This window comes from Pseudomonas oryzihabitans NBRC 102199, from assembly GCF_000730625.1.
GTDB lineage: Bacteria > Pseudomonadota > Gammaproteobacteria > Pseudomonadales > Pseudomonadaceae > Chryseomonas > Chryseomonas oryzihabitans.
Genome location: NZ_BBIT01000004.1, coordinates 1 through 53,728, shown reverse-complemented (window position 1 = coordinate 53,728; position 53,728 = coordinate 1). Strand labels below are relative to the sequence as shown.

At 67.4% G+C, this 53,728-nt stretch carries 59 protein-coding genes and 1 tRNA gene (1 of these 60 cut by a window edge); 32 read left to right on the top strand and 28 right to left on the bottom strand.

Annotated elements, in window-relative coordinates:
- Positions 1-279, bottom strand: partial view of a LysR family transcriptional regulator gene (locus POR01S_RS06210; RefSeq protein WP_042134581.1) — the start only. 636 nt of this gene lie to the left of the window's left edge; 279 of the gene's 915 nt are visible here — the first part of the coding sequence; its start codon is at positions 277-279; its stop codon lies off the left edge, out of view.
- 270 nt (positions 280-549) lie between these two features.
- Between POR01S_RS06210 and POR01S_RS06205 the strand changes: the two genes are divergently transcribed.
- Both POR01S_RS06205 and POR01S_RS23800 read left to right on the top strand, forming a co-directional pair.
- Entirely contained in the window at positions 550-1,530 is a 981-nt protein-coding gene (locus POR01S_RS06205; protein WP_042134579.1) for an aldo/keto reductase, read from the top strand.
- A 68-nt stretch (positions 1,531-1,598) separates the two neighbouring features.
- Positions 1,599-1,751, top strand: a complete 153-nt coding sequence (locus tag POR01S_RS23800; protein WP_169742412.1) for a hypothetical protein — start codon at positions 1,599-1,601, stop codon at positions 1,749-1,751.
- A 93-nt stretch (positions 1,752-1,844) separates the two neighbouring features.
- Here POR01S_RS23800 and POR01S_RS06200 read toward each other — a convergent pair whose 3' ends face one another.
- The 3 genes from POR01S_RS06200 to POR01S_RS06190 are packed head-to-tail and all read right to left on the bottom strand — an operon-like array spanning position 1,845 to position 3,945.
- Complete coding sequence (locus POR01S_RS06200; RefSeq protein ID WP_042134577.1) at positions 1,845-2,825, bottom strand: DUF3618 domain-containing protein; 981 nt, start codon at positions 2,823-2,825, stop codon at positions 1,845-1,847.
- The gene (locus POR01S_RS06195; protein ID WP_027597449.1) at positions 2,822-3,235 is read right to left on the bottom strand and encodes a phage holin family protein; all 414 of its coding nucleotides are present in this window, start codon (positions 3,233-3,235) and stop codon (positions 2,822-2,824) included. Before POR01S_RS06195 ends, POR01S_RS06200 begins: the two co-directional genes overlap by 4 nt.
- Positions 3,232-3,945: a hypothetical protein gene (locus tag POR01S_RS06190; protein ID WP_042134575.1), complete on the bottom strand. Its 714-nt coding sequence runs from the start codon at positions 3,943-3,945 to the stop codon at positions 3,232-3,234. The genes POR01S_RS06195 and POR01S_RS06190 overlap by 4 nt, the downstream gene beginning before the upstream one ends.
- Before the next feature lie 374 nt (positions 3,946-4,319).
- Between POR01S_RS06190 and POR01S_RS06185 the strand changes: the two genes are divergently transcribed.
- Positions 4,320-4,850, top strand: coding sequence for a Dps family protein (locus POR01S_RS06185; RefSeq protein ID WP_017639603.1), 531 nt, complete (start codon positions 4,320-4,322; stop codon positions 4,848-4,850).
- Here the strand turns inward: POR01S_RS06185 and POR01S_RS06180 are convergent.
- Positions 4,832-6,085 (bottom strand): XylR family transcriptional regulator, encoded by a 1,254-nt coding sequence (locus tag POR01S_RS06180; protein WP_042134573.1) that lies wholly within the window; start codon positions 6,083-6,085, stop codon positions 4,832-4,834. The genes POR01S_RS06185 and POR01S_RS06180 overlap by 19 nt on opposite strands.
- A gap of 185 nt (positions 6,086-6,270) precedes the next feature.
- Between POR01S_RS06180 and xylA the strand changes: the two genes are divergently transcribed.
- The 4 genes from xylA (at position 6,271) to POR01S_RS06160 (ending at position 11,460) form a co-directional block, all read left to right on the top strand.
- Positions 6,271-7,587, top strand: a complete 1,317-nt coding sequence (gene xylA / locus POR01S_RS06175; protein ID WP_027597452.1) for a xylose isomerase — start codon at positions 6,271-6,273, stop codon at positions 7,585-7,587.
- A 115-nt stretch (positions 7,588-7,702) separates the two neighbouring features.
- On the top strand, positions 7,703-8,704 hold the full coding sequence (gene xylF, locus POR01S_RS06170; protein WP_007159832.1) for a D-xylose ABC transporter substrate-binding protein: 1,002 nt from the start codon (positions 7,703-7,705) through the stop codon (positions 8,702-8,704).
- 63 nt (positions 8,705-8,767) lie between these two features.
- A complete protein-coding gene (gene xylG, locus POR01S_RS06165; protein ID WP_027597454.1) occupies positions 8,768-10,324 on the top strand; it encodes a D-xylose ABC transporter ATP-binding protein in 1,557 nt (518 codons plus the stop codon).
- On the top strand, positions 10,324-11,460 hold the full coding sequence (locus POR01S_RS06160) for a sugar ABC transporter permease (RefSeq protein ID WP_007159830.1): 1,137 nt from the start codon (positions 10,324-10,326) through the stop codon (positions 11,458-11,460). Before xylG ends, POR01S_RS06160 begins: the two co-directional genes overlap by 1 nt.
- A 148-nt stretch (positions 11,461-11,608) precedes the next feature.
- On the opposite strand, the gene POR01S_RS06155 is transcribed toward POR01S_RS06160, so the two are convergent.
- Positions 11,609-11,893, bottom strand: coding sequence for a hypothetical protein (locus POR01S_RS06155; RefSeq protein WP_017639596.1), 285 nt, complete (start codon positions 11,891-11,893; stop codon positions 11,609-11,611).
- Positions 11,894-12,182: 289 nt separating this feature from the next.
- Here POR01S_RS06155 and POR01S_RS06150 point away from each other — a divergent pair, with 289 nt between their 5' ends.
- A complete protein-coding gene (locus POR01S_RS06150) occupies positions 12,183-13,502 on the top strand; it encodes a Na+/H+ antiporter family protein (protein WP_042134570.1) in 1,320 nt (439 codons plus the stop codon).
- 70 nt (positions 13,503-13,572) lie between these two features.
- Positions 13,573-14,514, top strand: a complete 942-nt coding sequence (locus POR01S_RS06145) for a GNAT family N-acetyltransferase (RefSeq protein ID WP_042134568.1) — start codon at positions 13,573-13,575, stop codon at positions 14,512-14,514.
- Here POR01S_RS06145 and POR01S_RS06140 read toward each other — a convergent pair.
- The 5 genes from POR01S_RS06140 to POR01S_RS06120 form a co-directional block, all read right to left on the bottom strand.
- On the bottom strand, positions 14,511-14,741 hold the full coding sequence (locus POR01S_RS06140; protein WP_027597458.1) for a DUF2934 domain-containing protein: 231 nt from the start codon (positions 14,739-14,741) through the stop codon (positions 14,511-14,513). The two genes, POR01S_RS06145 and POR01S_RS06140, sit on opposite strands and share 4 nt — an antisense overlap.
- A gap of 175 nt (positions 14,742-14,916) precedes the next feature.
- Complete coding sequence (locus POR01S_RS06135; protein WP_042134566.1) at positions 14,917-15,744, bottom strand: AraC family transcriptional regulator; 828 nt, start codon at positions 15,742-15,744, stop codon at positions 14,917-14,919.
- Between the two features lie 36 nt (positions 15,745-15,780).
- Entirely contained in the window at positions 15,781-16,092 is a 312-nt protein-coding gene (locus POR01S_RS06130; protein ID WP_027597460.1) for an AzlD domain-containing protein, read from the bottom strand.
- Positions 16,089-16,781 carry an AzlC family ABC transporter permease gene (locus POR01S_RS06125; RefSeq protein WP_007159822.1) on the bottom strand — a complete coding sequence of 231 codons (693 nt, stop codon included), beginning with the start codon at positions 16,779-16,781 and terminating at the stop codon, positions 16,089-16,091. The genes POR01S_RS06130 and POR01S_RS06125 overlap by 4 nt, the downstream gene beginning before the upstream one ends.
- 83 nt (positions 16,782-16,864) lie before the next feature.
- The gene (locus POR01S_RS06120; protein ID WP_027597461.1) at positions 16,865-17,623 is read right to left on the bottom strand and encodes a ParA family protein; all 759 of its coding nucleotides are present in this window, start codon (positions 17,621-17,623) and stop codon (positions 16,865-16,867) included.
- A 229-nt stretch (positions 17,624-17,852) separates the two neighbouring features.
- On the opposite strand from POR01S_RS06120, the gene POR01S_RS06115 reads away from it, so the two are divergent.
- Positions 17,853-18,647, top strand: coding sequence for an OBAP family protein (locus POR01S_RS06115; protein ID WP_042134563.1), 795 nt, complete (start codon positions 17,853-17,855; stop codon positions 18,645-18,647).
- A gap of 9 nt (positions 18,648-18,656) precedes the next feature.
- On the opposite strand, the gene POR01S_RS06110 is transcribed toward POR01S_RS06115, so the two are convergent.
- On the bottom strand, positions 18,657-19,721 hold the full coding sequence (locus tag POR01S_RS06110) for a serine endopeptidase (protein ID WP_042134561.1): 1,065 nt from the start codon (positions 19,719-19,721) through the stop codon (positions 18,657-18,659).
- A gap of 54 nt (positions 19,722-19,775) precedes the next feature.
- The gene (locus POR01S_RS06105) at positions 19,776-20,621 is read right to left on the bottom strand and encodes an EamA family transporter (RefSeq protein WP_042134559.1); all 846 of its coding nucleotides are present in this window, start codon (positions 20,619-20,621) and stop codon (positions 19,776-19,778) included.
- 127 nt (positions 20,622-20,748) lie between these two features.
- Here POR01S_RS06105 and POR01S_RS06100 point away from each other — a divergent pair, with 127 nt between their 5' ends.
- Together POR01S_RS06100 and POR01S_RS06095 are read left to right on the top strand one after the other, a co-directional pair.
- The gene (locus tag POR01S_RS06100) at positions 20,749-21,438 is read left to right on the top strand and encodes a YoaK family protein (RefSeq protein WP_042134557.1); all 690 of its coding nucleotides are present in this window, start codon (positions 20,749-20,751) and stop codon (positions 21,436-21,438) included.
- Positions 21,435-23,066 carry an ATP-binding response regulator gene (locus tag POR01S_RS06095; RefSeq protein ID WP_042134556.1) on the top strand — a complete coding sequence of 544 codons (1,632 nt, stop codon included), beginning with the start codon at positions 21,435-21,437 and terminating at the stop codon, positions 23,064-23,066. The genes POR01S_RS06100 and POR01S_RS06095 overlap by 4 nt, the downstream gene beginning before the upstream one ends.
- Here POR01S_RS06095 and POR01S_RS06090 read toward each other — a convergent pair.
- Both POR01S_RS06090 and POR01S_RS06085 read right to left on the bottom strand, forming a co-directional pair.
- Positions 23,059-23,700 (bottom strand): LuxR C-terminal-related transcriptional regulator, encoded by a 642-nt coding sequence (locus POR01S_RS06090; protein WP_042134554.1) that lies wholly within the window; start codon positions 23,698-23,700, stop codon positions 23,059-23,061. The two genes, POR01S_RS06095 and POR01S_RS06090, sit on opposite strands and share 8 nt — an antisense overlap.
- Positions 23,701-23,819: 119 nt before the next feature.
- On the bottom strand, positions 23,820-25,223 hold the full coding sequence (locus POR01S_RS06085) for a NorM family multidrug efflux MATE transporter (RefSeq protein ID WP_027597465.1): 1,404 nt from the start codon (positions 25,221-25,223) through the stop codon (positions 23,820-23,822).
- A gap of 105 nt (positions 25,224-25,328) precedes the next feature.
- On the opposite strand from POR01S_RS06085, the gene POR01S_RS06080 reads away from it, so the two are divergent.
- The 3 genes from POR01S_RS06080 to POR01S_RS06070 all read left to right on the top strand — a co-directional run bounded on the left by POR01S_RS06080 (position 25,329) and on the right by POR01S_RS06070 (position 28,710).
- Positions 25,329-26,258 (top strand): LysR substrate-binding domain-containing protein, encoded by a 930-nt coding sequence (locus tag POR01S_RS06080; protein WP_042134552.1) that lies wholly within the window; start codon positions 25,329-25,331, stop codon positions 26,256-26,258.
- A gap of 161 nt (positions 26,259-26,419) precedes the next feature.
- Positions 26,420-28,390: a methyl-accepting chemotaxis protein gene (locus POR01S_RS06075; protein ID WP_037006627.1), complete on the top strand. Its 1,971-nt coding sequence runs from the start codon at positions 26,420-26,422 to the stop codon at positions 28,388-28,390.
- Positions 28,391-28,518: 128 nt separating this feature from the next.
- The gene (locus POR01S_RS06070) at positions 28,519-28,710 is read left to right on the top strand and encodes a hypothetical protein (RefSeq protein ID WP_027597468.1); all 192 of its coding nucleotides are present in this window, start codon (positions 28,519-28,521) and stop codon (positions 28,708-28,710) included.
- On the opposite strand, the gene POR01S_RS06065 is transcribed toward POR01S_RS06070, so the two are convergent.
- Both POR01S_RS06065 and POR01S_RS06060 read right to left on the bottom strand, forming a co-directional pair.
- Positions 28,707-30,197 carry a YifB family Mg chelatase-like AAA ATPase gene (locus POR01S_RS06065; protein ID WP_042134549.1) on the bottom strand — a complete coding sequence of 497 codons (1,491 nt, stop codon included), beginning with the start codon at positions 30,195-30,197 and terminating at the stop codon, positions 28,707-28,709. The genes POR01S_RS06070 and POR01S_RS06065 overlap by 4 nt on opposite strands.
- Before the next feature lie 63 nt (positions 30,198-30,260).
- On the bottom strand, positions 30,261-30,560 hold the full coding sequence (locus POR01S_RS06060) for an accessory factor UbiK family protein (RefSeq protein ID WP_027597470.1): 300 nt from the start codon (positions 30,558-30,560) through the stop codon (positions 30,261-30,263).
- 393 nt (positions 30,561-30,953) lie between these two features.
- On the opposite strand from POR01S_RS06060, the gene glnK reads away from it, so the two are divergent.
- The 4 genes from glnK to sutA all read left to right on the top strand — a co-directional run bounded on the left by glnK (position 30,954) and on the right by sutA (position 33,677).
- Complete coding sequence (gene glnK / locus POR01S_RS06055; RefSeq protein WP_003096476.1) at positions 30,954-31,292, top strand: P-II family nitrogen regulator; 339 nt, start codon at positions 30,954-30,956, stop codon at positions 31,290-31,292.
- Positions 31,293-31,340: 48 nt separating this feature from the next.
- Positions 31,341-32,681: an ammonium transporter gene (locus POR01S_RS06050; protein ID WP_027597471.1), complete on the top strand. Its 1,341-nt coding sequence runs from the start codon at positions 31,341-31,343 to the stop codon at positions 32,679-32,681.
- Positions 32,682-32,853: 172 nt separating this feature from the next.
- Positions 32,854-33,273, top strand: a complete 420-nt coding sequence (locus POR01S_RS06045; RefSeq protein WP_007159806.1) for a secondary thiamine-phosphate synthase enzyme YjbQ — start codon at positions 32,854-32,856, stop codon at positions 33,271-33,273.
- A 71-nt stretch (positions 33,274-33,344) separates the two neighbouring features.
- A complete protein-coding gene (sutA, locus tag POR01S_RS06040) occupies positions 33,345-33,677 on the top strand; it encodes a dormancy-specific transcriptional regulator SutA (protein ID WP_007159805.1) in 333 nt (110 codons plus the stop codon).
- Positions 33,678-33,940: 263 nt separating this feature from the next.
- Here the strand turns inward: sutA and POR01S_RS06035 are convergent, their stop codons facing one another.
- Both POR01S_RS06035 and POR01S_RS06030 read right to left on the bottom strand, forming a co-directional pair.
- A complete protein-coding gene (locus tag POR01S_RS06035; protein ID WP_007159803.1) occupies positions 33,941-34,276 on the bottom strand; it encodes a hypothetical protein in 336 nt (111 codons plus the stop codon).
- A 210-nt stretch (positions 34,277-34,486) separates the two neighbouring features.
- Complete coding sequence (locus POR01S_RS06030) at positions 34,487-34,699, bottom strand: hypothetical protein (protein ID WP_042134546.1); 213 nt, start codon at positions 34,697-34,699, stop codon at positions 34,487-34,489.
- A 305-nt stretch (positions 34,700-35,004) separates the two neighbouring features.
- Here POR01S_RS06030 and POR01S_RS06025 point away from each other — a divergent pair, with 305 nt between their 5' ends.
- Complete coding sequence (locus POR01S_RS06025) at positions 35,005-35,343, top strand: cupin domain-containing protein (protein ID WP_042134544.1); 339 nt, start codon at positions 35,005-35,007, stop codon at positions 35,341-35,343.
- 187 nt (positions 35,344-35,530) lie between these two features.
- Here POR01S_RS06025 and POR01S_RS06020 read toward each other — a convergent pair.
- The 4 genes from POR01S_RS06020 to POR01S_RS06005 form a co-directional block, all read right to left on the bottom strand.
- Positions 35,531-35,606: transfer RNA gene (locus POR01S_RS06020), tRNA-Phe, on the bottom strand.
- A gap of 86 nt (positions 35,607-35,692) precedes the next feature.
- Complete coding sequence (locus POR01S_RS06015; RefSeq protein ID WP_027597475.1) at positions 35,693-35,965, bottom strand: oxidative damage protection protein; 273 nt, start codon at positions 35,963-35,965, stop codon at positions 35,693-35,695.
- Positions 35,962-37,026: an A/G-specific adenine glycosylase gene (mutY, locus tag POR01S_RS06010; protein ID WP_027600689.1), complete on the bottom strand. Its 1,065-nt coding sequence runs from the start codon at positions 37,024-37,026 to the stop codon at positions 35,962-35,964. The genes POR01S_RS06015 and mutY overlap by 4 nt, the downstream gene beginning before the upstream one ends.
- Positions 37,023-39,248, bottom strand: a complete 2,226-nt coding sequence (locus POR01S_RS06005) for an AsmA family protein (RefSeq protein WP_042134542.1) — start codon at positions 39,246-39,248, stop codon at positions 37,023-37,025. The genes mutY and POR01S_RS06005 overlap by 4 nt, the downstream gene beginning before the upstream one ends.
- A 295-nt stretch (positions 39,249-39,543) precedes the next feature.
- Between POR01S_RS06005 and POR01S_RS06000 the strand changes: the two genes are divergently transcribed.
- The 9 genes from POR01S_RS06000 to POR01S_RS05960 all read left to right on the top strand — a co-directional run bounded on the left by POR01S_RS06000 (position 39,544) and on the right by POR01S_RS05960 (position 46,943).
- The gene (locus POR01S_RS06000) at positions 39,544-41,208 is read left to right on the top strand and encodes an OFA family MFS transporter (RefSeq protein WP_027600691.1); all 1,665 of its coding nucleotides are present in this window, start codon (positions 39,544-39,546) and stop codon (positions 41,206-41,208) included.
- 144 nt (positions 41,209-41,352) lie between these two features.
- Complete coding sequence (hisB, locus tag POR01S_RS05995; protein WP_007159790.1) at positions 41,353-41,946, top strand: imidazoleglycerol-phosphate dehydratase HisB; 594 nt, start codon at positions 41,353-41,355, stop codon at positions 41,944-41,946.
- Complete coding sequence (gene hisH, locus POR01S_RS05990) at positions 41,946-42,584, top strand: imidazole glycerol phosphate synthase subunit HisH (RefSeq protein ID WP_042134540.1); 639 nt, start codon at positions 41,946-41,948, stop codon at positions 42,582-42,584. The genes hisB and hisH overlap by 1 nt, the downstream gene beginning before the upstream one ends.
- Entirely contained in the window at positions 42,584-42,841 is a 258-nt protein-coding gene (locus POR01S_RS05985) for a DUF2164 domain-containing protein (RefSeq protein WP_027597480.1), read from the top strand. The genes hisH and POR01S_RS05985 overlap by 1 nt, the downstream gene beginning before the upstream one ends.
- Before the next feature lie 31 nt (positions 42,842-42,872).
- On the top strand, positions 42,873-43,610 hold the full coding sequence (gene hisA, locus POR01S_RS05980) for a 1-(5-phosphoribosyl)-5-[(5-phosphoribosylamino)methylideneamino]imidazole-4-carboxamide isomerase (protein WP_027597481.1): 738 nt from the start codon (positions 42,873-42,875) through the stop codon (positions 43,608-43,610).
- 10 nt (positions 43,611-43,620) lie between these two features.
- Positions 43,621-44,403, top strand: a complete 783-nt coding sequence (gene hisF / locus POR01S_RS05975) for an imidazole glycerol phosphate synthase subunit HisF (RefSeq protein ID WP_042134537.1) — start codon at positions 43,621-43,623, stop codon at positions 44,401-44,403.
- Between the two features lie 29 nt (positions 44,404-44,432).
- Entirely contained in the window at positions 44,433-45,194 is a 762-nt protein-coding gene (locus POR01S_RS05970; protein ID WP_027600694.1) for a substrate-binding periplasmic protein, read from the top strand.
- A 49-nt stretch (positions 45,195-45,243) separates the two neighbouring features.
- Positions 45,244-46,005 (top strand): substrate-binding periplasmic protein, encoded by a 762-nt coding sequence (locus POR01S_RS05965; RefSeq protein ID WP_027597483.1) that lies wholly within the window; start codon positions 45,244-45,246, stop codon positions 46,003-46,005.
- 176 nt (positions 46,006-46,181) lie between these two features.
- A complete protein-coding gene (locus POR01S_RS05960; protein WP_027597484.1) occupies positions 46,182-46,943 on the top strand; it encodes a substrate-binding periplasmic protein in 762 nt (253 codons plus the stop codon).
- A 17-nt stretch (positions 46,944-46,960) separates the two neighbouring features.
- On the opposite strand, the gene POR01S_RS05955 is transcribed toward POR01S_RS05960, so the two are convergent.
- The 4 genes from POR01S_RS05955 to POR01S_RS05940 form a co-directional block, all read right to left on the bottom strand.
- Entirely contained in the window at positions 46,961-47,722 is a 762-nt protein-coding gene (locus POR01S_RS05955; RefSeq protein WP_027597485.1) for a divergent polysaccharide deacetylase family protein, read from the bottom strand.
- The gene (locus tag POR01S_RS05950; protein WP_027600695.1) at positions 47,719-49,062 is read right to left on the bottom strand and encodes a S41 family peptidase; all 1,344 of its coding nucleotides are present in this window, start codon (positions 49,060-49,062) and stop codon (positions 47,719-47,721) included. Before POR01S_RS05950 ends, POR01S_RS05955 begins: the two co-directional genes overlap by 4 nt.
- 29 nt (positions 49,063-49,091) lie before the next feature.
- Entirely contained in the window at positions 49,092-50,375 is a 1,284-nt protein-coding gene (locus POR01S_RS05945) for a murein hydrolase activator EnvC family protein (RefSeq protein ID WP_027597487.1), read from the bottom strand.
- A 133-nt stretch (positions 50,376-50,508) separates the two neighbouring features.
- Positions 50,509-51,120, bottom strand: a complete 612-nt coding sequence (locus POR01S_RS05940) for an NAD(P)-dependent oxidoreductase (protein ID WP_027597488.1) — start codon at positions 51,118-51,120, stop codon at positions 50,509-50,511.
- Between the two features lie 182 nt (positions 51,121-51,302).
- Between POR01S_RS05940 and POR01S_RS05935 the strand changes: the two genes are divergently transcribed.
- The 3 genes from POR01S_RS05935 to secB are packed head-to-tail and all read left to right on the top strand — an operon-like array spanning position 51,303 to position 52,510.
- On the top strand, positions 51,303-51,722 hold the full coding sequence (locus POR01S_RS05935) for a rhodanese-like domain-containing protein (RefSeq protein WP_007159777.1): 420 nt from the start codon (positions 51,303-51,305) through the stop codon (positions 51,720-51,722).
- A gap of 41 nt (positions 51,723-51,763) precedes the next feature.
- A complete protein-coding gene (gene grxC, locus POR01S_RS05930) occupies positions 51,764-52,018 on the top strand; it encodes a glutaredoxin 3 (protein ID WP_007159776.1) in 255 nt (84 codons plus the stop codon).
- Between the two features lie 27 nt (positions 52,019-52,045).
- Positions 52,046-52,510, top strand: coding sequence for a protein-export chaperone SecB (secB, locus tag POR01S_RS05925; protein ID WP_007159775.1), 465 nt, complete (start codon positions 52,046-52,048; stop codon positions 52,508-52,510).
- Positions 52,511-52,555: 45 nt separating this feature from the next.
- Here secB and rarD read toward each other — a convergent pair whose 3' ends face one another.
- On the bottom strand, positions 52,556-53,443 hold the full coding sequence (rarD, locus tag POR01S_RS05920; protein WP_042134534.1) for an EamA family transporter RarD: 888 nt from the start codon (positions 53,441-53,443) through the stop codon (positions 52,556-52,558).
- Positions 53,444-53,728 lie beyond the last annotated feature (285 nt).

Here is a 53,728-nt window from a genome sequence, read left to right as displayed (position 1 = left end):
GTCGCGGTGCTGGTCCAGTTCGCCCAGCGCTTCGCCAATCAAGGCAAAGCCCTGTTCGAGTTTTTCCGCCAGCGCCGCGCCGGCCAGGGTCGGTACCACCGAGCGACTGGTGCGATTGAGCAGCTTGACCCCCAGGCGCGTCTCCAGTTGGCGCAGGGCGTGGCTCAGCGCCGAGGTGGTGACGCCCAGCTCGATGGCGGCCTGGCGAAAGCTGCGCCGCCGGACCAGGGCGACGAAGACGTTGAGATCGGCCAGTTCGCCGCGGTTGAGGGTCGGCATGTACAGTCCTCTCGCGATAAGAGCCTGTCCAAAGTCTGCTGCGCGTCGGCCAAACGGCGTTGAAAATGCCCTGGAAGGCCAGCCCCGTCGGAATGCTCATTTACCATTCGTAAACTCCGCTTCCTCAGGCATTTTCGCCTTGTTTGTCTCTAGCTCGCGAGCCTTTGAACAGGCTCTAAAGGTCAAGCGTTCGTTGAGCCCTATTCAACGCCTTTTGAATTAGCCTCACAAGGCTAACCCTTCCGACTGGCGTCTTCGCCTGGAGATCCTATGAGTGAAACCCTGCGTATCCCGGGCATCGATACCCCCGTTTCCCGCATCGGCCTCGGTACCTGGGCCATCGGTGGCTGGATGTGGGGCGGTACCGACGAAGCCCGTTCCATCGAGACCATCCGCGGCGCCGTGCATGGCGGCATCAACCTGATCGATACCGCGCCGGTGTACGGCTTCGGTCGGTCCGAGGAGATCGTCGGCAAGGCCCTGGAAGGCATCCGCGACCAGGCGGTGATCGCCACCAAGGTAGCCCTGGAGTGGCCCAACGAAGAGGTGCGCCGCAACGCCAGCGCGGCCCGCATTCGCCAGGAGGTGGAGGATTCCCTGCGGCGCCTGCGCACCGATCGCATCGATCTCTATCAGGTGCACTGGCCCGATCCCCAGGTGGCCCACGAAGAAACCGCGGGTGAGTTGGAGCGCCTGCGGCAGGAGGGCAAGATCCTCGCCATCGGCGTGAGCAACTATTCGCCCGAGCAACTGGAGGCCTTCCGCCAGTTCGCCAATCTGTCCACCGTGCAGCCGCCCTACAACCTCTTCGAGCGCGCCATCGAGGCCGATGTGCTGCCCTATGCCCAGCGTCACGGTCTGGTGGTGCTCGCCTATGGCGCGCTCTGCCGCGGCCTGCTCTCCGGGCGTATGAATGCGCAGACGCAATTCGACGGCGATGACCTGCGCCAGGGCGATCCCAAGTTCCAGGCGCCGCGCTTCGCCCAGTACCTGGCCGCGGTGGAGGCCCTGAGCGCCTTTGCCCGCGAGCGCCATGGCAAGTCGGTGCTGGCCCTGGCGGTGCGCTGGATCCTCGACCAGGGGCCGACCATCGCCCTCTGGGGCGCGCGCAAGCCCGAGCAGTTGCAGGGCCTGGACGAGGCCTTCGGCTGGCGGCTGTCCGCCGAGGACCTGGCGGCCATCGACGCCATCCTCGCCGAACACGTCAAGGATCCGGTGGGGCCGGAGTTCATGGCGCCGCCCCTGCGTTGATCGGTGCGGCCGGGGCACCCTGGCCCCGCCGCGTTGCCTAAGCTACTCAGCCACAAGAGGTGAGGATCATGGCCAAGCGCGACGATCTCGATCACAAGCCGGAAAACGCCGGCAAGGTCGGCGAGACCCATAAGGAACTCAACCAGGGCGGTGAAGAACAGCGCCCACAGGACAGCAAGCGACCCGAGCAGCCCAAGGAGAATCCGGATCCGGGTTACTGATAGGGGCACGGAAAACGAAGGCGCCCGGGTGCAGACCCGGGCGCCTTCGTTTTTCAGGCCGAGGTCAGCGGCTGACCCCGGCCATCCTGCCGGTCAGAAGCTGCGTGGCGGGGTGGCCATGCCGCTCTCGTCGCCGACCGCGCCCGGGGTATTGCCGTTGGCCGCGGTACGGCCGACATTCATGCCCGCGGTCGCCTGGGTGGCGCCGAGGGTGCTGCCGGTACCTGCCCTCGGCGAGCCCGCCATGGACTCGACCCCGGCGTCGGGATCGTTGCCCAGATTTTTCGGCGCAGGAGTGCCCGCGTCCGCCGGCTGGCTGCGGTGGTCCTGGCTGGCCTGGCGCGCCTCTTTCGCCATGTCCTGGCCTGCCGCCTTGACCTGCTCGTAGCCACTGCTGGCGGCCTGCTTGGCCTTGGCAGTCAGCTTGTCACTGTGCCTGCCCAGGGCGCGGTCCTCGGTCTCGGTGCGTGGCAGGGCAGCGCCCAGCAGGGCGCCGAGGGCGATGCCCAGCGCACCCACCACCAGCGGCTGTTCACGCAGCAGGGTATCGAAGGTGCCCTTGAGCTGTTGCGCCTGGTCCGTCAGGGTGTCCTTGGCCTGCACCGCAGTATCGCTCAGCCGCTCCCCGGTCTGGGAGGCCTTGGCCGAAACGCTCTCGCCCAGGCCGGTCACCTTGTCGCGCACATCGTGACTGCCACGGTTCAGGGAGTCGCGGGTATGGTCGGCGCTGTTGGCGACCGAGTCCAGCGCACCGGACAGCTTGTCCTTGAGCGGAGTGCCCGTGGTGGCCGGAGCCGGCGTGCGATTCTGTCCCAGCGCCAGCCACAGCAGGCCCACCGAAGTCAGCACCGCCGGCACCGGATTGGCCTTGAGGGTATTGCCCAGGTTGTGGGCGAATTCGCCGCTGTGGCCCTTGGTGTAGGACAGTGCCTGATCGAACAGCTGGCCGGGCGACAGGCGGCTTTCCAGGGCGCCCACCAGGTCTTCGATACGCTCGCGCTTCTGGTCGATCTCGCGCTCGAGCTCGTCGGGATTCTTGCGGGATTCCTGATCGATCTGATCGGTGATGCTCATTGTGCGGCCCTCCGTACGGCGTCCTTGTCCTTCTGCAGGCTGTTGACGGTGCGATCAGGGGTGAAGTGGGACGGCTCGAACTGCTTCTTGCCCGACTGCACCATGATGAAACCGATCACCATGACCACGGCACCCACCAGCAGGGCGGCGGCCCAGGGCGTGAGGTACTGGGAGAGGAAATAGACGACGCCCATCAGCAGCACGATGAAGCCGGCCAGCAGTACGATGGCGCCTGCGGCGACGCCGGCTACGCCGGCCTTGGTGGTGCGCAGGGATTCGCCCAGTTCGGCCTTGGCCAGCGCCAGTTCCTTGGTGAACAGCGCCGGCACTTCCTGGACCAGCTGCTTGACCAGGCCGACGACCGAGGTGTCGCCCTCGGTGGGGCGCGGAGTGGGGTTGTCGTTGATCATGGTTGCTTGCCTCCGCTCAGGGTGGGTCGATCCAGCTGGCTGGATGAGGTGCCGGTGTTCAGGTTGCTGTCGCTGCGGGCCGGGTTGATCGCCGCGCCACCGATGGGATCGCCACCACGGGTGGTGGTCGGGGTGTGGAGGTCGGGACCCTTGGGAATGTTGTTGGTGTGGATGACGTCGGCACCCGCCGCCGGCTCCACCAGTTCGTTTTCCGCCGCGACCGAGGGGGTGGTCAGCGAGGGCACCGCGTCCGCGCCGCCGACGCGCGAGCTGCTGCCGGTATCCGGCTGGCTGGAGGCCTTGAGAAAGCGCGACAGGCCGAAGCCGATGGCGATGCTGCCGGTCAGGAACAGCGCCGGGTTGTCGCGGGCCAGGGTGCCGGCCTGGTGCAGCAGCTGCTCGGCGTTCTTGCCGCGCAAATCCTCGGCCAGACCGGTCAGGCTCCGGGCCATGTCGCTGACATAGTGCGCCAGGCCCAGGGTGTCCTTGTCTTCCAGTTCGTCGGCCGCCGCCTGGGCGCTCTGGGCAATGGCACCCAGCTGGTCGGCCGCGGTGTCGCGGTAGTGCTCGAAGTGCGCGGCACCTTCCTGCTTGGCGTCTTGCACCGTGTCCTTGGCGACCTCTTTCAGGTCATGCAGATGGGCCTCTGCCGTAGAACCGTCCTTGGTCTGCGAGGGTTGTCCCTGGGCGGGATTGAGGGGCGTCGTCATACGCTGTTACCTGTGTGCAGAACCTTGTCGTGGCCGGCAGAGAGCTCTCGGCGACCGTTCGTGTGCCTTGCCTTTTAGGTGACCGGGCGGAACGAGCAGGGGTTCTTACGCGGCGTCGGTTTGCTGGCAAAGCTGACAAACGGTTTTACCTACACATCTAGCTACAAGCGCAGCGGCCGTGGCGAAAGAGGGCCTCTGGGACGGGCAATGAAACGCAGTCGCAACATAGGCAACCATTCGTCATGCCCATGGTGGCGATATGCAAATTCGATGAACGATTTTTCGTCCGGTGCGGTCGATTTCTGCAGACGTTGATGTTCGCGCCAATGCAAGCGAACCCCTTTTCCTCTTCACGTCCTGACAGGAGATCTCTCATGGCCGTTGCCAATGCCAAGCAAGAACTCAAGACCGTTTCCAGCGTCAAGCAGAAGGCCCATCAGGGCGAAGACGCCACCCTGCAGAACCAGCAGGCCGTCGGCGAAGCCCTGGCCGTGCTGCTCTCCGATGTCTTCGCGCTGTACATCAAGACCAAGAACTACCACTGGCACATGAAGGGCTCGCACTTCCGCGACTACCACTTGCTGCTGGAAGAGCAAGCCACCCAGCTGTATGGCATCACCGACCTGATCGCCGAGCGTGCGCGCAAGATCGGCCAGCCGACCGTGCGCTCCCTGGAGCAGATGGTGCAACTCAAGCGCCTGGCCAGCAGCGATGCCACCGATCTGTCGGCGGATCAGATGCTGACCGAGCTGCATGACGACAACCAGTCGCTGGCGGCCTACATGCGCACCACCCACACCCTGACCGACGACGCCAACGACGTCTCCACCACCAGCCTGTTGGAAGAGTGGATCGACCAGGCCGAAGAGCGTGCCTGGTTCCTGGGTCAGACCGTCGGCAAATAAGCCGCGGTAGCGACCTGAAAGCCCGTCTCCGGACGGGCTTTTTCATGGGCGTTCGCCAGGGGTCTGGGATTCGACTGGTACTGCCGCGGGGTGCAGCCGAACTCCCGGCGAAACACCGCGTGCAGATACTGCGCCGAGGTGAAGCCGCAGCGCCGGGCGACCTCGGCCAGGCTCGGCGCCTCTTCCTGCAGTGCCACGGCCGCGGCGGCCAGCTTGAAGCCGAGGATCTCGTCGTGGACGCTGCGCCCCAGCTCGCGGCGAAAGGACGTCTCTAGCGCCGAGCGGGAGATGCCGACATAGCTGGCCACCTGCTCGGTCTTGATGCCCTGGCAGGCGTACTGGCGGATGAAGTGCAGGGCGCGCATCACCTGGGGATGGCGCACCGGCTGGTGACGACTGGAAGCCTGGACGTTGATCCCCTCCGGCGGAATCAGCACCCGTGGCGCCCCCAGTTCGACGCCGTGCAGCCGCTGGTGCAGCAGGCGCGCCGCCTCGCGGCCGATGGCCTCGGTACCCTGGATCACCGAGGTCAGGGGCACCCGGGTCAGGGTGCGCGCCAGGGGATCGTTGTCGATGCCCACCAGCGCCACCTGTTCCGGCACCGGGATGCCGGCGGTGAGGCAGGCCTGCAGGAGTTGCCGCGCCCGGGCGTCGGTGACGGCGAGGATGCCCACCGGCTTGGGCAGGGCCTCCAGCCAGGCGATCAGCTGTTCCACCGCCGTGTCCCACAGCGGTGCGCTGGTCTCCAGGCCGCGATAGATCTCCACCGGCAGGCCGTCGCGGCGGAGCAGGGCGGCAAAGGCCGCCTCGCGCTCGCCGGCCCAGCGATTGGTGTCGGCGGCGGGCAGGCTGAAGCAGGCGAAGCGGGTCAGCCCGGATTCGATCAGGTGGTCGTAGGCCAGGCGTACCAGGGCGGCGTTGTCGGTGGCCACGTAGGGGATGCCGGGCGGGTAGTCGTCAGGGGCCGCGTAGGAGCCGCCGACGGCCACTACCGGCAGCGCGCTGTGAGCCAGGGCGGCGCTCACCGCCGGGTCGTCGAAGTCGGCGATGATGCCGTCGCCCTGCCAGCGCTCGATGCCCTTGAGCCGGCAGAGGAAGTCTTCTTCGAGGAACAGATCCCAGCGCGCCCGGGTACCGCTCAGATAGTTGCCGATGCCGGCGAGGATGCCTCTGTCGTAGATCTTGCTGCCGTTGAACAGCAGGGCGACGCGGTGGACGGGCGGCTGGCTGGGCATGGCGGCGTTTCCGGCAGGAGGCGCGGGCGGGGCTCCAGACTACGACCGGCGCGTGCGCGCCTCAAGCGGCAAAATCGCACCTGGCTCTGGTGATTTTCACAATAGGCAGCCCGGGCAGCGGCGCTACCATCGACGCAAACCGGTACGCCGTATCGGGTGCGACAGATAAGAACAAGGACAACGCCATGGCTTATTTCCCCAATGTCGAAAAGGTCCGCTACGCCGGCCCCGACAGCGATTCCCCGCTTGCCTTCCGCCACTACGAAGCCGACCGCCTGGTCATGGGCAAGCCCATGCGCGAGCACCTGCGCATGGCCGTCTGCTACTGGCATACCTTCGTCTGGCCGGGTAGCGATGTCTTTGGTCAGGGCACCTTCCAGCGGCCCTGGCAGGCAGCCGGTTCGCCCCTGGAGCAGGCCCGCGCCAAGGCCGCCGCCGCCTTCGAATTCTTCAGCAAGCTGGGCGTGGACTACTACTGCTTCCACGACACCGACGTCGCCCCGGAAGGCGCCAGCTTCGCCGAGTACCGCGAGAACTTCGCCCGTCTGGTGGACGAGCTGGAGCGCCACCAGAGCGACACCGGCCTCAAGCTCCTGTGGGGCACCGCCAACTGCTTCAGCCACCCGCGCTATGCCGCCGGCGCCGCCAGCAATCCCGATCCGGAAGTCTTCGCCTGCGCCGCCACCCAGGTCTGCACGGCGATGAACGCCACTCACCGCCTGGGCGGCGAGAACTATGTGCTGTGGGGCGGCCGCGAAGGCTACGAGACCCTGCTCAACACCGACCTTGCGCGCGAGCGCGAGCAACTCGGCCGCTTCATGCAGATGGTGGTGGAGCACAAGCACCGCATCGGCTTCCAGGGCGATCTGCTGATCGAGCCCAAGCCCCAGGAACCGACCAAGCACCAGTACGACTATGACGTGGCCACCGTCTTCGGCTTCCTGCAGCAATTCGGGCTGGAGAAGGAGATCAAGGTCAACATCGAGGCCAACCACGCGACCCTGGCCGGGCACAGCTTCCAGCACGAGATCGCCAGCGCCGTGGCCCTCGGCGTATTCGGCAGCATCGACGCCAACCGCGGCGATCCGCAAAACGGCTGGGACACCGACCAGTTCCCCAACAGCGTCGAGGAAATGACCCTGGCGATCTACGAGATCCTCAAGGGCGGCGGCTTCACCCGCGGCGGCTTCAACTTCGACGCCAAGGTGCGCCGCCAGAGCCTGGACGACGTCGACCTGTTCCACGGCCACGTGGCGGCCATGGACACCCTGGCGCTGTCGCTGGAACGCGCCGCGGCGCTGTTGCAGGACGACCCCCTGGGCAAGTTCAAGGCCGAGCGCTATGCCGGCTGGGATCAGTCCCTCGGTCAGCGCATCCTCGGGGGCCAGCTGAGTCTGGAGCAATTGGCCGAGCACACCTTCAGCCAGGGCCTGGCGCCCCAGCCGGTGAGTGGTCGCCAGGAGCTGCTCGAAGGCGTGGTCAACCGTTACCTGTATCGCTAGCGACCGCGAGCGGGTCGGCAGAAAAGCCTGGCTGACCCGCTTGTGCAAGCGCGCTGAATCGTTACACTCAAATCCGTTCTCTCGCTCCACAACAACAATAACCAAGGACGCCACCATGACTTTCAAGACGACCCTGCTCGCCGGTCTGCTCGCCCTGTGCACCACCGGTTTCGCCCAGGCCGACGCCCAGCATCCCAAGATCGGTTTCTCCATCGACGACCTGCGCCTGGAGCGCTGGGCCCGTGACCGCGACTACTTCGTCGCCGCCGCCGAGCAACTCGGCGCCAAGGTCTATGTGCAATCCGCCGACGCCAACGAGCAGCGCCAGCTGTCGCAGATCGAGAACCTGATCTCCCGCGGCGTGGACGCCATCGTCATCGTGCCCTTCAACGCCACGGTGCTGAACAACGTGGTGGCCGAGGCCAAGAAGGCCGGGGTCAAGGTGATCTCCTATGACCGCCTGATCCTCAACGCCGACATCGACGCCTACATCTCCTTCGATAACGAGAAGGTCGGCGAGATGCAGGCCGGCGGCGTGCTCAAGGCCCAGCCCAAGGGCAACTTCTTCCTGCTCGGCGGCGCACCCACCGACAACAACGCCAAGATCCTCCGCCAGGGCCAGATGAAGGTCCTGCAGCCGGCCATCGACAAGGGCGACGTCAAGATCGTCGGCCAGCAGTGGGTGAAGGAGTGGAACCCGACGGAGGCCCTGGCCATCGTCGAGAACGCCCTGACCGCCAACGACAACAAGATCGACGGCATCGTCGCCTCCAACGACGCCACCGCCGGCGGCGCCATCCAGGCCCTGGCCGCGCAGAAGCTGGCCGGCAAGGTCGCCGTGTCCGGTCAGGACGCCGACCTCGCCGCCATCAAGCGGGTGATCGCCGGCACCCAGACCATGACCGTCTACAAGCCGCTCAAGCTGATCGCCTCCGAGGCGGCCAAGCTGTCGGTGCAACTGGTGCGCAACGAGAAGCCGGGCTTCAACTCCAGCTACGACAACGGCACCAAGAAGGTCGACACCCTGCTGCTCACCCCCACCGAGCTGACCAAGGCCAACGTCGACCTGCTGGTCAAGGACGGCTTCTACACCCAGGCCCAGATCGACGGCAAATAACCACTGGCCACCGGCTGGCCGTCTGACGCCTGGCGTCGGGCGGCCCCTGGGCAAGGAGCGGCCATGGCCGACTATCTGCTGGAAATGCACGGCATCGCCAAGAGCTTTGGCGGGGTGCGGGCGCTGGATGGCATCGATCTCAAGGTGCGTCCGGGCGAATGCGTAGGGCTGTGCGGCGAGAACGGCGCCGGCAAGTCCACCCTGATGAAGGTCCTCTCGGCGGTCTATCCCCACGGCACCTGGGAAGGCGAGATCCGCTGGGACGGGCGACCCCTGGAAGCCCAGTCCATCGCCGAATCCGAGGCGGCCGGCATCGTCATCATCCACCAGGAACTGACCCTGGTGCCCGATCTTTCCGTGGCCGAGAACATCTTCATGGGCCACGAACCGCGCCGCTTCGGCGGGCGGCTGGACTATCCGACCATGCTGCAGCGCTCGGCCGAGCTGATGCGCCGGCTCAAGGTGCCGGACATGAACGTGGCCCTGCCGGTGTCCCAGTACGGCGGCGGCCTGCAGCAACTGGTGGAAATCGCCAAGGCGCTGAACAAGAACGCCCGGCTGCTGATCCTCGACGAACCGACCTCGGCGCTCACCACCTCCGAGATCGCCGTGCTGCTGGACATCATCCGCGACCTCAAGGCGCAGGGCGTCGCCTGCGTCTACATCTCGCACAAGCTCGACGAGGTGGCGGCCATCTGCGACACCATCACGGTGATCCGCGACGGCAAGCACATCGCCACCACGCCCATGGCCGAGATGGACATCGACCGCATCATCACCCAGATGGTCGGCCGCGCCATGACCAACCTCTACCCGCAGATCCCCCATGAGATCGGCGAGGTGATCTTCGAGGCGCGTCACTTCACCTGCCTGGACGTCGACAATCCCCAGCGCAAGCGCGTCGACGACGTCTCCTTCGCCGTGCGCGCCGGCGAGATCCTCGGCATCGCCGGGCTGGTGGGCGCCGGACGCACCGAGCTGGTCTCGGCCATCTTCGGCGCCTACGACGGCCGCTACGAAGGCGAGGTCTGGCTCAATGGCCAGCGCATCGACACCCGCACCCCGCTGAAATCCATTCGCGCCGGCCTCTGCCTGGTACCGGAGGATCGCAAGCGCCAGGGCATCATTCCCGACCTGGGCGTGGGCTCGAACATCACCCTCACGGTGCTGGACCGATTCGCCCACCTGAGTCGCATCGACAGCGAGGCGGAACTGTCCTGCATCGACACCGAGATCGCCCGGCTGCAACTCAAGACCAGCAGTCCCTTCCTGCCCATCACCGGCCTCTCCGGCGGCAACCAGCAGAAGGCGGTGCTCTCCAAGATGCTGCTGGCGCGGCCCAAGGTGTTGATCCTCGACGAGCCCACCCGCGGCGTCGACGTTGGCGCCAAGTTCGAGATCTACCGACTGATCGGCCTGCTCGCCGCGGAGGGCGTGGCCATCGTCATGGTTTCCTCGGAGCTGGCCGAGGTCCTCGGCGTCTCCGACCGGGTGCTGGTGCTCGGCGAAGGCCGGCTGCGCGGCGATTTCCCCAATGAGAATCTGACCCAGGAGCGGGTACTGGCCGCGGCCCTGGGCACCACCGAACGGGCGGTCGCCCAAGCCCGGGAGCACTTCTGATGCACGCCGTGAAACAGCTGTTCACCCGTTACAAGATGCTCGCCCTGCTGATCGCCGTGGCCCTGATCTGGCTGTTCTTCAGCTGGCAGACCGAAGGCGGCTTCGTCACCCCGCGCAACCTCTCCAACCTGCTGCGGCAGATGTCCATCACCGGCATCCTCGCCTGCGGCATGGTGCTGGTGATCATCGCCGGCGAGATCGACCTCTCGGTGGGTTCGCAACTCGGCCTGCTCGGCGGGGTGGCGGCGATACTCGACGTCACCTACCACGTGCCCCTGCCGATCACCCTGCTGGCAGTGGCTGCCGGTGGCCTGCTGATCGGCCTGATCAACGGCTACCTGAGTGCCTATCGCGGGATACCGTCCTTTATCGTCGGTCTTGGCGGCATGCTGGCCTTTCGCGGCGTGCTGCTCGGTCTTACCGGCGGCGTCACCGTCGCCCCGGTGTCGCCGGAACTGGTCTACCTCGGCCAGGGCTATCTGCCGCCGGCTGTGGGCAGCGCCCTGGGCGTGCTGCTGTTCGCCGTGGCCGTGGTGCTCACCTGGCGCCAGCGCAGCAAGCGCAAGACCCTCGGCCTGACCCTCGCGCCGCTGTGGCGCGACGTGCTGCGGGTGGTGGTGATCGGCGTGGTGCTGGCGGCCTTCATCCAGACCCTCAACCGCTATGACGGCATCCCGGTGCCGGTGCTGATCCTGCTGGTGCTGCTCGGGGTGTTCAGCTACATCACCAGCCAGACGGTATTCGGCCGGCGCATCTATGCGGTGGGCAGCAACCTGGAAGCCACGCGGCTGTCGGGCATCAACGTCCAGGCGATCAAGCTCGGCATCTTCGGCCTCATGGGCGTGATGTGCGCCCTGGCCGGTCTGGTCAACACCGCCCGCCTGGCCGCCGGCTCGCCGTCGGCTGGCACCATGGGCGAACTGGACGCCATCGCCGCCTGCTTCATCGGCGGTACCTCGATGCGCGGCGGCTCGGGCACCGTCTACGGCGCCCTGCTCGGCGCCCTGGTGATCGCCAGCCTGGACAACGGCATGTCCATGCTCGACGTGGACAGCTACTGGCAGATGATCGTCAAGGGCGGCATCCTGGTCCTGGCCGTCTGGGTCGACGTCAGCACCCGCACCAGCCGGCGCTGAGCGGGATGACCAGTGGTGGATGAGGCTGCGCCGTCATCCACCCTAAGGCAAAGCCCCCATCTCACTCCAAACGACCCCCTCTCCCTCAGGGAGAGGGCCGGGGTGAGGGAAGACTCAACCAACCCTCACTTCCCCCAACTCACCCCGCTCAACTCTCGAACCGCTGCACCCGCGGACCGCGCTGGCGCAGGTCGGCGAGGCTTTCCGGGCTCAGGGTGCCGATCGCCCGATCGAGGTCACGCTGCAGGTCCTTGATCACGGTGGCCAGGGTGGCGGTGCATTCCAGGCTGCACAGGGGAATGGCCTTGGTGACCGTGACCGCCCGGGCGGTGTCGGTGACGGTGAACAGCAGGGTGCGATCGGCGCGACGGGGGACCGCCAGGCAGGAGTGCGGACTGAAGGCGGTGATCAGCATGTCGATGGCGTCTTGCATGGGCAGTTCGTCCTTGGCGTGACCGTGAAAGCGTCCGCGTCAGACGCCTTCCGTCCATGAAAGGTTCATTCCAGAGCGCCTGCATTAAGGTGGGGTCATGCCAAGGCGTACGGCACGTCGGCTCGCCCGGCTGCAAGCGACTCGCGCCAGGCGCCGCCAGGGCTTTTCCACCCGCCCGCGGCAGCGGCCATTGTGGATAAGCCGCACGCCCCGCCATCCATCCCCGGCCTTTGACGCCCGCGCCGGGCTGCGGCAGAGTGCGCGCCCCTTTGGTGGTGCGGAGTCGGCGATGAATGCGGTGGTGGTGGCGGTAGGACTGATGCTGGTCCTGAGTCTGGCGCGGGTGCACGTGGTGGTGGCGATGATCGCCGGCGCCGTGGCCGGTGGTCTGGTCGGCGGCCTCGGGCTGGAAGGCACCCTGCTGGCCTTCAACGCCGGCCTGGGCAATGGCGCCAAGGTGGCGCTCTCCTATGCGCTGCTGGGCGCCTTCGCCGTGGCCATCAGCCAGTCGGGGCTGGCGCACATGCTGGCCGATCGCGCCCTGGCGCTTATGGAACGCCAGGCGGCCCAAGGCGGACGCTCGCTGCGCTGGGCGCTGCTCGGCCTGCTGCTGGCGGTGTCCATCGCCTCGCAGAACATCCTGCCCATCCACATCGCCTTCATCCCGCTGCTGGTGCCGCCGCTGCTCTATGTGCTGACGCGCCTGGAGCTGGATCGCCGGCGGCTGTCCTGCGTCATGACCTTTGGCCTGATCGCCCCCTACATGTTCCTGCCGGTGGGCTTCGGCAGTCTCTATCTGCACGACATCCTCCTGGCCAGCGTGTCCCGTGCCGGGGTGGACGTCAGCGGCGTGGACCCCAGTCGCGCCATGCTGCTGCCGGCCCTGGGCATGGTGGTCGGCCTGCTGCTCGCGGTCTTCGTCAGCTATCGCCGGCCGCGACAGTACAATCTCAACCTGGTGGCGCGCACCGAGCGGGCCGACCGTCCCTACAATGGCCGCACCCTGCTGGTGGCGCTGATCGCGGTGATCGCCGCCTTTGGCGTGCAGCTCTGGCTGGACTCCATGATCCTCGGTGCCCTGGTCGGCTTCGTGGTCTTTACCGCCACCGGCGTGGTGCGCTGGCGCGAGGCGGACGACCTGTTCAGCGAGGGGGCGAAGATGATGGCGGTGATCGGCTTCATCATGCTCACCGCCGGCGGCTTCGCCGAGGTACTGACCGCCACCGGCCAGATCAAGGACCTGGCCGCCACCGCCGCCGGCCTGATCGGCGACAACCGCGCCCTGGGCGCGCTGCTGCTCCTGCTGCTGGGCATGCTGGTGACCCTGGGCATTGGCTCGTCCTTTTCCAGCGTGCCCATCCTCGCCGCCATCCTCGGCCCGCTGTGTCTGCACCTGGGCTTTTCGCCGCTGGCCATCGTCTGCCTGATCGGCACCGCCGGCGCCCTCGGCGACTCGGGTTCGCCGGCTTCGGATTCCACCCTGGGCCCCACCTCCGGCCTCAACGTGGACGGCCAGCACAGCCATATCTGGGACACCGTGGTGCCGTCCTTCCTGCACTTCAGCCTGCCGATGCTGCTGTTCGGCTGGGCCGCGGTGCTGCTGCTGTAACCGGCGATTGCCGCCCGGGCGCAAAGCTCCAGCCGGGCGGGTCCAAGGCCTACAGCCAAGGAGTCGCCCCATGTCCACCCCCGCCTTCAGTGTCGAACCCCTGACCGCCGCCGACCTGCCGGCCACCACCGAGGTGGTGCGCCTGGCCTTCGCCACCTGGATGGGCGCCGCCGAACCGGGCGAATTCTGGAACGACCGCGACTATGTGCGCAGTCGCTTCGCCGCACCCCACACCGCCTGGTTCAAGGCCCTCGACGGCGCGCGGCTGGTCGGCGCCATCTGCGTCACCCGCTGGGGGCGCCACGGCATCCTCGGCCCGCTGGCGGTGCATCCGGACTACTGGGACGCCAAGGTGGCCAAGGCGCTGATGGGCGCCGCGGTCGCGCAGCTCGATGCTTGGCAGCTGGTGCATGCCGGACTCTTCACCTTTCCCGACAGTCCGCGTCACCTGGGGCTCTACCAGGGCTTCGGCTTCTGGCCGCAGACCCTGACCGCGGTGATGGCGCGGCCGGTGCAGGCGCAGGCCGCGCCGCCGGCGCTGCGCTTTTCCCTGGCGGCCGAACCCGACCGGCTGCTGGCGGCCTGCGCCGACGTGGGTCGGGCCAATGCGCCGGGGCTGGATGTCTCCGCCGAGATGGCCGCGGTGCGCGCGCAGGGGCTCGGCGAGAGTCTGCTGCTGCAGGATGCGCAGGGCCGGGCGGAGGGCTTCGCCGTCTGCCACTTCGGGCCCCACAGTGAGGCGGGTACCGGGGTCTGCTATGTGAAGTGCGCGGCGGTGCTGCCCGGCGCGGGCGCGGAGGCGCGCTTCGCCCGGCTGATCGCCGCCTGCGACGGCCTGGCCCGGGACCACGGTCAGCAGCGACTGCTGGCCGGCGTCAATACCGCTCGCCGGGGCGCCTACCAATGGCTGCTGGCTCAAGGCTTTCACAGCGAGATCCTGGGCATCACCCTGCACCGGGGCGAAGCCCATTACGATCACCCCGAGGTCTGGCTGCTGGACGACTGGCGCTAGGCCTTGGTGCTGTCTTCAGGGGTCTTCTTGCGCGAGCGGCTGCGCGGCTTGGGTGCCGGCGGGGCGACGCTGCTCTGGATGCCGCCGACCTGGGTCAGGTTGTCGTCGGGCTGGTCTTCCAGTTCGCGATTGGCCTGGAACCAGTGCTCGAAATCCTGGCCATGGGGACGCCCTTCGCGTTCCCAGATTTCATAGGCGCGCTGGCGGATGCGTTCTTCGAGGGTCATACCGGTAACTCCAAAGGGGCAGGGGAGAGCGGCCGGCAGCGCCGGCGCTCTTCCTGACTAGGCCCGAGGCGACCGGAAAAAGTTTCTCCGAGGCTTGCGGTGAGTCAGGCGCCGTTGCCGCTTGCCGGGCTCTGGCGGGCCGCTTTTGCGGCCAGGACCGTTCGTCGGGCCCTGGCTAGCCCTGCCAGGCGCGGCGATAGGCGCCTGGCGCCACGCCGTAGGCCTGCTTGAACTGGCGAGTGAGATGGCTCTGGTCGGCAAAGCCCAGCTGCAGGGCTACCTCCAGGGGCGCCCAGCCGGCGCGCAGCAGGCCCTGGGCGCGGGTCAGGCGCTGCTGCTTGAGCCAGGCGTGGGGCGGCAGGCCCGTCGCGCGGCGGAACACCCGCAGGAAATGAAAGGGCGACAGCCCTACCGCCTGGGCCAGTTCTTCGAGGCTGGGCGGTTGCTGCAACTGCTGGCCGAGCAATTCACGGGCGCGCTGCACCGCCAGGGGTTCGCGGCCCGGTTCCGCCAGGGCGCCCAGGCGGGCATGGCGGCCGAACAGCAGGAGCAGCGCCTCGCGCCAGGCGGTCTGCTGCTCCAGGGCCTCGGCGCCGCCATCGGCCAGCCGATGCAGCTGGCTGAAGGTCGCGCTCACCTGAGGGTCGTGCAGCACGCTGGTGGCGAAGGCCGGGGTGGCGTCCAGCGGGCGTCCCAGCTCGGCGAACACGGGGCCCAGCTGCACCAGCGTCGGATAGAAGCCGCGGTACTGCCAGCCTTCCTCGACCGCCGTGGCCCCGGTGTGCAACTCGTCCGGATTGATCAGCACCATGCTGCCGGCCGCGGCCAGGTGCTCGGCGCCGCGGTGGCGAAAGCGCTGGGCGCCGCGCTCGATCACGGTGAACACATAGCCTTCGTGCACATGGGGCGCAAAGCGTTGGCGGCGATAGCGGGCATGCAGCAGCTCGACGCCGCCCAGGCCGCGGGCCGGCCAGAGGCGGGCGTTTTCTTGTTGTCCGTTCATGGCTCTCTCGTGGCCCCGATGGGTTCCACCTTCGGGCTAGAGGAGCCAGCGTAGCAGGTAGAACACGCCCATGCTGAGGATCACCGTGGTCAGCACCCGTCGCGTCCAGAGCATCAGCCCCACCGCGGTCAGGGCCGCCAGCGGGTAGGGATCGACCAGGGTAGCGGCAAGCGACGTTTCGCCGGAGAACAGGATGGGGCCGCAGATGGCGGTGAGCATCCCGGGCACGGCGAATTCCAGGAAGGTGCGCAGGTTGCGGCCCAGGCGCAGCGGCAGGCGCGGTTCGAGAAAGAGATAGCGATTGCAGAAGACCAGGGCGGCCATGCCGAGCACGGTGGCGAGGATCATGGCAGGCGCTCCCGCAGGCGGCGGACCAGAAAGCCCACGCTCATCCCCGCCAGGCCGCCCAGCACCAGGGCGCCCTGCCAGTGCAGGTGATGCAGCCACACCGACACCAGCAGCGCGGTGAGCACGCAGGCCACGGTGGCCAGGTCGCGCACCAGGGGCACCACCAGGGCGATGAAGGTGGCGGCGATGGAGAAGTCCAGGCCCAGGGCACCCAGGTTGGGCAGCACCCGCCCCAGCAGCAGCCCGGCCAGGGTGAAGAGATTCCACAGCAGATAGAAACTCAGGCCCATGCCCAGGGCGCGCCAGCGGTCGAAGCTGGCTGGTTGCTCGGCATGGTTCAGGGCGAAGAATTCGTCGGTGAGCAGGAAGCCGAAGCCCAGCCGCCAGGGCAGTGGCTGGGGCGCCAGGACGCGTCTCAGGTGCAGGCCATAGAGCAGGTGCTGGGAGGTCAGCAGCAGGGTGGTCAGCAGGATGGCGGCGAGGCCCGCGCCGGCCTTGAGCATGCCCAGGGCCACCAGTTGCGCCGCCCCGGCGAACACCAGCAGGGAAAAGGCCTGGCCTTCCAGCACGCTGAGTCCGGTCTCGATGGCCAGGGCGCCGACCAGGATGCCCCAGGGCGCGCAGGCCAGCGACAGCGGCATGATCTGCCAGGCGCCCTGGAGGAAGGCGCGGCGGCGGGAAGCGGTCATCGGCAGGGCTCCGGAGGGCAGGGGATGCCCAGGGTGCCGCGCCGCGTCGCCGCCGTCTTGAACGTTCTTGCGCTGGGGCGCCTTCAGCCTTCCAGCAGGGCGAACAGTTCCAGGTACTGCCGGGTCAGCTTGTGGCCCGGGTCCAGGTGGATCAGCGGGCGATGCTGCTGGTGGGATTCGCGCATCTTCACCGAAGACATCAGCGGCGCCGCCAGCACCGGCAGGTCGCGCGCCTGGAGTTCCTCGATCAGCTGCCGCGGGGTGCTGGCCTGGGCGTGGTACTGGTTGATGACGATGCCCTCGACGGCGAGCTTTTCGTTGTAGTCCTCGCGGATCTCCTCCAGCTCCTCGATCAGGTCGTAGAGCGCCTGCTGGGCGAAGACATCGCAGTCGAAGGGGATCAGGCAACGATCGGCGGCGATCAGCGCCGAGATGCTGTAGAAATTCAGCGCCGGCGGGGTGTCCAGGTAGATGCGGTCATAGTCTTCGCCAAGCTTGTCGAGGTACTTGGCGAGCTTCTGGATCTTGTACTTGGATTCGAGCTTGAACTGCAGCTCGGTCAGCTCGCCCGAGGCGGCGATCAGATCTAGATTCGGCCAGGCGGTGGCGTGGATGTTGGCCTGGGCCTTCTTGCCGCCGCTCAGGGTCTGCTTGAAGAAATCGGCGATGCCGTGGGGCAGGTCGTCGCCCACCTCGCCGGTGAGGTACTGGCTGGAGTTGGCCTGGGGATCGAGGTCCACCAGCAGGGTGCGATAGCCCTCGTGGGCGCTGATGGCCGCCAGGTTGCAGGCGATGCTGGACTTGCCGACACCGCCCTTCTTGTTGAAGACCACGCGGCGCAGGGCATGACCGGAGGGAGAGCTGTGTGCGTTCATTGAGTCGTCCCGACAGTGAGAGGAGCCTGGGTGCAAAGGTGTGGCTGTGGCGTTTCGCTTATACCGAAAGGCCAGGCGCGGACGATGACGAATTTATGGCCGTTGCATGACATTCGTATGACGAGCCTAGCGCAGCGGTGGAACCTAGGCGTCCGCCCGGGCTTCGAACTCGGCAAGCTCCCGTCGAGAATGCGCCATGACCCTCCGCCGATTCCCCGCCTTGCTGCTGCTCGCCTGCGCTCCGCTGGCCCAGGCCGCCAACGACACCCAATCGCCGGTCCCGGTGCCGGGTGCCCCCGCCCAGACCGATACCCGGGTGCTCGAAGCCGGCGCCGACGTCCTGCAGCGCAAGCCGCCCATCGCCGCCCTCAACACCTACCTGGACGGCTTCCACTTCTACAACGGCCATCCCCACAGCCAGATGGAGGCCCATCACTATTGCAGCGTCCTGGGCGAAGAGATGTTCCAGTGCGTGATCTACGACGGCAATGTCGCCGATGCCAAGCTGATGGGCGTCGAGTACATCATTAGCGAACGGCTGTTCAAGACTCTACCCGAGGCCGAGAAGGCGCTCTGGCACAGCCATGTGCACGAGGTGAAGTCGGGCCAGCTGGTCGCGCCCGGCGTACCCCAGGTGGCCGAACACCGGCTGATGGACAAGCTGGTGCACACCTACGGCAAGACCTGGCATACCTGGCATACCGATCAGGACCTGGAGCTGCCCCTGGGCGTGCCCCAGCTGATGATGGGCTTCACCGCCGACGGCCAGCTCGATCCCAAGCTGCTCGCCGAGCGTGATCGCCGTCTGGGCATCTCTTCCGCCGAGACCAGGACCGCCCGTGCCGACCTGCCGACCCCCGCGGTCGCCCCCGGCGCCAATGCCTGGCAGCAGGGCCAGGTCATCCAGCTGCAGGACCCCACCGGCCAGTTGCACAAGCACGACGGCGAGCACACCGAAAAGGGCGTCAATACCAGTTCGAACAAGCCCTGAGGCCTGCCATCAGGGCGCGCCCGTCGGACTTCGCTCGGACCCACGCGCCGCCGTGCCACAGGCGTGGCAGAAATGCGCGAAGGCGCTCTTGCGCGTCTGGCAGGCGCCGCAGTGGTCGTGCAGGCCGATGCCGCAATGGGGGCAGAAGTCGATCCCCGGGTCCTTGAGGTCCACCGGCCGCTCGCAGCCCGGGCAGACGCCCTTGGCCAGCCGCGCCAGGGCGGTGTCGTAGTGCAGTTCTTCGCGTCGGACGGTGTCCGGCTGGGCTTCCTTGAGCGCCAGGCGGGCGCGATAGTCCTGCAGGGCGCGGATGGCGTAGCGCCCGCCCAGGACCGTCAGCAGGATGCCCACCAGATAGCGCACATAGCCGCCATAGCTGGGCAGATAGGGCACCAGTTCGACAAAGAAGGCGAACAGCGCGAAGAAGATGAAGCCCCAGACGAAAGGCCACCAGGTGCTCTTGCGCTGGCGGACGAATAGCCAGGCGGCGACCGCCAGCAGGGGGAGCGTCAGCGCCAGGCGATAGAGGAAGACCCGCAGTTCGGCCTGCTGGCGGGCGTCGAGCCAGGCCTGCTGGGCCGCGTCGCTCAGCTCGGCCAGGCTGCGCGCGGCGGCGGCCGCGTGCTGCTCGGCATCCAGTAGCGCCTGCTCCTGGCGTTCGACCTCCTGCTCGGCGGCGCGCTCGCCGGCCTTGAGCGCGTCCAGGGCACGGCTGCGGGCGATCAGCTCGGCGTCCTGCTCGGGGCGCTGGGTGGTCTGGCGGGTCGCCAGCCAGTTGTCGAAGGTCTCGCGATTGGCCGTGTAGCTACGCGCGGCGGCGGCCTGCTGCAGCTGGGCCTGGTCGAGGGCGTCCTGGGCCGCGCGCCGGGCCTGGTTCGCCTGGCGCTGGTCCGCCCGCGCCGCGGCGGTGGCCGCCGGATCCATGAAGTCTTCCAGACCCTGCTGGCGCTCCACCTGGGGCAGATCGCCGACCAGGGTGCCGCCCAGGCCGATGAGAAAGCCGGCGAACACCAGCGCCAGCAGCCAGAGGCCGCGATTGAACCACTTTTCCGAGAGTCGCAGCGATTTGCCCATGGGTCCCTCCAGGTCGAAAGAAGGCACAGCTTAGCCGCTCCCCGGGCGCCCCGCTCAGGCCAGCTTGATCGCCACCACCCCGGCGACGATGGCCAGGCCGGCGCAGACGCGCCCCAGCGGCAGACTCTCGTGCAGCCAGAAGACCCCGATCAGCAGGGCGAACAGCACGCTGGTCTCGCGCAGCGCCGAGACCAGGCCGATGGGCGCCTGGGTGGTGGCGATGATCACCAGGCTGTAGGCCAGCATCGACATGACCCCGCCAGCCAGCCCGGCGCGCCAGTGCGGACCGAGGCCGGCGAAGGCCGAGCCGCCACGACTCAGGCGCAGCACCAGCGCGGCCACCACGCCGTTCACCGCGAACAGCCAGAGGGCATAGGCCACCGCATCACCGCTGGCGCGCGCGCCCAGGGCATCGGCCAGGGTGTAGGCGGCGATGAAGCTGCCGGTGGTGAAGGCGCAGGCCAGCAACGCCAGGCTGGGCGGCGTGCCGCGCCGGGCCCCGAGCAGCGCCATCAGGGCGAGACCGGTCACCAGCAGGCCGAGGCCGAGCAGGGCGGGCGGCGACAGCACTTCGCCGAGGGCGAGAAAGGCCACCCCGCTGACCAGCAGCGGGGCGCTGCCGCGGGAGAGCGGATAGACCTGGCCCAGGTCGCCATAGCGATAGGCGCGGGCGAGAAAGGCGTTGTAGCCGATGTGCAGCAGGGCGGAGAGGGCGATCCAGGGCCAGGCCGCGGCCGCGGGCAGGGCCACGAAGGGCAGGGCCAGCAGGGCGGCGACGCCGGCGCCGATCTGGATCAGGCTGGCGGTGAGAAAGCGATCGAGGCCGATCTTGAGCAGGGCGTTCCAGCCGGCGTGCAGCAGGGCGGCGAGCAGTACCAGGGCGAACAGGGGCGTGGTCACGAGGCCTCCGGCCAGGCGGGTCCATCAGTCTAGCCCAGGGCGCCTTCCGGAGCGTCGCCCATGGCGTCGGGGCGCGTCACGTCGCACACTGATGGCCGTCTTTTTTCGCTCAGCCAGGATGGCTGCCATGCACACCTCTTCCCCCCTTCCACCCGCCGCTCTGCCGGTCGCGCCGCGCCACGGCGCGGTCGGCCTGGCGCTGGTCGCCGGCCTGTCGCTGCTGGCCGGCATGACCGATGCCATCGGCTTTCTCGCCACCGGCGATTTCGTCTCCTTCATGAGCGGTAATACCACCCGTCTAGCAGCAGAGGTGGCGGCAGGCCGCTGGGCTGCGGCGGGGCACCTGGCGCTGGCCATCGGCACCTTCGTGCTGGGCAATGCCGGCGGCGTACTGCTGCAACGGCTGACCCGCCAGCGCGCCTGCCTGCTGCTCGGCCTGCTGGCCCTGCTGTTGGCGCTGGCGGCCAGTCTGCCCCTGGGCCCGCTAGCGCTGCTGACCGGAGTGTTCGCCATGGGCATGGTCAATGCGGTGGTGGAGCAGGTCTATGGCCTGCCCATCGGCCTCACCTACGTCACCGGCGCCCTGTCGCGCTTCGGGCGCGGTCTGGGTCACTGGCTGCTGGGCGAGCGGCGACGCGGCTGGCGCATCCAGCTGGTGCCCTGGCTGGGCATGCTGCTCGGCGGAGTGCTCGGCGCTGCGCTGGAAGCGGGACTGGGCCTGGCGGCATGGTACGCCAGCGCGGCCCTGGCCGCGACCCTGGCGGTGATCTTTCGCCTGATCCCGCGGGCCTGGCAACTGGGCTATCTGGCGTCATGAGCGCCGCGACCCAGACCCTGGGGGTCAGCGCCCGCGATCCCGAACTGGGCCAGGCCAAGGTCCGGCTGGCCTTCATCCTGCCGGCCTCTACCTACATCATCGGCGCCTGGGCCTGGGGGCTGTTCGACACCGCCATCCTGCTGGCCAACCTGCTCTGCTACGCCCTGTTCGCCGTGGCGGCCATCGGCCTGTTCGTCGAGGTCCGGCGGCGGCCGGGGGTCAAGCCCTGGCGACGGCTGCTGGCCATGAGCCTGGACTTCAGCGCCATCACCTTTTCCTCCATCACCAGCGGCGAGGCCCTGCTGCCGCTGTTCGGCGTGCTGCTCTGGGTCACGGTGGGCAATGGCCTGCGCTATGGACGTGGCTACCTGCTGCTGGCCACCGGACTGTCGCTGACCGCTCTCGCCGCCATCATTGCCGGGATGCCCTTCCTGCAGCGCTATCCGACGGTGGCCCTGATGATGCTGGTGACCGCGCTGCTGGTGCCCGGCTACGTGCATTTCCTGCTGACCCGCATCCAGGATTCGCTGCGCGAGACCCAGGCGGCCAACCTGGCCAAGGCGCGCTTCCTGGCGCAGGCCAGCCATGACCTGCGCCAGCCGATCCATTCCATCGGCCTGTTCACCGCCTGCCTGCGCGACGGCCAGCTGAGCGCCGATCAGGGCCGGCTGGTCGACAACATCGACCGCTCCCTGCTCGGCGTCGAGCAGCTGTTCCGCTCGCTGCTGGACATCTACACCCTCGATCAGCAGCAGGTCAGTCCGCGGCGCACGGTGGTGGACCTGGATACCCTGTTCGGCGACCTGGTGCGGCAGAATGCCGAGGCGGCGCGCTGGGCCGGGGTGGAGATCCGCTGGCGCGCCTGTGGGCTGCAGGTCTACAGCGACCCGGCGCTGCTGCTCACCTCGCTGCAGAATCTGCTGTCCAACGCCCTCAAGTACGCCCCGGGCAAACCTCTGCTGCTGGCGGTGCGCCGGCGCCAGGGCCAGCTCGCCCTGGTTGTCTACGACCAGGGACCGGGCATCGCCGCCGAGCACCTGCCGCACCTGTGCGAGGAGTTCTACCGGGTACGGGAGACGCGCGATCGCGACATCGAAGGCGTCGGCCTGGGGCTGTCCATCGTGCAGCGCATCGCCACCCTGCTCGATCTGCAGCTGACCATCCGTTCGCGCCCCGGCCGCGGTACCGCGGTCAGGCTCCAGGGCCTGCCGCTGGCCACCTTGCCGCTGGAAGCGCGGCCACGGCCGGTGAACGGCCCCCAGCACCTGCTCGCCGGCTGGCGGGTGCTGCTCATCGAGGACGATGCCAACGTGCTGCTGGCCACCGCGACCCTGCTGCGCAGCTGGGGTTGCGAGGTCACCACCGCCACCAGCATCCCCGCCGGCGCCGTGAATTGCGACCTGGTGATCACCGATTTCGATCTGGATCGCAGCGCCTCGGGCGCCGACTGCATCGCCTATCTCAATCGGCTGCAGGGCCGGCGCATCCCGGCCATCGTGGTGACCGGGCACGACATTCCGCAGGTCCAGCAGGCGCTGGGCGACGCCGAGATCCCGGTGCTGGCCAAGCCGGTGCGACCGGCGGAATTGCGCGCCCTGCTGCTGGCCTTTCGCGTCGCGGCTAGCTGAGCGAGCGCTGGGCGCCGAGCCCGGCCTTGGCGCCAAAGGCGGCCGCCGCCGCGCGGGTGCCGACGCCCAGGGTGCGCAGCAGCGCGGAAACATGGATGCGCACGGTAAAGGGCGAGATGGCCAGGATCCGGGCGATCTCCTTGTTGCTCAGGCCCTGGGTGATCAGGCCGAGCACCTCCAGCTGCCGCGGCGTCAGCGCCTGCAGCCGGTGGTCGGGCGCCAGACTGGCCGGAGCCAGATTCGGCATGGCATAGCGCACCACCGGTTGCCCGGCGAGGCAGTCGGCGATCGCCTCGGCCATGGCCGCTGGCGGCAGCGCCTTGCCGATGAAGCCATCCACACCCGCCGCCAGGATATGCTCGATCACCGTGGCGTCTTCCAGCATCGAGACCACGATCAGGGTGCTGCGCCTGAATTCCTGGCGCAGGGCGCGCAGCGAAAAGCTCAGGTCCTGGCCAGGATAGAGCAGGTCCAGCAGCAGCCCACTGGGCGGCTCGCCCTGGCGTGCCAGTTCCAGGACCTGTTGCAGACTATCGGCCTGCTCCACCTGCGCCTGCGGCTGCAGCTGGCGCAGGATGCGCACCAGGCCTTCACGAAACAGCGGATGGTCGTCGGCGACGATGAAACGTTGCATCTCTGGCTATCCTGGGGGCCCTGGACACCGGGCGTTACGCCGGGGTGGCCCAAAATGGCTAGTCTAGCGCAGGCCCCAAGGGTGGACCACTTGGTAAAACGCTTGGGCTGCCGCAGCGCTCAGCCGTCTTGCGCCAGGCCACGCGGCGCGGCCAGCGGCTCCGACAGGTCCTGCACGGCACCTGCGCCCAACTGCCGCCGCATCAGCCACTCGAAGGCGCCGGTCAGCAGCAGCGCCGCACAGGCCAGGCCGAATGCCAGGCCCCACCAGACGCCATGGGGGCCGATACCCAACCGGACGCCCAGCAGCCAGGCGCCACTGGCGCCGATCAGGCAGTAGCAGAGCAAGCCGCCGTAGAAACCCAGGCGCGCCTGGCGGATGCCGCGCAGAGCCCCTTGGGCGATGCTCTGGGTGCCATCGAAGATGACGAACACCGCCGCGATCAGCACCAGCTGCCGCGCCAGCTCACTGACCGGGCTGTGGCCATCCGGCAGAAACAACCCCACCAGCCAGGTGGGAAAGCTCCAGAACAGCAGGGCGATGCCCAGCATCACCAGGGCACCACCACCGATGGCCAGCCGCCCCACCAGCAGGGCCTCGCGCGGCCGCCCGGCGCCCTGGTGCTGGCCGATACGGATGCTGGTGGCGTAGGAGAGGCCGGCTGGCAACATGAACACCAGATACACCAGCTGATTGGCGATCTGATGGGCCGCCAGGGCGGTGGCGCCGAGGGCGCCCATGCACAGCGCCGCGGAGAGGAACAGGCAGGCTTCCACCGCATAGGTACCGCTGATCGCCAGGCCCTGGCCGAGGGTGTCGGCGAGGGCACGACGATCCGGGCGGCGCAGATAGCGGCGCAGGGGATAGGCGGCATAGGCCGGATGGCGGGCGATATACAGCGCCAGGCCCAGGGCCGCGCCATTCATCACCACCGCGGTCACCGCGCCGATGCCTGGCAGCCCGGGTTGCGGCAGGCCGCCCCAGCCGTGCAGCAGCGCCAGGTTGAACAGGGCGTTGAGCAGCGCCGCCCCCAGCACGATGGTCAACACCGGTCCGGGTCTTTCCAGGGCGCTGGTGAAACCCCGCAGCGTCATGAACAGCAGATGGCCGGGCAGGGCGAAGGCCAGGCAGCGCAGGAATACCCCGGCCGCCTGGCGACTCTCTTCCGGCTGGCCGGCCAGGGCCAGCAATGGCTCGATATGCCACAGCAGGGTGCCGGCCAGCAGTGCCAGCACCGCGGCGATCCAGATCCCGGCCGCCGTCACCGCCGCCACGCCCTCGGTATCGCCCGCGCCCCGGCGCAAGGCCGCCAGGTTGGCCACCGCGGTGATCACCCCCACGCAGATCACCGAGACGAAGGAATAGACCGCCGCCCCCAGGCCGCCACCGGCCAGGGCGGCCGGGCCCAGGCGGCCCATCATCAGGGTGTCGGTGAAGACCATGGCCACATAGGCCAGCTGCGCACCGATCAGGGGCAAGGCGAGGCGCAACAGCGCGAGCAACTCGTGACGCGGCAGAGACATGGGTGGATCTCGCTGAGCAGGGCCGACTTTGACAAGAACTCATTGTTGGATGCGTTCGCGCCTTCCACAATCGGAAAATAGCCATGCCATCCATGAGTCAGAGTCATGCCCGACGTCCCCTCGCGGCTGCCGCCGCTGTATGCCCTGCGCGCCTTCGAGGCCGCCGCTCGCCATGGCTCCTTTACCCGCGCGGCTCAGGAGTTGTCGCTGACCCAGAGTGCGGTCAGTCGCCATGTGCGGACGCTGGAAGAGACCTTTGGCTGCCGCCTGTTCGAGCGCGCCGGCCGTCAGCTGGCGCTGACCGAGCCCGGCAAGCTGCTCCTGCCGGGCCTGAGCGAGGGCTTCGAGGCGCTGGCGCGGGCCTGCGGCAATCTCGCCGTGGCCGAGGGCACCCTGAGACTCAAGGCGCCCACCACCCTGTCGCTGCGCTGGCTGCTGGCGCGGCTGGCCCGCTTTCGCCAGCTCAGTCCGCAACTGGACATCCAGCTCACCAGCGTCTGGATGGCCAGCGACCGGGTCGACTTCGTCCACGAGCCCTTCGATTGCGCGGTGCTGCTCGGTGATGGCCGCTTCCCCGCGGACTGGGAGGTGGTGCCGCTGTTCGAGGAGTGGCTGGTGCCGGTCTGCTCGCCGGCCGCCGCGCGTGAAGGCATCTGGGACCCGGCGCGCCTGCAGCGGGAAGAGCTGCTGCATCCCACCTTCGACCGCCGCGACTGGCGCCGCTGGCTGCAGGCCATGGGCCTGACCCAGGCGGTGCCCCTGACGGGTGGCCAGGTATTCGACACCCTGGAGCTGGGCATGGCCGCTGCCGCGCGGGGCTACGGGGTGTCCATCGGCGATCTGGTGATGCTGGCCGAAGACGTGGCGGCCGGACTCATCGCCTTGCCCTGGCCCGAGGCGGTGGCCAGCGGCGATGCCTATTACCTAGTCTGGCCGCGCAATCGCCGGGGGCAGGCGCGCTTTCGCCAGCTGGCTGACTTCTTGCAGCGCGAAGTGGCGTCCCAGAGCCTTCCGGAGGTCATTCGCCATAAATAAGGCGCCAGACTGCTGTCATTGGCTTTAGTTCATCGTACCTCTGCCGATAAGATAACAGTTAACCCCTAAGAAGACCGCCCTAGAGCGGTCGGTCGCCTGATATAGCCCTTGCCCTCAAATTCGTACTGCCCTACAGGGATGTAGGCGCTTTGGAGCCCCCTATGGTCATTTCCCCGCGTCGTAGTATCGCCCGACAACTTGCCTTGGCCCTCAGTCTGGTACTGATTGTCGTGATCGCCGGCAGCTGTCTGTTCGCCCTCCATGCCCTGAGCGTGTCCATCGAAGGCACCCAGCGCAAGCACCTGGGCAGCGAGGCCCGACTGCTCTCCGATCAGCAGCAGACCTTTCTCAGCACCCTGAAGATCAGCACCCAGCGCCTGGCCAACCTGTTCGAGCGCCGCTTCGATGGCGGCCTGAGCCTGGCCGGCGAGCGACTGCCCCTGGGCAGCGCCACGGCCCCCGCGCTGCTGTTCGCCGGTCAGGCGCTGAACAGCGACTTCAGCCAGGTCGACGACTTCACCCGGCTGACCGGTGGCGTCGCCACCATCTTCGTGCGTGATGGCGACGACTTCACCCGTATCACCACCTCGCTGAAGAAGCAGGACGGCAGCCGCGCCATCGGTACCCAGCTCGATCGCAAGCACCCGGCCTATGCCGGTCTGCTGCAGGGCCAGAACTACGTCGGGCGCGCCCAGTTGTTCGGGCGCTCCTACATGACCCAGTACACCCCGGTCCGCGACGGCGCCGGCAAGGTCATCGCCGTGCTCTTCGTCGGCTTCGACTACACCGACGCCCAGGCCCAGCAAATGGCCCAGCTGACCCAGCTGCGCATCGGCGAGACCGGCTCCCTGGCCCTGCTCGACGAGCAGGGCAACTGGCTGGTGCCGCCGGCCAATGCCAAGCAGGCCAACGAGCTCCTCGCCGCCCTCAAGAACGATCCCAAGCAGCACGAACACACCTGGCAGGACGGCAACGAGGACTTCCTCAGCGTCAGCGCGCCGGTCGCCGGCGAAGGCTGGACCGTGGTCGCCACCCTGCCCAAGGCCGAGCTGGACGCGCCGGTGCACGCCGTGGGCCTGCGCCTGGCCATCGGCAGCCTGATCGCCCTGGTGCTGGCGGTACTCGCCTCGGTCGTCCTGCTGCGCCACAAGCTGAAGCCGCTGGGCCAGCTGGTGGAGCGGGCCCAGGCCCTGGGTCGCGGTCAACTCAGCGTGCGGGTCGAGGCGCGCAGCCACGACGAGATCGGCGAACTCGCCCGGAGCTTCAACCAGATGGCCGATGCCCTGGCCTCCACCGTCGAGCAGGTCCGTGGCTCTTCGCGCGCGGTCACCGAGCGCTCCCAGCAACTGAGCCAGCTGTCCGACCAGACTTTGAGACGCTCCGCCGAGCAGTCCAGCCAGATCGACAGCATGGCCAGCGCCGTGGAGGAATTCAGCGCCACCGCCCAGAACATCGCCGACGGTATGCAGCGCACCGAGCGTCTGGTGCAGGAAAACGCCCAGCAGACCCGCACCGGTACCCAGGCCATGCAGGGCGCCTCGGGCGCCCTGGAGCAGATCGCCGACTCCCTGGCCAGCACCGCGGAACTCATCAAGGGCCTGGACGGCCGCTCCCAGCAGATTGGCGGCATCATCGGCGTCATCAGCGGGATCGCCGAGCAGACCAACCTGCTGGCGCTCAACGCCGCCATCGAAGCCGCGCGGGCCGGTGAGCAGGGCCGCGGCTTCGCCGTGGTCGCCGACGAAGTCCGGCAGCTGGCCGGTCGCACCAGCGAAGCCACCCGCGAGATCTCGCAGATGATCGGCGCGGTGCAGGGCGAGACCCAGCGCGCCATGGGCGCCATCGACGAAGGCAATCGCCTGATGGAGCAGGGCCTGGCGCGCAACGCCGACGTGGCCCAGGCGCTGCGCAGCATCGACCAGCAGGTCGCCGAGGCGGTGGAGCAATTCTCCGGCATCGCCCAGGCCACCGCCGAGCAGAGCACCACCGCCACCGCCCTGAGCCGCAACATCCAGGCGATCGCCGTGGACAACGCCGCTCAGCGCGATGCCGCCGAGGTGCTGGCCGGTACCGCGGGCGAGCTGCGTCATCTGGCGGAAGACCTGAGCGCCGAAGTTGGGCGCTTCAGCTGACCGGACCCTTCCGGCAGCAGCGAAAGGGAGGCTCAGGCCTCCCTTTTTCATTCCTGCGCACCTTGGCCCTTGCCTGGCCGCAATACTCTGACTACTGTATGCAAATACAGTATAAGAGGAGGGGTGTCATGGGCGTATCCAACGAGGCGGTGCAGGCCGTCGAACGCATGCTGACCACGCTGCGGGCGGAGCGGGACGACTATCGCGAGCTGGCCCACCAGTGGCGGGCCATGTGCTTCGAGCTGGCGCAGGAAAACCAGGCGTTGCGCGATCGCCTGCAGGAGCCGCCACGCCACTACGGCCCGCCCGCCGGCGCCTAGTGACTCGCGCGATACTGCAGGGCTTCCGCCAGCTGCGGTCGCCGGATCTCGGCCTGGCCGGCGAGATCGGCCAGGGTACGGGCCACCTTGACCACCCGGTGCAGGGCGCGCAGGGACAGATTCAGGCGTTCCCCCGCACCTTCCAGCCAGCGCTGATCGGCCTCGCCAAGGGCACAGACCTGGTGCAGCTGATCGAGACCGAGCAGGGCGTTGGGGCGACCCTGGCGCGCCAGCTGGAGGGCGCGGGCGTCGGCCACCTGGCGCGCGGCCTCCGCCGTGGTGAGTTCGCTGACCACTGAAGCGCCCAGGCGCAGGTGCTCGCGGGCCACGGTCAGGTGCAGGTCGATACGGTCCAGCAACGGACCGGAGAGCTTGCCGCGATAGCGCTGGATCTGCTCCGGGCTGCAGCGACAGCGGCCGCTGGGATCGCCCAGATAGCCGCAGGGGCAGGGATTCATCGCCGCCACCAGCTGGAAGCGCGCCGGAAAGCGCACCCGCTCCCGCGCCCGGGCGATGACGATCTCGCCACTCTCCAGGGGCTCGCGCAGCACCTCCAGCACCTTGCGATCGAATTCCGGCAACTCGTCGAGAAACAGCACCCCGCGGTGGGCCAGGGTGATCTCGCCGGGACCGGGACGGCTGCCACCGCCCACCAGCGCCGGACCGGACGCCGAATGATGCGGCTGGCGAAAGGGTCGCTGCGGCCAGTGTTCAAGCGGCTCGGGGCCGGCCACCGAATGGATGGCGGCCACCTGCAGCGCCTCTTCTTCGTCCAGGGGCGGCAGCAGTCCCGGCAGGCGACTGGCGAGCAGCGTCTTGCCGGTTCCCGGTGGGCCGGCCAGCAGCAGGTTGTGGGCACCGGCCGCGGCCACCACCAGGGCGCGCTTGGCCGCCTGCTGGCCCTGGACCTCGGCGAGATCGGGATAGGGCAGCGGGGTGCGCAGCAGGCCGCTGGGCTGATAGGGGGCCAGTACGGCCTGGCCACTCAGGTGACCGGCGAATTCCAGCAGATGATCGACCGCCAGCACCCTGAGGCCACTGGCCAGGCAGGCTTCCTCGGCATTGGCGCGGGGCACCACCAGGATCCGCCCGGCGGCCCGGGCCGCCAGCGCTGCGGGCAGCACGCCGCGCACCGCCCGCACCGCGCCCGACAGGGCCAGTTCACCCAGGCACTCGTAGCCGTCGAGGCCCTGCGCTGGCAGCTGCCCGCTGGCGGCGAGAATGCCGATGGCCAGGGCCAGATCGAAACGCCCGCCGTCCTTGGGCAGGTCGGCGGGCGCGAGATTGAGGGTCTGCTGGCGACTGGGGAATTCGAAGCCGGCATTGAGGATGGCGCTGCGCACCCGATCCTTGGCTTCGCGAACGGCGGTTTCCGGCAGCCCGACCAGGGTGAGGGCGGGCAGGCCGTTGGCCAGGTGCGCCTCGACGACCACCGGCGGCGCTTCCACGCCCACCTGGGCGCGGGTATGAACGAGGGCAAGCGACATGATCTCTCCTTGATCGTGATTCGCCAGACTCAGGGCTGCACCATCCTGGCGCGCCCTTGGGGATCAGTCGGCGGGCGCGACGTCCGTGGCCGGGGTAACCGGCGGCTTGACCTCGGCGGTTTGCGGCTTTTCCAGCTCGGTGAGGCGCGCTTCGAGGGCTTCCAGGCGCGCACGGGTGCGGGCCAGCACGGCCATCTGGGCATCGAATTCGTCGCGGCTGACCACATCGAGCTTGCTCAGGGCGCCTTGCAGCAGTGCCTTGAATTGGCTTTCGATCTCGGCCTTGGGCAGCGGCGAGTCCTGACCGAACAGCCGGCTGGCCTGCTGAGTCAGGGAATCGAACAGCGAACGGGTCGTGGACATGGTTATCCCCTGCAATGGATCAAAGCTCGAGTGTAGCACAGCGGGCTTCCGGCCCTCCGGCAGCGGCCTTGCACCGCTTTGGTGCCAGTCCCAGCCCAGAGCTGTTCGCTGTTGGTGCAAAGTCCTGCCCGCAGGGCCAGGTCCTGCCCCTTCAGGAGGCGCGCCAGCCGGGCTGGCGCTCGAAATCCGTACGCCTTCACAAACCTGGCAAGCTTTCTGCTACTGCCGATGCAGAGACGGGCGTCAGAGGGCGCCTGGGGTGGAGGCGCGCTCTGGCCGCTTCTGCCGTGACCGCGGCGATTACCACGCCAACGGTTAAACAGACGGTCACTGCGCTAGACTTGGACCGGGGTTTGTTTTCCTGGGGCCAGTCAACTCAATCGGGAGAAGTTCATGAAACTAGTCACCGCCATCATCAAGCCGTTCAAGCTCGACGACGTGCGTGAGTCGCTGTCCGAGATCGGTGTGCAAGGCATCACCGTTACCGAGGTCAAGGGCTTCGGCCGTCAGAAGGGCCATACCGAGCTCTATCGCGGCGCCGAATACGTCGTCGACTTCCTGCCCAAGGTCAAGATCGACGTCGCCATCGCCGACGATCAGCTCGACCGCGTCATCGAGGCCATCACCAAGGCCGCCAACACCGGCAAGATCGGTGACGGCAAGATCTTCGTGGTGAATCTCGAGCAGGCCATCCGCATCCGCACCGGCGAAACCGACACAGACGCCATCTGACGCCTTAACTGACCGCCCAACCCCACACGAGCCCCAGGAGAAACAACGATGACTCTGCGCACCTACGCAGGGCTAGGAGCCCTCATGTCTTTCGTAGCGCTGCCGGGCCTGGCCATGGCCCAGGAAGCGGCTGCGGCACCAGCCATCAACAGCGGGGATACGGCCTGGATGCTGGTCTCGACGGCCCTGGTGCTGTTCATGACCATCCCGGGTCTCGCGCTGTTCTACGGCGGCATGGTGCGTGCCAAGAACGTCCTCTCGGTGATGATGCAGTGCTTCGCCATCACCGGTCTCGTCAGCATCCTGTGGATGGTCTACGGCTACAGCCTGGCCTTCGACACCACCGGCATGGAGAAGGGCGTCACCAACTTCAATTCCTTCATCGGCGGTCTGGGCAAGGCCTTCCTGTCCAGCCTGCAGCATGATGCCGTGACCTCGGCTACCGCCCTGTTCCCGGAAAGCGTCTTCGTCACCTTCCAGATGACCTTCGCCATCATCACCCCGGCGCTGATCGTCGGTGCCTTCGCCGAGCGCATGAAGTTCTCCGCCATGCTGGTCTTCACCGGCCTGTGGTTCACCTTCGTCTACGCCCCCATCGCCCACATGGTCTGGAGCGGTGACGGCGGCCTGATGTGGGACTGGGGCGTGCTGGACTTCGCCGGCGGCACCGTGGTGCACATCAACGCCGGTGTGGCCGGTCTGGTCGCGGCCCTGGTCCTGGGCAAGCGCAAGGGCTATCCCACCACTCCCATGGCGCCGCACAACCTGGGCTACACCCTGGTCGGTGCCGCCATGCTGTGGGTCGGCTGGTTCGGCTTCAACGCCGGTTCCGCCGCCGCCGCCAACGGCACCGCCGGCATGGCCATGCTGACCACCCAGATCGCCACCGCAGCTGCCGCCCTGGGCTGGATGTTCGCCGAGTGGATCACCCACGGTAAGCCGAGCGCCCTGGGCATCGCTTCCGGCGTGGTCGCCGGTCTGGTCGCCATCACCCCGGCCGCCGGTACCGCCGGCCCCATGGGCGCCCTGATCATCGGCCTGGCCGCTGGCGTGATCTGCTTCTTCACCGCCACCAGCCTCAAGCGCAAGCTCGGCTACGACGACTCCCTGGACGCCTTTGGCGTGCACGGCATCGGTGGCATCGTCGGCGCCCTGCTGACCGGTGTCTTCGCCGCTCCGTCCCTGGGTGGCTTCGGCACCGTTACCGACATCGGCGCCCAGCTGTTCATCCAGTTCAAGGGCGTGGCCTTCACCATCGTCTACACCGGCATCGTCACCTTCGTGATCCTCAAGGTGCTGGACGTGGTCATGGGTCTGAGAGTCAACGAAGAAGAGGAAACCGTGGGTCTGGACCTCACCCTTCACAACGAGCGTGGCTACAACCTGTAAGCCACCACTCTGGAAAAAGGCGCCGCGAGGCGCCTTTTTCATGTCCGCCATACGGCTGGAACAACCGCCATCCTGCTGTGTCTAGACTGCACGCAAGCGGTGTGCAATCACCGCTTTGCTTTTCCGATCGTCGCGCTAGAATGCGCGCCCAGTCAGTCGGCGGGGGTTGTTCATGTGGCTGCAGCGGAGCTTTTCCCTGCGCGCGCGGGCGCGTGGTTTCCATCTCGTCACCGCTGAGGTGCTGGAGCAGCTGCCCGAGCTTGGCGAGTGCCGGATCGGCCTGCTGCACCTCTGGCTGCAGCACACCTCGGCCTCGCTGACCATCAACGAGAATGCCGATGGGGCGGTACGCCGCGACTTCGAGCGGTTCTTCAACCAGCTGGTGCCCCAGGGACAGGCCGGTTACGAACACGACTATGAAGGGCCGGACGACCTGCCTGCGCATTTCAAGAGCAGTCTGCTCGGCTGCAGCCTGAGTCTGCCGGTCCAGGCGGGTCGCCTGGCCCTGGGAACCTGGCAGGGCATCTACCTGGGCGAGCATCGCGACCAGGGTGGCGCACGGCGACTGATCGCGACGCTGCAGGGCGAATAGCCAGGAATTTTTTTTAGGAGGCCGCGTCAAAACGCGCGGTCCGATTTTGCCAAAGTGTGTGGAGGCGGTTTATGAGCGACGAAGATCTGGAGCAGGACGACCTGGAGACAGGCGCGGAAGAAGAGGGCGATAACGAAGACTTCGCTGCCGCAACCGACGACGCCGAGCAAGAGGAAAGCGGGGACAGCGAAGCGCCCGCGTCCGGGAGCAAGGCCAAGAAGAAGCGTGAAGCCGAGCCCGAGGAATTGCCTTCGGTGGAAGCCAAGCAGCGCGAGCGGGATGCGTTGGAAAAGGCCATGCAGGACTTTCTGGCCCGCGGTGGCAAGGTGCAGGAAATCGACGCCAATGTGGTCGCCGATCCGCCGAAGAAGCCAGACAGCAAATATGGCAGTCGTCCCATCTAGGACCGTGCTATACCGCCTTCGAAACCCCGCCTCGGCGGGGTTTCGTCTATCTGGCGATCACAACAGCGCCATCACCATGATGAAGCCGGTGAAGGCTGCAGCCATGGTCGCAAGGCAAGCCATGCAGATTACATCATCTCTCTCATACATGTTGGCAGCGCCCTAAAGCCTAATGGGTGATGGCATTCTGCTCCTCTGGCAAACATCTCCCTGTGTGGCTCATCGCAAAAGGCCATCATCTCGCCGTCGTGATGCCAAGCAGTTCACCAATGGCGCGGGGGCCCGTAATAGGGACGGGGTTCATAGGCCGGCTGGTAGGGGTAGTAGCCCGGTGGCGCCGGCCGCCAATGGGGCGCGGCATAGCCGGGCTGCGGATAGGGCTGGTAATAGCTGTAGGGATAGCGATCCCTGCGGTAATAGGGGTGGTGCCGGTGATGCCGTCGAAATTCGCCCGCCGGCAGGAATTCGCCGCCCTCGGCGACGGCTGCGGGGCCGCCTGCCCAAGGTTGCCCACGCTCGGGGCCCTCGTAGGCGGCGGCCAGGCCGCTGGCGGTCAGGGTGGCGGTCAACAGCAGAATCAACGACGCTCGCGATGCCATGGTGCTCTCCTCGCGGCGCTCGATGGGCCGCGTCACCATGAAACACCTTTGGCGGTCAGCGGACGTCAGGCCAGGTAAAGGTCTGGTAAGGCCGCCCGTAGGCTCAGGCCCAGTCCAGGCCCTGCATGCCCACGGCGACGATGAGCGCCATGGCCAGCAGGCCGATGCCGCACATCAGGATGGTCAACTCAAGTTGATCCAGACGCCGCTTCATCCCTGCCACCAGTGCCATAGGGTAAAGCCGATCAGCGCCATGACCAGGCTGAGAAACAACCGGTTCAACCAGCGGCTGACGCCACTCAGGAGCCTGAGCCAGAAGGGTGCGGCGGGCTCGACGGCGCGCGGGCCGGGTTGAGCGACGGCGTCCTGGGGGAGAGCGCCGGGCAGAGCGGGAGCGACGAGGGGAAGCGAGGGAATGGGCATGCAGCGAGCGCCTCCGTGCGCCTGGTGCGAAGTCCAGCTGACCACAGCGGTCAGCCAAGGTCGAGCAGCACCCTGGACGGGCTGCCACTGCTGCGATCGATCATCGCCGAAATCCCCTACAGCCGGGAAACGACCTCCTGAAACCGTCGGGCGGATCGCACTCCTGACCGCAAATAGCCGCGGACCCGGTGGCCTGGCCGCGGGCTCCGAGTGCGGAGGAGCCCTGCGCGGCTTGAGCGCCCGTGCGGACCGGTGCAGGCTGGATGACCTCGGCGCCCTGGCGCCAGCCCCGGAGGGAAAACGTCATGAGCAATCTGTTTCGCGACCTGCCCGATGCCTCCGCGACGGAGGTGTTCACGGCCCTGCTGGAGCGGCCCGGCTGTCGTATAGAGCGGATCGTCTCCCAGGGCCAGACGACGCCGGCAGCGGCGCCCTGGCGGCAGGCCCATGAGGAATGGGTGCTGCTGCTGAAGGGCGCCGCGCGGATCGCCCTGGAGGGGCGGGAGGTGGCACTCGAACCGGGCGATACGCTGTTCATCCCGGCTGATGTCGAGCACTGGGTGACCTACACCGATCCCGCGGTCGCCACGGTGTGGCTGGCGATCCATCTCGGTGCGGTGGACGAGGCTTCAGCACCCGCGTGAGCAGGGCGGCACCGAACTCTTCAGGCCAGGCGCCCGCAGCGCGGGTCGTTGCAAAGACGTCCTGATCGGCAGGGAAGGGACGCGCCCGGGGTTTCGACGCGAGCGGGTAGGAATCGCAGGCACAAAAAAACCGGCGCTAGGCCGGTTTCTCTGATTTCCAGATCCCGCAGGATCCGGAAGCTTGTCTTGGTGCCCAGGGACGGAATCGAACCGCCGACACGGGGATTTTCAATCCCCTGCTCTACCAACTGAGCTACCTGGGCAACGGGGCGCATTAAAAGCGTTTCTCGACCTTGTGTCAACAGTGAGCCCAAAAAAATTTAGATTTTTCGGGCGCTTAGCCGTCGACTCAGGCGCTGGGGGGTACGTAGCCCTCGGCCTGGGCGTAGTCTTCACCGGACAGGAACTTGTCCATCTCGGCCTGCAGGAACTTGCGATCCTCGGTGTTCATCATGTTCAGCCGACGCTCGTTGATGAGCATGGTCTGGTGCTTCTGCCACTCTTCCCAGGCCTGCTTGGAGACGTGCTGATAGATGTCTTCGCCCTTGGCGCCAGGATAGGGCGGACGATCGAGGCCAGGCAGCTCCTGCTTGTGCTTGCGGCACATCACGGTGCGGGTCATGCGGGTTCTCCTTTGAGCGCCTGCTCGGCGCGCTTGAGCAGTTTCTGCACCGGGGCGGCAAGGCCCAGGCGCGGCGGGGAGGCGAGGTTATACCAAAGCCAGTCGCCCTCGGCCACGCGGTGCTGGCGGTGGTCCACCTGGACCAGCCAGGGTTCGATGGCCAGCTGGAAGTGACTGAAGGTGTGCACCAGGCCAGGTAGCGCCTGGCGTTCGTCGATGACCAGGCCCTGGCGTTCGGCGAGGGCTTCGAGCTCGGCCACGTCGGCCACCTCCGGCGGCCCCCAGAGACCGCCCCAGAGACCGGTCGAGGGGCGGCGCTGCAGCAGCACGGCGTTGGCGTCGTTGACGAACAGCGGCATCAGCGTCTGCCGCTGGGGCAGCGTCTTGCGCGGCTTGGGCGTGGGAAACTCGGTTTCCTGGCCCAGCAGGTGGGCGCGGCAGCCCGGCTTGACCGGACACAGCAGGCAACTGGGCTTGCTGCGGGTGCAGAGGGTGGCGCCCAGGTCCATCATCGCCTGGGTGTAGGGGCCGACCCGCTCGCGGGGCATCAGCCGGTCGGCCACGTCCCAGAGGCGGCGGGCCACGGCGGGTTCGCCGGGATAGCCGGCGGTGGCGGTGTAGCGGGCCAGGACGCGCTTGACGTTGCCGTCGAGAATCGGCGCGCGGATGCCCATGCTCAGGCTGGCGATGGCGCCGGCGGTGGAGCGACCGATGCCGGGCAGCTCGGCCAGGGCCTCGACGCTACGGGGAAATTCGCCGCCATGGCGCTCGACCACGGTCTTGGCGGCCTTGTGCAGGTTGCGCGCGCGGCTGTAGTAGCCAAGACCGGTCCAGAGGTGCAGGACCTCGTCTTCCGGGGCGGCGGCCAGCGCCTCGACGGTGGGCAGCGCCTGCATGAAGCGATCGAAATAGCCCAGCACGGTGGCGACCTGGGTCTGCTGGAGCATGATCTCCGAGACCCAGACCCGATAGGGCGTCACGGCCTGTTGCCAGGGCAGATCCTTGCGACCGTGCAGGTCGTACCAGGCCAGCACGGCGGTACCAAAGTCGTCATCAGTCATCGACGTTGCAACAGCCCTCGGATGGCGTTCTGGATGTCGGGACTGATCTTATCACCGAGCTTCTCTTCGATTTTTTCGTTCAGACGATTGCCGGCGGCGCGGGCGACGATCTGGCCCATGGCTTCGCGATCCAGGCGACAGGCCTTGGCGCCCAGTTCCAGGGGGCCGCGGCACTGCAGGGGCCACTCGATGTCGGCATAGCGCTCGCCGACCTGGCAACCGGGGTCGGCGGCGGCATTGGTGTCGCCCTGCACGGTGATGCCCAGGCGGTAGTCGAGACCGAGGGTGCGCAGGTCGATGTCGCCCGCGCCCTTTACCGCAAGGCCGGGCACGCTGACGCTGAGGTCCTGGTTGCGGGCCACGCCGTTGACGATGCTGAGGCTGCCGCTCAGTTGGCGGAAGGGGGTGTTCTGGCCGCCATGGGGCAGCTCCAGCGGCTTGCGATTGAGCAGGGCGATGCCCTGGCACAGCTGGCTTTCGACATTGGCGTCGATCAGCTGGCCGTTGCGCAGGGCGAAGCGCGCGGTACCGCCCAGGTTGTCGATCAGGCTGCGCTGGCTGGCGCCCGAACTGCGCAGATCGGCGTCCAGGTCGAGCAGCCCTTCCACCGGCGGCTTCTGGCCCTGGGCCTGGAGGATGCGCTCCACCGGTACGCCCTTGATGCGCTCGCGGGCGGTCAGTTGCGGCTGGACGCCCCGCACGTCGAGGGCGCCCTCGGCTGCGAAGCGCCCGCCGAACAATTCGCCTTCCAGGGCGCTGAGCTGCAACTGGCCATCGGCGGCCCTGGCCTTGAGGCTGGCGCCTTCGAAGGGCAGGCGATTGAGGGTCAGGTGCTGCAGGCCGAGATCGACCTCGGCGTCCAGGCTGCGCAGGCGCTCCACCGGCAGCAGGGTCTCCTGGCTCCAGGCGTGCTGGGTCGGGGCCTCCGGCAGCGGCGAATTGCCCTGGGTGGCGATGGCATCGACCTGGGCGACCTCTTCCTGGCGTGCGCCATTGGCCTGGCGCGCCGCGGCGGCCTTGGCCGGCAGATAGCGATCCAGGTCCAGGCGGTCGCCGCTGAGCTGGACGCGCAGGGCGCGGCGGGCGATGTCGGCTACCGCGACCCGGCCCTTGAGGGTGCTGTCGTCCAGCTGGAAATTGAAATCGTCCAGCGCCAGGGCGTTGCGGCTGGCCTGCACCTGGGCATTCATCTCGAAGCGCTGCAGGGTCTTGGCATCGGCCATGGCCGGCAATTCGACGCCGATACTGTCGAGGAAGGCGCGCAGGTCGAGGCGGGCGATGGAGACGCGCCCGGCCAGCTGCGGATCGCTTTCCAGGCCGGTGAGCTTGAGATCGCCCAGGGCCTTGAGGTCGTTGGCGGTGAGCTTGAGGCTGGTCCACTCGGCGGTCTGGGCGCGGCGGTCGACGGCCAGCTGGCCGCTGGCGGAATAGTTGACCAGCTTGCCGTTGAAGGGCTCGCCGCTGGCGTCGCCGGTCAGCTGGAGGTCATCCAGGGCGTACTGCTGGCTGGCGGGATCGAAGCGGAATTTGCCGTTGAGCAGCACGGTGGCGTTGACCGGCGGCTGGGTGGTGCTGGCGGTGCCGGCCAGCTTGATGGGAATGGACGTGCCGGCGTAGATGGCACCGGTCTCCAGGTCGATGCCGTCGAAGGCATAGCGCGCGCCGTTGCGGGCGTCGCTGTATTCGACCCGCGAATTGCGCACGGTCAGGCTCTCGACATTGAGCTTGAGCGGCTGGCGACCCGCGCTCGGCTCGCCTGGCGCGGAGGCGCCGCCGGAGGTATCGGTAGGCGCGGCGCCCGTGTCCGCCTTGGGTGCCGGGCGGCCGATCTCGGCCCAGTTGGTGCGGCCCTGCTCATCGCGACTGGCGGTGAGGTCCAGGCCGTCGATCTTGATGTCGCTCATCTCCAGGTCGCGCCGCAGCAGCAGCGGCAGCAGGCGGACCGAGAGGATCAGCCGCTGCACCTGGGCCAACTGGCGATCCGGGGTGGCGGCGCTGGCCAGGGTGGCGTCGTGCAGTTCGACGCCCAGCCAGGGAAACAGACTCCAGCCGATGTCGCCCTTGAGTTGCAGGTCGACGTTGGCCTTGTCGCGCGCCAGTTGGCGGATCTCGTCCTTGTAGTCGTTGGGATCGACCAGGTGGGTGAGGGCGAAGCCTACGGCGACCAGCAGGAGCAGCAGGCCGACGAGGACGATACCCAGCACTTTGGCGAAAGCTTTCATGAAGAGGAAATTCCTGTTCCGGCGGGCGATGGCGCGACTGGCCAGTATAGGGGCTCGGCCGGCCCCGATGACATCGAGGTGTCGGCGCTGTGACAGCAGTGGTACTCGCCCGTTTCGTCGGATGACTGATGCCGCCCGTACCCTGGTAAATCAGCAGGGCTGGCAGTTGGCCAGGGTGCGCTTTAATGTCGCGCACCTCTGGTCGGTTGGCGCCGTTTCTTTGACTCGTTTAAGGGGAAGCGTGCAGGGAATGTCCACCGGCCTGGACGCTATACACTAGAAAAGGGCTGAACCCATGAGCACTACTCTCACTGCTGGCGGTGTCGCTTCGGCACGTCCGGCTTTCCTTTCCAAGGAGCGCATCGTCGCCCGGCCCGGTTTCAACCGCTGGCTGGTCCCGCCGGCCGCCCTGGCCATCCACCTGTGCATCGGCATGGCCTACGGCTTCTCGGTCTTCTGGCTGCCGCTGTCCAAGGCGATCGGCATCACCGCCGCCGTGGCCTGCCCGGTCGAGATGGGCTTCTTCGAGCAGATCTTCAGTGCCACCTGTGACTGGAAGATCTCGCAGCTCGGCTGGATCTACACCCTGTTCTTCATCTTCCTCGGCTGCTCCGCCGCCCTGTTCGGTGGCTGGCTGGAACACGCCGGTCCGCGCAAGGCCGGGGTCGTCTCGGCCCTGTGCTGGTGCGGTGGTCTGCTGATCTCCGCCCTGGGCATCTATACCCACCAGATCTGGATGCTGTGGCTGGGTTCGGGCGTGATCGGCGGTATCGGTCTGGGCCTGGGCTACATCTCGCCGGTGTCGACCCTGATCAAGTGGTTCCCGGACAAGCGCGGCATGGCCACCGGCATGGCCATCATGGGCTTCGGTGGCGGCGCCATGGTGGGTGCCCCCCTGGCCGACCTGCTGATGCGCCACTTCGCCTCGGCGACCGAGGTCGGCGTCTGGCAGGCCTTCCTGGTCATGGCGGTGGTCTACTTCGTGTTCATGATGAGCGGTGCCCTGGGCTATCGCGTACCGCCGACCGGCTGGAAACCCGCCGGCTGGACGCCTTCGACCAAGAAGGCGCAGAACGCCATGATCACCAATCGCCACGTCCACGTGAGCAAGATCTGGGGCATCCCGCAGTTCTGGCTGGTCTGGGCCGTGCTCTGCCTGAACGTGACCGCCGGCATCGGCATCCTCGGCATGGCGTCGCCGCTGCTGCAGGAAGTCTTCGGTGGTCGTCTGCTGGGCAACGGCCTGGCCTACGGTGAACTCAGCGCCGATCAGCTCAAGCAGATCGCCGCCATCGCCGCCGGCTTCACCGGTCTGCTGAGCCTGTTCAACATCGGCGGTCGCTTCTTCTGGGCATCCTTCTCCGATTACATCGGCCGCAAGATGACCTACTTCGTCTTCTTCACCCTGGGTTTCGTGCTCTATGCCATCGTGCCCTGGACCGGTCACCTGGGCAGCGTGGCGCTGTTCGTCTTCGCCTTCTGCCTGATCCTGTCCATGTACGGCGGTGGTTTCGCCACCGTGCCGGCCTACCTCGCCGACCTGTTCGGTACTCAGATGGTCGGCGCCATCCACGGTCGCCTGCTTACCGCCTGGGCCGCCGCCGGCGTCTTCGGTCCGGTGCTGGTCAACTACCTGCGCGAGTATCAGCTGAGCATGGGCATCCCCCGCGCCCAGGTGTACGACATCACCCTGTACATCCTGGCCGGTCTGCTGGTGCTGGGCTTCATCTGCAACCTGATGGTGCGTCCGGTGGCCGACAAGCACTTCATGACCGAGGCCGAACTCGCCGTCGAGCGCGCCAATGGCCACGACAGCAACGCCGGCAGCGCCCAGGTGCTGGAGTGGAGCGCCGATCCCAAGACCAAGCCGCTGGCCATCGCCGCCTGGCTGGCCGTGGGCATCCCGCTGGCCTGGGGCATCTGGATCACCCTGCAAAAGACCGCCGCCCTGTTCAGCTGAGTCACAGCCGAACCGGACGGTAACGGGGCGTCCCCACGCGGGCGCCCCTCGCGGTGGGACGCCTCGTCCCGCCGCGCTTTCGATCCAGCCCCCGCGCCCCTATAATATCGGCCCTTTCGCCCACCGATTTTCGCGGAGCAGGCTATGGCCGAACGCAAGGCAACCGTCGAGCGCAACACCCTGGAGACCCAGGTCAAGGTATCCCTGGATCTGGACGGCACGGGCGCAGCGCGCTTCGACACCGGGGTCCCCTTCCTCGAGCACATGCTCGACCAGATCGCCCGCCACGGGCTGATCGACCTCGATATCCACTGCCGCGGCGACCTGCACATCGACGACCACCACACGGTGGAAGACATCGGCATCACCCTCGGCCAGGCCTTCGCCAAGGCGGTCGGCGACAAGAAGGGCATCCAGCGCTATGGCCATGCCTATGTGCCCCTGGACGAAGCCCTGTCGCGGGTGGTGATCGACTTTTCCGGCCGCCCCGGGCTGCACTGGAACGTGCCCTTCACCCGCGCCACCGTGGGGCGCATGGACGTCGATCTGTTCCTCGAATTCTTCCAGGGCTTCACCAATCACGCCCAGGTGACCCTGCACGTCGACAACCTGCGCGGCGTCAACAGCCACCACCAGATCGAAACCGTGTTCAAGGCCTTTGGCCGCGCCCTGCGCATGGCCCTTGCCGAAGATCCGCGCATGGCCGGCGTCATGCCCTCCACCAAGGGGTGCCTGTGATGCAGACGGTAGCCGTCATCGACTATGGCATGGGCAACCTGCACTCCGTGGCCAAGGCCCTGGAGCATGCCGGTAGCCACCAGGTACTGGTGACCGGCGATCCCGCGGTGATCCGCGAGGCGGACCGCATCGTCCTGCCCGGCGTCGGCGCCATCCGCGACTGCATGGCCGAGATCCGCCGCCAGGGCATCGATGAGCTGGTCCGTGAAGTCAGCCAGGACCGCCCCTTCCTCGGCGTCTGCGTCGGCATGCAGGCGCTGATGCAGCGCAGCGAAGAGAACGGCGGCGTGGATTGCATCGGCCTGTTCCCCGGCGCCGTACGGCGTTTCCCGGGCGGCATGCAGGAAGAGGGCGAGACCCTCAAGGTGCCGCACATGGGCTGGAACGAGGTCAGCCATGTGCTCGACCATCCGCTCTGGCACGGCATCCCCGATCGCGCCCGCTTCTATTTCGTGCACAGCTTCTATGTCGAGGCCGGCAATCCGCGCCAGGTGGTCGGGCGCGGCCACTATGGCCTGGATTTCGCCGCGGTGCTGGCCGACGGCTCGCGCTTCGCCACCCAGTTCCACCCCGAGAAGAGCGCCGACTGCGGCCTGCAGCTCTATGCCAACTTCCTCGCCTGGGACGGCCGCTGGTAATGGCGCGCAAGCCGCCCGCGCCGCTGGTGACGCTTGAACCCGAGCAGAGCCAGCGCCTGGTCACGGCCTTGCAGACCCTGCTGGACGACCGCTTCGAGGTCTGCCTGGGGCGGTTCGAAGTCGAGGAGCTGCTGGATTTCTTCGCCCGCGAGTGCGGGCCGCTGTACTACAACAAGGCGGTTGCCGACGTGCAGACCCTGCTCAGGGAGCGTGTCGACAGCCTGGAAAGCGACATCTGGGCGCTGGAAAAGCCCTAGATCGCCCTCACCCCCGAGCCAAGGTATTGCCATGCTGATCATCCCCGCCATCGACCTCAAGGACGGTGCCTGCGTCCGCCTGCGCCAGGGGCGCATGGAAGATTCCACCGTGTTCTCCGACGATCCCGTGGCCATGGCCGCCCAGTGGGTCGACGGTGGCTGCCGCCGGCTGCACCTGGTGGATCTCAACGGCGCCTTCGAAGGCCAGCCGGTCAATGGCGAGGTGGTGACCGCCATCGCCAAGCGCTATCCCGGCCTGCCGATCCAGATCGGCGGCGGCATCCGCTCGCTGGAGACCATCGAGCACTATGTCCGCGCCGGCGTCAGCTACGTGATCATCGGCACCAAGGCGGTCAAGCAGCCGGAATTCGTCGCTGAAGCCTGCCGCGCCTTCCCCGGCAAGGTCATCGTCGGCCTGGACGCCAAGGACGGCTTCGTTGCCACCGACGGCTGGGCCGAGGTCAGCGAATTGCAGGTCACCGACCTGGCCCGCCGCTTCGAAGCCGACGGCGTCAGCGCCATCGTCTACACCGACATCGCCCGCGACGGCATGATGCAGGGCTGCAACGTGCCGGCCACCCGCGCCCTGGCCGAAGCCACCAGCATCCCGGTGATCGCCTCCGGCGGCATCCACAACCTGGGTGACATCCAGAACCTGCTCGACGCCCGCAGCCCGGGCATCATCGGCGCCATCACCGGTCGGGCGATCTACGAGGGCACCCTCGACGTCGCCGAGGCCCAGGCGCTGTGCGACAACTTCAAGGTCTGAGGACTCAGTCATGGCGCTGGCGAAACGCATCATCCCCTGCCTGGACGTGGACAATGGCCGCGTGGTCAAGGGCGTCAAGTTCGAGAACATCCGCGATGCCGGTGATCCGGTGGAGATCGCCCGCCGCTACAACGAGCAGGGCGCCGACGAGATCACCTTTCTCGACATCACCGCCAGCCACCAGGGTCGTGATACCACCCTGCACACCGTGGAGCGCATGGCCAGCCAGGTGTTCATCCCGCTGACCGTGGGCGGCGGCGTGCGCACCGTGCAGGACATCCGCAACCTGCTCAATGCCGGCGCCGACAAGGTGTCGATCAACACCGCGGCGGTCTTCACCCCGGAGTTCGTCGGTGAAGCCGCGGCGCGCTTCGGTTCCCAGTGCATCGTGGTGGCCATCGACGCCAAGCGCGTCAGCGGCCCCGGCGAAACCCCGCGCTGGGAGATCTTCACCCATGGCGGACGCAAGCCCACCGGCCTCGACGCCGTGGCCTGGGCGCAGAAGATGGAAGGCCTGGGCGCCGGCGAGATCCTGCTCACCAGCATGGACCAGGACGGCATGAAGAGCGGCTTCGACCTGGGCGTAACCCGCGCCGTCAGCGAGGCGGTGGGCATCCCGGTGATCGCCTCCGGCGGCGTCGGCAATCTGCAGCACCTGGCCGACGGCATCCTCGAAGGCAAGGCCTCTGCGGTGCTGGCGGCGAGCATCTTCCATTTCGGCGAATGCACCATTCCCGAGGCTAAACGGTACCTGGCCGAAAAAGGGATTGTGATACGCTCCACAAAATCTTAAGCACCGGCGGTGCCGGCAGGGAGAGGGGCGTGCGCAAGGGAATCTGGGCCTGCTTGGCCGGTTTGCTGCTGGTATCGACGACTGCGGTCAGGGCGGAGCTACCGGCGGGTTATCAGCTGACGCTGCTGACGGAAAACTTCCCGCCCTACAACTTCTCCGTGGATGGCAAGAACTTCGCCCGCGAGGGCGAGCTCAAGGGCATCGCCGTCGACATGGTCCGCGAGATGTGCCAGCGCGCCGGCATCTCCTACAACCTCACCCTGAGATTTCCCTGGGAGCGGATCTACGGCATGGCCCTGGATCAACCCGACCACGGGGTCTTCGTCACCGCCCGGCTGCCCGAGCGCGAGGGGCTGTTCAAGTGGGTCGGCCCCATCGGCCCGGACGACTGGGTGCTGCTCGGGCGCGCCGACAGCCACCTGCAGCTGCGCAGCCTGGACGACGTCCGCAAGCAGCAGCTCAAGATCGGCGCCTACAAGGGTGACGCCATCGCCGAGAGTCTCGCCCAGCAGGGCTTCCAGCCGGATCTCGCGCTGCGCGATCAGGAAAACGTACAGCGCCTGGTCAAGGGACAGATCGATGTCTGGGCCACCGGTGACCCCGCCGGCCGCTACCTGGCCCGCCAGGAAGACGTGACCGGACTCAAGATGCTGCTGCGCTTCAACAGCGGCGAGCTGTTCCTGGCGCTGAACAAGCAGACCCCCGACGAGGTGGTACAGAAGCTGCAAAAGGCCCTCGACGAGATGCGCCAGAGCGGCGCGGTTCAGACCATTTTCAATCGTTATCTGTGATCCCGGCGGGCCGAGCGATCGGCGCGGACGGTCGCCTGAGGAGAGAGCTATGCGCAAGTCCTGGTTGGCCATCGCCGCCGTACTGTTGAGTTGCACCCTGGGCCTGGGGACGGCCCGGGCGGAATTGCCAGCGGGCTATCGCGTGGTGCTGCTGACCGAGAACTTCCCGCCCTTCAACATGGCGGTGGACGACAAGAATTTCGCGCGTGACGATGCCATCGACGGCATCAGCGCCGATCTGGTGCGCGAAATGTTCAAGCGCGCCGGGATCGACTACAACCTCTCGCTGCGCTTTCCCTGGGATCGCATCTACAACCTGACCCTGGAGAGCCCCAACTACGCGCTGTTCTCCGTGTCGCGCACCGAATCGAGGCTGCCGCTGTTCAAGTGGGTCGGGCCGCTGGGCAAGACCCGCAAGGTGTTCATGGCGCTGTCCGGCAGCACCCTCAAGGTGCCGGACCTGGCCACGGCGGCCCGGCTGCGCGTCGGTGCCTACAAGAATTCCGCGGTGAGCCTGATGATCCAGGAGAAGGGCATCGTTCCCATCGATGCCCTGCGTGATCAGGAGAACATCGCCAAGTTGCAGAAGGGCGAGATCGACGTCTGGGCCACCACCGACGTGGTCGCCCGCTACCTGGCCAAGCAGCAGGGCGTCAGCAATCTGCAGACCCTGCTCAGCTTCCAGGAATCCGACCTCTACCTGGCCTTGAACAAGGACACCCCCGACGAGGTGGTGACCCGCCTGCAGCAGGCCCTGGATGCCATGCGCCAGGAAGGTCTGGTCGACAGCATCACCAACAACTATCTCTAGTGCGCCGCCTGGCGGTGGGCGTGGACGCGAGGAATTCCAGATCGGCCAGGCGGCCAGACCGGGATCGACGCAAGACTGACGACCGCGGCGCAGCCAGCGGCAGTGAGCACTGAATGTTGTAAAGGGATATTCGACGAAACCTCGGAAATGCGGCCGTGCGTCGCCAGGGAGTTGCAATGCAAAAGCTGTGGTTGCGTCTTGCAGGTGTAGTCTTGGGTTGCACCCTGGGTCTGACCCAGGCCCGGGCCGAGTTGCCGGATTACTACCAGGTCGTGCTCCTGACCGAGAATTATCCTCCCTTCAACATGTCGGTCGATGACAAGAACTTCGCCCGCGATGACGCCATCGACGGTATCGCCACCGATATCGTCCGCGAGATGTTCAAGCGGGCCGGCATCAAGTACAGCCTCTCGCTGCGCTTCCCCTGGGATCGCATCTATCGGCTGACCCAGGAAACGCCCAACTACGGACTCTTCTCCGTGGCCTACACAGAGGCGCGCAAGGATCAGTTCAAGTGGGTGGGCCCTTTCGGCCGTTCGAGCTGGACCCTGCAGGCGCTGCCTGGCAGCAAGCTGGACGTCAAGACGCTCAAGGACGCCGCCCGCTATCGCATCGGTACCTATCGCAACGATGTGATCAGCAAGACGCTGACCGCCCAGGGCATTCCGGTCATCGACGCCCTGCGCGATCAGGAGAACGTCGACAAACTGGTGAAAGGCCAGATCGACATCTGGGCTACCGCCGATCCTGTCGGCCGCTATCTCGCCAAGCAGCAGGGGGTGACCGGCTTGCAGACGCTGCTGCGCTTCAACGAGGTGGATCAGTATCTGGCGTTGAACAAGGACACCCCTGACGAGGTGGTGATACGCCTCAGGGCGGCGCTGGAGCAGATGCGCAAGGAAGGAGTGATCGACAGCATCACCAACAACTACCTCTGACCCCTGGAGGCCGCTCGCTAGCGATAGCGACCGGCGCGACCGTGCCCGGGCATGGCCTGGTTGGCCCGCAGGGCGATCATCTGCGGCAGGTCGATGACCTCCACGCCCTGGGCCTTGAGCAGCGGCAACTGCTGGGCCAGCACCGCCAGGGTCGCCGGGTGCGGATGGCCGATCAGCACCGCGCTGCCCTGGCGCTGGGCCAGGCGCACGCCTTCGGCCAGCTGGGCCGCCACCGCCGCCGGGGTGGCGTCGTTGTCGAGAAAGACATCGCGCGAGACGCTGGCCAGGCCGATCTTCTGGGCTTCCGCCGCGGCCACGGTGGCCGCGCTGGTGCGGCTGTCGAGAAACAGCAGGTGACGCTCCTGCAGGACCTGCATCAACTCGGCCATGGCGGGGCGGTCCGCGGTCATGCGACTACCTTCATGATTGTTCACCCCATCCGCCTCGGGTACCCGTTCCAGCGCCCGGTCCAGGCGTTGCAGGCGCTCGGCCGAGGACATCTCCGGATGCCAGGCATAGGGACCGCCGGCCGGGTCCATGGGCAGGTGCAGCAGCACGGTGCGTCCGGCGCGGTGGGCCACGGTGGCCAGTTCGGCGGCGTAGCGGGTCTCGGGGATGATCGCCAGGACCACCGGCGCGGGCAGGGCCAGGACCTGCCGATCCCGCGCCGGATTCTGCCCGAGGTCGTCGATGACGATGGTCAGCTGCGCGGTGGCGGCCTGGGCGAGGGTGCCGACCAGGGCGAGCGCCCCGGCCAGTAGCCAGCGTCCCGCCCTCACGGGGTATGGGTGACGTTGAGTCCCTTGAGCAGCGACAGCGCCTGGGAGAGCTGGAAGTCGTCATCCTGCGGCCGCGGACTCTGGTTGGGCGCCTTGCTGCCGGTGGGCCGATCGGCGCCGCCATTGCCATTGCCCAGGTGACCGGCCAGATCGGCTTCGCGGAAGTATTCGTCGCCGCCGCTCTGCGGGGTGACCTTGGCCGGCGCCACGGCGATGTCGGGGGTGATGCCCTGGGCCTGGATGGAGCGCCCGCTCGGCGTGTAGTAGAGCGCCGTGGTGAGCTTGAGCGCGCGGTCGTTGTTGAGCGGCAGCACCGTCTGCACCGAACCCTTGCCGAAGCTGTCGGTGCCCATGAGGATGCCGCGCTTGGAATCCTGCAGGGCACCGGCGACGATTTCCGCGGCCGAGGCGCTGCCGCCATTGATCAGCACCACCAGGGGCACCTTCTCGCTGGGATCGGCGGCATCGGCCGAGAAGCGCAGTTCGGAGTTGGGCAGGCGGCCCTTGGTGTAGACGATCAGACCGTGAGTCATGAAGGCATCGGCCACCTCGACCGCCGACTGCAGGACCCCGCCCGGGTTGTTTCTCAGGTCGAGGATCAGGCCCTTGAGCTTGCCCTTGTTCTCCTGACGCAGCTTGCCGAGCGCCTTGACCGTCTCTTCGCCGGTATTGACCTGGAACTGCGAGATGCGCAGCAGGCCGTAGCCGGATTCGAGCAGCTGGCTCTTGACGCTGTTGACCTTGATCACCGCCCGCGCCAGCTTGACGTCGAACGGCTGGCCGCCACCGCGGACGATGGTCAGCACGATGGGGCTGCCCGGCTTGCCGCGCATCTTGTCGACGGCTTCGTTGATGGCCTGGCCCTTGGTGGGCTGGCCGTCGATCTTGACGATCAGGTCGCCCGGCTGCAGGCGCGCCTTGGCCGCCGGGGTGTCGTCGATGGGCGAGACCACCTTGATGAAGCCGTTCTCCTGGCCGACTTCCAGGCCCAGGCCGCCGAATTCACCGCTGGTGGTTTCCTGCAGTTCGGCGAAGTCCTTGGGTTCCAGATAGGCGGAATGCGGATCCAGGTTGCTGAGCATGCCCTTGATGGCGTTCTCCAGCAGGACCTTGTCCGACACCGGCTCCACATAGGCGGCCTTGATGCGGTCGAACACCTCGGCGAAGGTGCGCAGCTCGTCCAGCGGCAGCGGAGCACTGGCCGGTGCCGCGGGCGCGGCGCCCGGTGCGACCGGCGTCACCGCAGCCGGCGTGCTCTGCGACGATTGCGCCTGGACGACTCCGACGCCGCTGAACAGCAGGGCGAGGACCAGGACGGTGGGACGAAAGCGATGCGGCATGTGCAGCTCCTAAACCGAGGTGTGTCGCACTATCCCTGAGCACGGCACCAGATGACCGGGTCCGTCGGGCGGCCCTGTTGGCGGATGGCGAAGTACAAGGCGGAGGCTTCCTGACCGCCGCTGGCGCCGACGGTCGCGATGGCATCCCCGGCCTTGACCACGTCACCCGCAGACTTGAGCAGGCTCTGATTATGTCCGTACAGGCTGAGATAGCCATTCCCATGATCGATGATAACCAGTTGGCCAGCGCCTCTTAGCCAGTCGGCGAAGACCACCCGGCCGTCGTGCACCGCCTTGACCCGGGTACCGGCCCCGGCTGCGATCAGGACGCCGTCCCATTTCGCGCGGGGGTCGTCGCCGCGGGCACTGCCGAAACGCGCCACCAGACGGCCATCGACCGGCCAGGGCAGCTTGCCGCGGGCATTGGCGAAGGCGCCGCCATAGGCAGGTGCTGCACTAGACACCGCCAGTTCCGGGGCGTTCGAGGGGCGCGGGGCTTTCGGCTCGCTTTGCGCCTGGCGCCGTGCCGCTTCCCGTGCTTCGGCGGCGCGGGCTTCGGCCAGTTGCCGCTGACGGGCTTCCTCCGCTTCGCGGGCCTGGCGCGCGAGGGTTTCCTCGATGGTCTTGAGCACCTTGTTCAGCGCGGCCTGATCCTGCTCGCGGTTCTCGATCTCGCGACTCTTGTCGCGGTAGTCCGCGTTGATCTTGGCCAGCGCCGCCTGGCGCTCCTTGCGCACCTCGGCCAGCTCCGCCTGACGCTTTTCCAGGTCTTCGCGACGGGCGACCAGGTCGCCCTGTTCCTGCTGGATGCCCTGTTCCACCTCGCGGATCTCGCGCAGGGTATCGTTGAAGGTGGCGAGCTGATCCAGCCGGGTACGATTCAGGTAGTTGTAGTAGGTGAGGGTGCGGCTGACCTTTTCCGGATGCTCCTGATTGAGCAGCAGCTTGAGGTATTCCTGACGGCCGCTCTGGTAGGCGGCGCGCACCTGCACGGCGATCAGCTGTTGTTGCTCAGCGCGAGACTGGTCGAGCTTCTTCTTGCGCCCGTCCAGCTCTTGCAGCTTTTTTTCGCCGTTCTCCAGCTGCTTCTGCAGCGAGTCCACCTGCTTTTCCAGCTCGCCCATCTGGGTCTCGGTGCCCTGCAGCTGCTTCTGCACGCCGGACTTCTCGGCCTGCACCTGCTTGAGGACCTTCTGCATCTCCTGGATTTCCCGGCGGGTCTGCTCGATCTGCCGCTGGGTATCGGCGCGATCGTCGGCCAGGGCGGGAGCGAGAACGCTGGCAAGCAGGAGAAGGGCGAGAACACGGCGCATGCGAGGTCGTACGTTTCTAGGGCGAAGCGCCTAGTATGCCCGTCACATCCGGCAAAAAAAACGGCAAGGCACGCCGTTCAGCGTTCACGGCCCGACCAGGCGGCCAGGCTGCGAACGAGGGGGCATTTCCGTTTCAGTAGCCGACGGTGAAGCGGGTACGGTGATGAACGGGACGTTCGACCTCGTCGAGCAGGGCCACGGCGAAGTCTTCGTAGGAGATGTGGCTGTCCCCGGCCGCATCGAACAGCAGGGTATCGTCGCCCAGGCGGAAGCGGCCCGTGCGGGTGCCCGGGGCGAAGACCATCTGCGGACTGACGAAGACCCAGTCGAGGTCGCTGACCCCGCGCAGGGCGTCCAGGGTAGCGATACCGGCCCCGGCTTCGCTGCGGTATTCCGCGGGAAAGGCAGGCGCATCGAACAGTCGCGAGCCGTCCGGCAGCTTCAGGCTGGCGGCGCCGCCAACGATCAGCAGGCGCGGGATGCCAGTGGCTCTGGCGAAGTCGATCAGCGTATCCGGTGCGATGTCGGCGAATCTCAGGCTGCTGACCAGCACGTCATGGCCGGACAGCGCCTTGGCCGCCTGCGGATCCTTGACGTCTCCGGCAACCACGTTCAGGTCGGCACGGGACGCCAGGCGCGCGGGTTCCCGCACCAGGGCGGTGACCCGGTGGCCACGGGAGAGGGCTTCATCGAGCAAGCGACTGCCGACGTTACCGGTGGCGCCGAGCAGGGCGATGGAGGTCATGGCTGGATTCCTCGGAAATGAAGGGAAGCCAAGCCTAGGCAGAGCGACGGAAGCCGCCAAGGAGGCAGTTCGGGATGAGCTGGTTACCTGCGGATAACCCGGGGGCGGCGAGGGTATGGCGCCATCGGGGGGCTGTGTATACTGGCCAGCATTTTTAGCCCTCCTTGGATAGTTCTTTCATTATGGAATTTCTCGGTCGGGTGGTCGAATTCGCCACCCATCATCCGCTGCTCGTCGCCGCCTTCCTCGCCATCGTCGCCCTGATGCTGTTCAACGAGACCCGTCGGGGCGGGCGCAGCCTGTCCACTGGCGAACTCACCAATCTGGTCAATCGCGAAGAGGGCGTGGTGCTCGACATCCGCCCGAGCAAGGACTTCGCCGCCGGGCATATCGTCGGCGCGTTGAACATCGCCCAGGAGAAAGTCGCCAGCAGCCTGTCTCTACTGGAGAAGCACAAGGCCAAGACCCTGATCGTGGTGGACAGCGCCGGCCAGCAGGCCGGCGCCGTGTGCGGCGATCTGCAGAAGGCCGGCTTCACCGCCGCTCGGCTGAACGGCGGCATCGCCACCTGGCGTGCAGAGAATCTGCCCCTGGTGAAGTGAACCCCTAGCGTGGCCGCCTCATCGGCCACTGGAGACCGCGCATGTCTGACGTCGTCATCTATACCAGTGCCTGGTGTCCCTATTGCCATCGTGCCAAGCACCTGCTCGATCGCAAGAACGTGGCCTACCGGGAAGTCTCCGTCGACGGCCAGCCGGCGCTGCGCAGCGAGATGGCCCGCAAGGCCGGTCGCACCAGCGTGCCGCAGATCTGGGTCGGCAGCACCCACGTCGGCGGTTGCGACGATCTCTATGCCCTAGACCGAAGCGGACGTCTCGATCCGCTGCTGTCCGCCTGACCAACACTCATCACTCAAGGCCCTACCATGACCGACCAAGCCAATGGCGCCCAGGAAGACGGCGCTCAGTTCTCCCTGCAACGCATCTACATCCGCGACCTGTCCTTCGAAGCGCCCAAGAGCCCCGAGATCTTCCGTCAGGACTGGCAGCCCAACGTCAACCTGGACCTGGCCACCCGCCAGAAGACCCTGGGCGACGACTTCCACGAAGTGGTGCTGACCCTGACCGTGACCGTCAAGAACAACGAAGAGACCGCCTTCATCGCTGAAGTGCAGCAGGGTGGCATCTTCCTGATCAAGGGCCTGGACGCCGCCTCCATGGCCCATGCCCTGGGCGCCTTCTGCCCCAACATCCTGTTCCCCTACGCCCGTGAAGCGCTGGACAACATGGTGGTGCGTGGCTCCTTCCCCGCGCTGATGCTGCAGCCGGTGAACTTCGACGCCCTCTACGCCCAGGAACTGGCGCGCATGCAGACCGCCGGCGAAGCCTGATCGGCGCCGCAGCGGTGACGAACGCCCCTTGCGAGGGGCGTTCTGCTATCCGGCCTTCAGCTTGCGACTGGCGCGCCAGAGATCGAAGCTGAACACGGCAAGGCCCGTCCAGATGCAGATGAAGGCGAACAGCCGCTCGCGGGGGAAGGGTTCGTCGTAGAGCCAGACCGCCTGGATCAGCACCAGGGTCGGCGCCAGGTACTGCAGGAAGCCCAGGGTCGAATAGGGCAGCTTGCGCGCCGCGGCGTTGAAGCACAGCAACGGGATCAGGGTGACCGGCCCGGCCAGCACGATCAGCAGGCCCAGCGAGGATTGCCAGGTCTCCGCCTGCAGACTCACCCCCGGGGTCAGCAGCGGCAGCGCGACCAGGGCGATCGGCACCAGCATCCAGCTCTCCACCACCATGCCCGGCAGCGCGGCTACCGGCGTCTGCCGCCGCACCAGGCCATAGAAGGCGAAAGTCAGCGCCAGCGCTAGGGAGACCCAAGGCAGTTGCCCCAGGGTCCACAGTTGCTGGGCGACGCCCAGCACCGCCAGGCCCACGGCGATCCACTGCAGCGGCCGCAGGCGTTCACCGAGGATCACCAGGGCGAGCAGGATGTTGACCAGCGGATTGATGTAGTAGCCCAGGCTGGCCTCGACCACATGGGCGTTGTTGACCGCCCAGATGTAGACCAGCCAGTTGCAGGCCACCAGGGCGCCGGACAGCGCCAGCCAGAGCAGCCGTCGCGGGTGGGCGCGCAACTCCGCCCACCAGCCGCGATGGCGCCAGACCAGCAGCAGCAAGGCGCTGAACAGGGCGGACCAGAGGATGCGCTGGAACAGGATTTCGGTCGCCGGCAGGGCCGCCAGCAGCTTGAAGAACAGCGGAAACAAGCCCCACAGCCCATAGGCGGTGAGGCCCAGGGCATAACCCTGGCGCAAGGCAGACATGAGAGGTCCTTAGGCAGGCAACGTTCTTGTCCGGGCAGGATAGCCTAAGGGGCGGTGTGATGTGGGAGTGACGACAGCAAGCGTTTGCCTGCTGCGCCACTGCGCTATCGCGGCCATGGCGGCCCGCCGATGCGGCCGCTCCAACAGGTTTGATGTAACCGTAGGAGCGGCCCATGGCCGCGATCAGTGCTGTAGCGTGGAAAACGGCACGGTCTTTTGCACTGAAGAGCTCATCGCGGGTCCTACCCTCACCCCCGCCCTCTCCCAGAGGGAGAGGGGGTATCC

Coding starts and splice junctions, on each gene's coding strand:
- POR01S_RS06205 (WP_042134579.1), top strand. CDS start 550: ATGAGTGAAACCCTGCGTATCCCGGGCATCGATACCCCCGTTTCCCGC.
- POR01S_RS23800 (WP_169742412.1), top strand. CDS start 1,599: ATGGCCAAGCGCGACGATCTCGATCACAAGCCGGAAAACGCCGGCAAG.
- POR01S_RS06200 (WP_042134577.1), bottom strand. CDS start 2,825: ATGAGCATCACCGATCAGATCGATCAGGAATCCCGCAAGAATCCCGAC.
- POR01S_RS06195 (WP_027597449.1), bottom strand. CDS start 3,235: ATGATCAACGACAACCCCACTCCGCGCCCCACCGAGGGCGACACCTCG.
- POR01S_RS06190 (WP_042134575.1), bottom strand. CDS start 3,945: ATGACGACGCCCCTCAATCCCGCCCAGGGACAACCCTCGCAGACCAAG.
- POR01S_RS06185 (WP_017639603.1), top strand. CDS start 4,320: ATGGCCGTTGCCAATGCCAAGCAAGAACTCAAGACCGTTTCCAGCGTC.
- POR01S_RS06180 (WP_042134573.1), bottom strand. CDS start 6,085: ATGCCCAGCCAGCCGCCCGTCCACCGCGTCGCCCTGCTGTTCAACGGC.
- xylA (WP_027597452.1), top strand. CDS start 6,271: ATGGCTTATTTCCCCAATGTCGAAAAGGTCCGCTACGCCGGCCCCGAC.
- xylF (WP_007159832.1), top strand. CDS start 7,703: ATGACTTTCAAGACGACCCTGCTCGCCGGTCTGCTCGCCCTGTGCACC.
- xylG (WP_027597454.1), top strand. CDS start 8,768: ATGGCCGACTATCTGCTGGAAATGCACGGCATCGCCAAGAGCTTTGGC.
- POR01S_RS06160 (WP_007159830.1), top strand. CDS start 10,324: ATGCACGCCGTGAAACAGCTGTTCACCCGTTACAAGATGCTCGCCCTG.
- POR01S_RS06155 (WP_017639596.1), bottom strand. CDS start 11,893: ATGCAAGACGCCATCGACATGCTGATCACCGCCTTCAGTCCGCACTCC.
- POR01S_RS06150 (WP_042134570.1), top strand. CDS start 12,183: ATGAATGCGGTGGTGGTGGCGGTAGGACTGATGCTGGTCCTGAGTCTG.
- POR01S_RS06145 (WP_042134568.1), top strand. CDS start 13,573: ATGTCCACCCCCGCCTTCAGTGTCGAACCCCTGACCGCCGCCGACCTG.
- POR01S_RS06140 (WP_027597458.1), bottom strand. CDS start 14,741: ATGACCCTCGAAGAACGCATCCGCCAGCGCGCCTATGAAATCTGGGAA.
- POR01S_RS06135 (WP_042134566.1), bottom strand. CDS start 15,744: ATGAACGGACAACAAGAAAACGCCCGCCTCTGGCCGGCCCGCGGCCTG.
- POR01S_RS06130 (WP_027597460.1), bottom strand. CDS start 16,092: ATGATCCTCGCCACCGTGCTCGGCATGGCCGCCCTGGTCTTCTGCAAT.
- POR01S_RS06125 (WP_007159822.1), bottom strand. CDS start 16,781: ATGACCGCTTCCCGCCGCCGCGCCTTCCTCCAGGGCGCCTGGCAGATC.
- POR01S_RS06115 (WP_042134563.1), top strand. CDS start 17,853: ATGACCCTCCGCCGATTCCCCGCCTTGCTGCTGCTCGCCTGCGCTCCG.
- POR01S_RS06110 (WP_042134561.1), bottom strand. CDS start 19,721: ATGGGCAAATCGCTGCGACTCTCGGAAAAGTGGTTCAATCGCGGCCTC.
- POR01S_RS06100 (WP_042134557.1), top strand. CDS start 20,749: ATGCACACCTCTTCCCCCCTTCCACCCGCCGCTCTGCCGGTCGCGCCG.
- POR01S_RS06095 (WP_042134556.1), top strand. CDS start 21,435: ATGAGCGCCGCGACCCAGACCCTGGGGGTCAGCGCCCGCGATCCCGAA.
- POR01S_RS06090 (WP_042134554.1), bottom strand. CDS start 23,700: ATGCAACGTTTCATCGTCGCCGACGACCATCCGCTGTTTCGTGAAGGC.
- POR01S_RS06085 (WP_027597465.1), bottom strand. CDS start 25,223: ATGTCTCTGCCGCGTCACGAGTTGCTCGCGCTGTTGCGCCTCGCCTTG.
- POR01S_RS06080 (WP_042134552.1), top strand. CDS start 25,329: ATGCCCGACGTCCCCTCGCGGCTGCCGCCGCTGTATGCCCTGCGCGCC.
- POR01S_RS06075 (WP_037006627.1), top strand. CDS start 26,420: ATGGTCATTTCCCCGCGTCGTAGTATCGCCCGACAACTTGCCTTGGCC.
- POR01S_RS06070 (WP_027597468.1), top strand. CDS start 28,519: ATGGGCGTATCCAACGAGGCGGTGCAGGCCGTCGAACGCATGCTGACC.
- POR01S_RS06065 (WP_042134549.1), bottom strand. CDS start 30,197: ATGTCGCTTGCCCTCGTTCATACCCGCGCCCAGGTGGGCGTGGAAGCG.
- POR01S_RS06060 (WP_027597470.1), bottom strand. CDS start 30,560: ATGTCCACGACCCGTTCGCTGTTCGATTCCCTGACTCAGCAGGCCAGC.
- glnK (WP_003096476.1), top strand. CDS start 30,954: ATGAAACTAGTCACCGCCATCATCAAGCCGTTCAAGCTCGACGACGTG.
- POR01S_RS06050 (WP_027597471.1), top strand. CDS start 31,341: ATGACTCTGCGCACCTACGCAGGGCTAGGAGCCCTCATGTCTTTCGTA.
- POR01S_RS06045 (WP_007159806.1), top strand. CDS start 32,854: ATGTGGCTGCAGCGGAGCTTTTCCCTGCGCGCGCGGGCGCGTGGTTTC.
- sutA (WP_007159805.1), top strand. CDS start 33,345: ATGAGCGACGAAGATCTGGAGCAGGACGACCTGGAGACAGGCGCGGAA.
- POR01S_RS06035 (WP_007159803.1), bottom strand. CDS start 34,276: ATGGCATCGCGAGCGTCGTTGATTCTGCTGTTGACCGCCACCCTGACC.
- POR01S_RS06030 (WP_042134546.1), bottom strand. CDS start 34,699: ATGCCCATTCCCTCGCTTCCCCTCGTCGCTCCCGCTCTGCCCGGCGCT.
- POR01S_RS06025 (WP_042134544.1), top strand. CDS start 35,005: ATGAGCAATCTGTTTCGCGACCTGCCCGATGCCTCCGCGACGGAGGTG.
- POR01S_RS06015 (WP_027597475.1), bottom strand. CDS start 35,965: ATGACCCGCACCGTGATGTGCCGCAAGCACAAGCAGGAGCTGCCTGGC.
- mutY (WP_027600689.1), bottom strand. CDS start 37,026: ATGACTGATGACGACTTTGGTACCGCCGTGCTGGCCTGGTACGACCTG.
- POR01S_RS06005 (WP_042134542.1), bottom strand. CDS start 39,248: ATGAAAGCTTTCGCCAAAGTGCTGGGTATCGTCCTCGTCGGCCTGCTG.
- POR01S_RS06000 (WP_027600691.1), top strand. CDS start 39,544: ATGAGCACTACTCTCACTGCTGGCGGTGTCGCTTCGGCACGTCCGGCT.
- hisB (WP_007159790.1), top strand. CDS start 41,353: ATGGCCGAACGCAAGGCAACCGTCGAGCGCAACACCCTGGAGACCCAG.
- hisH (WP_042134540.1), top strand. CDS start 41,946: ATGCAGACGGTAGCCGTCATCGACTATGGCATGGGCAACCTGCACTCC.
- POR01S_RS05985 (WP_027597480.1), top strand. CDS start 42,584: ATGGCGCGCAAGCCGCCCGCGCCGCTGGTGACGCTTGAACCCGAGCAG.
- hisA (WP_027597481.1), top strand. CDS start 42,873: ATGCTGATCATCCCCGCCATCGACCTCAAGGACGGTGCCTGCGTCCGC.
- hisF (WP_042134537.1), top strand. CDS start 43,621: ATGGCGCTGGCGAAACGCATCATCCCCTGCCTGGACGTGGACAATGGC.
- POR01S_RS05965 (WP_027597483.1), top strand. CDS start 45,244: ATGCGCAAGTCCTGGTTGGCCATCGCCGCCGTACTGTTGAGTTGCACC.
- POR01S_RS05960 (WP_027597484.1), top strand. CDS start 46,182: ATGCAAAAGCTGTGGTTGCGTCTTGCAGGTGTAGTCTTGGGTTGCACC.
- POR01S_RS05950 (WP_027600695.1), bottom strand. CDS start 49,062: ATGCCGCATCGCTTTCGTCCCACCGTCCTGGTCCTCGCCCTGCTGTTC.
- POR01S_RS05945 (WP_027597487.1), bottom strand. CDS start 50,375: ATGCGCCGTGTTCTCGCCCTTCTCCTGCTTGCCAGCGTTCTCGCTCCC.
- POR01S_RS05940 (WP_027597488.1), bottom strand. CDS start 51,120: ATGACCTCCATCGCCCTGCTCGGCGCCACCGGTAACGTCGGCAGTCGC.
- POR01S_RS05935 (WP_007159777.1), top strand. CDS start 51,303: ATGGAATTTCTCGGTCGGGTGGTCGAATTCGCCACCCATCATCCGCTG.
- grxC (WP_007159776.1), top strand. CDS start 51,764: ATGTCTGACGTCGTCATCTATACCAGTGCCTGGTGTCCCTATTGCCAT.
- secB (WP_007159775.1), top strand. CDS start 52,046: ATGACCGACCAAGCCAATGGCGCCCAGGAAGACGGCGCTCAGTTCTCC.
- rarD (WP_042134534.1), bottom strand. CDS start 53,443: ATGTCTGCCTTGCGCCAGGGTTATGCCCTGGGCCTCACCGCCTATGGG.